Origin of the sequence: Mesorhizobium sp., from assembly GCF_024509055.1 — a bacterium.
Classification (GTDB): domain Bacteria; phylum Pseudomonadota; class Alphaproteobacteria; order Rhizobiales; family Rhizobiaceae; genus Mesorhizobium.
Window position 1 is genome coordinate 1 of sequence record NZ_JANINM010000024.1, and the last position, 55045, is coordinate 55045.

General features: G+C 63.6%; 58 protein-coding genes (1 of these 58 cut by a window edge). 23 read left to right on the top strand and 35 right to left on the bottom strand.

Going from position 1 to position 55045, the window contains the following annotated elements:
* The 3 genes from Q0L57_RS01590 to Q0L57_RS01600 all read left to right on the top strand — a co-directional run.
* Nucleotides 1-935, top strand: a 935-nt coding sequence (locus Q0L57_RS01590; protein WP_296736799.1) for a sensor histidine kinase, incomplete at its 5' end; no start/stop codon positions are given.
* Nucleotides 932-1567, top strand: coding sequence for a response regulator transcription factor (locus Q0L57_RS01595; protein ID WP_296736802.1), 636 nt, complete (start codon nt 932-934; stop codon nt 1565-1567). The genes Q0L57_RS01590 and Q0L57_RS01595, both read left to right, overlap by 4 nt.
* 121 nt (nt 1568-1688) lie before the next feature.
* Nucleotides 1689-2648: an AraC family transcriptional regulator gene (locus Q0L57_RS01600; protein ID WP_296736804.1), complete on the top strand. Its 960-nt coding sequence runs from the start codon at nt 1689-1691 to the stop codon at nt 2646-2648.
* 68 nt (nt 2649-2716) lie between these two features.
* On the opposite strand, the gene Q0L57_RS01605 is transcribed toward Q0L57_RS01600, so the two are convergent.
* The gene (locus tag Q0L57_RS01605; protein WP_296736806.1) at nt 2717-3946 is read right to left on the bottom strand and encodes an MFS transporter; all 1230 of its coding nucleotides are present in this window, start codon (nt 3944-3946) and stop codon (nt 2717-2719) included.
* A gap of 111 nt (nt 3947-4057) precedes the next feature.
* Between Q0L57_RS01605 and Q0L57_RS01610 the strand changes: the two genes are divergently transcribed.
* Nucleotides 4058-4942: a helix-turn-helix transcriptional regulator gene (locus tag Q0L57_RS01610; RefSeq protein WP_296736809.1), complete on the top strand. Its 885-nt coding sequence runs from the start codon at nt 4058-4060 to the stop codon at nt 4940-4942.
* Here Q0L57_RS01610 and Q0L57_RS01615 read toward each other — a convergent pair.
* From Q0L57_RS01615 to lgt, 6 genes are all read right to left on the bottom strand, one after another.
* Entirely contained in the window at nt 4939-5874 is a 936-nt protein-coding gene (locus Q0L57_RS01615) for a ribose-phosphate pyrophosphokinase (RefSeq protein WP_296736812.1), read from the bottom strand. The two genes, Q0L57_RS01610 and Q0L57_RS01615, sit on opposite strands and share 4 nt — an antisense overlap.
* A 198-nt stretch (nt 5875-6072) precedes the next feature.
* The gene (locus tag Q0L57_RS01620; protein WP_296736814.1) at nt 6073-6693 is read right to left on the bottom strand and encodes a hypothetical protein; all 621 of its coding nucleotides are present in this window, start codon (nt 6691-6693) and stop codon (nt 6073-6075) included.
* A gap of 54 nt (nt 6694-6747) precedes the next feature.
* A complete protein-coding gene (locus tag Q0L57_RS01625; protein ID WP_296736816.1) occupies nt 6748-7899 on the bottom strand; it encodes a Xaa-Pro peptidase family protein in 1152 nt (383 codons plus the stop codon).
* Nucleotides 7899-8687, bottom strand: a complete 789-nt coding sequence (gene pgeF / locus Q0L57_RS01630) for a peptidoglycan editing factor PgeF (protein ID WP_296736818.1) — start codon at nt 8685-8687, stop codon at nt 7899-7901. The genes Q0L57_RS01625 and pgeF overlap by 1 nt, the downstream gene beginning before the upstream one ends.
* Nucleotides 8688-8775: 88 nt before the next feature.
* The gene (locus tag Q0L57_RS01635; RefSeq protein WP_296736820.1) at nt 8776-9843 is read right to left on the bottom strand and encodes a class I SAM-dependent methyltransferase; all 1068 of its coding nucleotides are present in this window, start codon (nt 9841-9843) and stop codon (nt 8776-8778) included.
* Nucleotides 9840-10697, bottom strand: coding sequence for a prolipoprotein diacylglyceryl transferase (gene lgt / locus Q0L57_RS01640; protein WP_296736823.1), 858 nt, complete (start codon nt 10695-10697; stop codon nt 9840-9842). The genes Q0L57_RS01635 and lgt overlap by 4 nt, the downstream gene beginning before the upstream one ends.
* Before the next feature lie 212 nt (nt 10698-10909).
* On the opposite strand from lgt, the gene Q0L57_RS01645 reads away from it, so the two are divergent.
* The 3 genes from Q0L57_RS01645 to Q0L57_RS01655 all read left to right on the top strand — a co-directional run bounded on the left by Q0L57_RS01645 (nt 10910) and on the right by Q0L57_RS01655 (nt 12413).
* Complete coding sequence (locus tag Q0L57_RS01645) at nt 10910-11212, top strand: accessory factor UbiK family protein (protein WP_296736824.1); 303 nt, start codon at nt 10910-10912, stop codon at nt 11210-11212.
* 322 nt (nt 11213-11534) lie between these two features.
* The gene (locus Q0L57_RS01650) at nt 11535-12035 is read left to right on the top strand and encodes a YbjN domain-containing protein (protein WP_296736827.1); all 501 of its coding nucleotides are present in this window, start codon (nt 11535-11537) and stop codon (nt 12033-12035) included.
* Between the two features lie 18 nt (nt 12036-12053).
* Nucleotides 12054-12413: a tRNA-binding protein gene (locus tag Q0L57_RS01655; RefSeq protein WP_296736829.1), complete on the top strand. Its 360-nt coding sequence runs from the start codon at nt 12054-12056 to the stop codon at nt 12411-12413.
* A gap of 31 nt (nt 12414-12444) precedes the next feature.
* Here the strand turns inward: Q0L57_RS01655 and Q0L57_RS01660 are convergent, their stop codons facing one another.
* The 3 genes from Q0L57_RS01660 to Q0L57_RS01670 all read right to left on the bottom strand — a co-directional run bounded on the left by Q0L57_RS01660 (nt 12445) and on the right by Q0L57_RS01670 (nt 15322).
* Nucleotides 12445-13581, bottom strand: a complete 1137-nt coding sequence (locus Q0L57_RS01660) for a M20 family metallopeptidase (RefSeq protein WP_296736832.1) — start codon at nt 13579-13581, stop codon at nt 12445-12447.
* Nucleotides 13581-14465, bottom strand: a complete 885-nt coding sequence (locus tag Q0L57_RS01665; protein WP_296736835.1) for a nitrilase family protein — start codon at nt 14463-14465, stop codon at nt 13581-13583. The genes Q0L57_RS01660 and Q0L57_RS01665 overlap by 1 nt, the downstream gene beginning before the upstream one ends.
* 74 nt (nt 14466-14539) lie before the next feature.
* Nucleotides 14540-15322, bottom strand: coding sequence for a glutamine amidotransferase (locus tag Q0L57_RS01670; protein ID WP_296736840.1), 783 nt, complete (start codon nt 15320-15322; stop codon nt 14540-14542).
* 219 nt (nt 15323-15541) lie between these two features.
* Between Q0L57_RS01670 and Q0L57_RS01675 the strand changes: the two genes are divergently transcribed.
* The 5 genes from Q0L57_RS01675 to Q0L57_RS01695 all read left to right on the top strand — a co-directional run bounded on the left by Q0L57_RS01675 (nt 15542) and on the right by Q0L57_RS01695 (nt 20047).
* Nucleotides 15542-16534 (top strand): ABC transporter substrate-binding protein, encoded by a 993-nt coding sequence (locus Q0L57_RS01675; protein ID WP_296736843.1) that lies wholly within the window; start codon nt 15542-15544, stop codon nt 16532-16534.
* 9 nt (nt 16535-16543) lie between these two features.
* Nucleotides 16544-17257, top strand: coding sequence for a M24 family metallopeptidase (locus tag Q0L57_RS01680; protein ID WP_296736846.1), 714 nt, complete (start codon nt 16544-16546; stop codon nt 17255-17257).
* Between the two features lie 12 nt (nt 17258-17269).
* Nucleotides 17270-18058, top strand: a complete 789-nt coding sequence (locus tag Q0L57_RS01685; RefSeq protein ID WP_296736850.1) for an ABC transporter ATP-binding protein — start codon at nt 17270-17272, stop codon at nt 18056-18058.
* Nucleotides 18051-18902, top strand: coding sequence for an ABC transporter permease (locus tag Q0L57_RS01690; protein ID WP_296736853.1), 852 nt, complete (start codon nt 18051-18053; stop codon nt 18900-18902). The genes Q0L57_RS01685 and Q0L57_RS01690 overlap by 8 nt, the downstream gene beginning before the upstream one ends.
* Nucleotides 18903-18997: 95 nt before the next feature.
* Nucleotides 18998-20047 (top strand): LacI family DNA-binding transcriptional regulator, encoded by a 1050-nt coding sequence (locus Q0L57_RS01695; protein WP_296736856.1) that lies wholly within the window; start codon nt 18998-19000, stop codon nt 20045-20047.
* Nucleotides 20048-20067: 20 nt separating this feature from the next.
* Here Q0L57_RS01695 and Q0L57_RS01700 read toward each other — a convergent pair whose 3' ends face one another.
* From Q0L57_RS01700 to Q0L57_RS01715, 4 genes are all read right to left on the bottom strand, one after another.
* The gene (locus tag Q0L57_RS01700) at nt 20068-21090 is read right to left on the bottom strand and encodes a glycosyltransferase family 1 protein (RefSeq protein ID WP_296736859.1); all 1023 of its coding nucleotides are present in this window, start codon (nt 21088-21090) and stop codon (nt 20068-20070) included.
* Between the two features lie 204 nt (nt 21091-21294).
* Complete coding sequence (locus Q0L57_RS01705; protein WP_296736861.1) at nt 21295-22710, bottom strand: ATP-binding protein; 1416 nt, start codon at nt 22708-22710, stop codon at nt 21295-21297.
* A 49-nt stretch (nt 22711-22759) separates the two neighbouring features.
* Entirely contained in the window at nt 22760-23479 is a 720-nt protein-coding gene (locus Q0L57_RS01710) for a response regulator transcription factor (RefSeq protein WP_296736864.1), read from the bottom strand.
* A complete protein-coding gene (locus Q0L57_RS01715; protein WP_296736866.1) occupies nt 23466-23999 on the bottom strand; it encodes a MarR family transcriptional regulator in 534 nt (177 codons plus the stop codon). The genes Q0L57_RS01710 and Q0L57_RS01715 overlap by 14 nt, the downstream gene beginning before the upstream one ends.
* Before the next feature lie 260 nt (nt 24000-24259).
* On the opposite strand from Q0L57_RS01715, the gene Q0L57_RS01720 reads away from it, so the two are divergent.
* The 3 genes from Q0L57_RS01720 to Q0L57_RS01730 all read left to right on the top strand — a co-directional run bounded on the left by Q0L57_RS01720 (nt 24260) and on the right by Q0L57_RS01730 (nt 26380).
* Nucleotides 24260-25153, top strand: a complete 894-nt coding sequence (locus Q0L57_RS01720) for a branched-chain amino acid aminotransferase (protein WP_296736869.1) — start codon at nt 24260-24262, stop codon at nt 25151-25153.
* Nucleotides 25154-25299: 146 nt separating this feature from the next.
* Complete coding sequence (locus tag Q0L57_RS01725; protein ID WP_296736871.1) at nt 25300-25608, top strand: hypothetical protein; 309 nt, start codon at nt 25300-25302, stop codon at nt 25606-25608.
* A gap of 130 nt (nt 25609-25738) precedes the next feature.
* The gene (locus tag Q0L57_RS01730) at nt 25739-26380 is read left to right on the top strand and encodes an MBL fold metallo-hydrolase (protein ID WP_296736872.1); all 642 of its coding nucleotides are present in this window, start codon (nt 25739-25741) and stop codon (nt 26378-26380) included.
* A 75-nt stretch (nt 26381-26455) separates the two neighbouring features.
* Here the strand turns inward: Q0L57_RS01730 and Q0L57_RS01735 are convergent, their stop codons facing one another.
* The 3 genes from Q0L57_RS01735 to Q0L57_RS01745 all read right to left on the bottom strand — a co-directional run bounded on the left by Q0L57_RS01735 (nt 26456) and on the right by Q0L57_RS01745 (nt 27720).
* A complete protein-coding gene (locus tag Q0L57_RS01735) occupies nt 26456-26863 on the bottom strand; it encodes a BA14K family protein (protein WP_296736874.1) in 408 nt (135 codons plus the stop codon).
* 191 nt (nt 26864-27054) lie between these two features.
* Nucleotides 27055-27267: a cold-shock protein gene (locus Q0L57_RS01740; RefSeq protein WP_006202521.1), complete on the bottom strand. Its 213-nt coding sequence runs from the start codon at nt 27265-27267 to the stop codon at nt 27055-27057.
* Nucleotides 27268-27507: 240 nt separating this feature from the next.
* Nucleotides 27508-27720, bottom strand: a complete 213-nt coding sequence (locus Q0L57_RS01745; RefSeq protein WP_006202520.1) for a cold-shock protein — start codon at nt 27718-27720, stop codon at nt 27508-27510.
* Nucleotides 27721-28183: 463 nt separating this feature from the next.
* Between Q0L57_RS01745 and Q0L57_RS01750 the strand changes: the two genes are divergently transcribed.
* A complete protein-coding gene (locus Q0L57_RS01750) occupies nt 28184-28594 on the top strand; it encodes a Kazal-type serine protease inhibitor domain-containing protein (protein ID WP_296737209.1) in 411 nt (136 codons plus the stop codon).
* 185 nt (nt 28595-28779) lie between these two features.
* Nucleotides 28780-30414, top strand: coding sequence for a tetratricopeptide repeat-containing sulfotransferase family protein (locus Q0L57_RS01755; protein WP_296737211.1), 1635 nt, complete (start codon nt 28780-28782; stop codon nt 30412-30414).
* Between the two features lie 10 nt (nt 30415-30424).
* Here Q0L57_RS01755 and Q0L57_RS01760 read toward each other — a convergent pair whose 3' ends face one another.
* The 7 genes from Q0L57_RS01760 to Q0L57_RS01790 form a co-directional block, all read right to left on the bottom strand.
* Nucleotides 30425-30778 (bottom strand): DUF1428 family protein, encoded by a 354-nt coding sequence (locus tag Q0L57_RS01760; RefSeq protein WP_296737214.1) that lies wholly within the window; start codon nt 30776-30778, stop codon nt 30425-30427.
* A gap of 108 nt (nt 30779-30886) precedes the next feature.
* Nucleotides 30887-31303, bottom strand: a complete 417-nt coding sequence (locus Q0L57_RS01765) for a glyoxalase/bleomycin resistance/extradiol dioxygenase family protein (protein WP_296737217.1) — start codon at nt 31301-31303, stop codon at nt 30887-30889.
* Nucleotides 31304-31445: 142 nt separating this feature from the next.
* Nucleotides 31446-31628, bottom strand: coding sequence for a hypothetical protein (locus tag Q0L57_RS01770; RefSeq protein ID WP_296737218.1), 183 nt, complete (start codon nt 31626-31628; stop codon nt 31446-31448).
* A 130-nt stretch (nt 31629-31758) separates the two neighbouring features.
* The gene (locus tag Q0L57_RS01775; protein WP_296737220.1) at nt 31759-33285 is read right to left on the bottom strand and encodes an ABC-F family ATP-binding cassette domain-containing protein; all 1527 of its coding nucleotides are present in this window, start codon (nt 33283-33285) and stop codon (nt 31759-31761) included.
* 340 nt (nt 33286-33625) lie between these two features.
* Complete coding sequence (locus tag Q0L57_RS01780) at nt 33626-33961, bottom strand: hypothetical protein (RefSeq protein ID WP_296737222.1); 336 nt, start codon at nt 33959-33961, stop codon at nt 33626-33628.
* A 41-nt stretch (nt 33962-34002) separates the two neighbouring features.
* A complete protein-coding gene (uvrB, locus tag Q0L57_RS01785) occupies nt 34003-37137 on the bottom strand; it encodes an excinuclease ABC subunit UvrB (RefSeq protein ID WP_296737224.1) in 3135 nt (1044 codons plus the stop codon).
* Nucleotides 37138-37249: 112 nt separating this feature from the next.
* A complete protein-coding gene (locus tag Q0L57_RS01790; protein ID WP_296737285.1) occupies nt 37250-38284 on the bottom strand; it encodes a LysR substrate-binding domain-containing protein in 1035 nt (344 codons plus the stop codon).
* Here Q0L57_RS01790 and Q0L57_RS01795 point away from each other — a divergent pair.
* Both Q0L57_RS01795 and Q0L57_RS01800 read left to right on the top strand, forming a co-directional pair.
* A complete protein-coding gene (locus Q0L57_RS01795; protein ID WP_296737226.1) occupies nt 38283-39497 on the top strand; it encodes a TauD/TfdA family dioxygenase in 1215 nt (404 codons plus the stop codon). The genes Q0L57_RS01790 and Q0L57_RS01795 overlap by 2 nt on opposite strands.
* Nucleotides 39498-39669: 172 nt before the next feature.
* On the top strand, nt 39670-40629 hold the full coding sequence (locus Q0L57_RS01800) for a CapA family protein (protein ID WP_366940850.1): 960 nt from the start codon (nt 39670-39672) through the stop codon (nt 40627-40629).
* Between the two features lie 3 nt (nt 40630-40632).
* Here the strand turns inward: Q0L57_RS01800 and Q0L57_RS01805 are convergent, their stop codons facing one another.
* The gene (locus Q0L57_RS01805; RefSeq protein ID WP_296737230.1) at nt 40633-41127 is read right to left on the bottom strand and encodes a DUF2314 domain-containing protein; all 495 of its coding nucleotides are present in this window, start codon (nt 41125-41127) and stop codon (nt 40633-40635) included.
* A 250-nt stretch (nt 41128-41377) separates the two neighbouring features.
* On the opposite strand from Q0L57_RS01805, the gene Q0L57_RS01810 reads away from it, so the two are divergent.
* On the top strand, nt 41378-42004 hold the full coding sequence (locus Q0L57_RS01810; RefSeq protein ID WP_296737231.1) for a hypothetical protein: 627 nt from the start codon (nt 41378-41380) through the stop codon (nt 42002-42004).
* Nucleotides 42005-42008: 4 nt separating this feature from the next.
* On the opposite strand, the gene Q0L57_RS01815 is transcribed toward Q0L57_RS01810, so the two are convergent.
* Nucleotides 42009-42530 (bottom strand): hypothetical protein, encoded by a 522-nt coding sequence (locus Q0L57_RS01815; protein WP_296737233.1) that lies wholly within the window; start codon nt 42528-42530, stop codon nt 42009-42011.
* Between the two features lie 819 nt (nt 42531-43349).
* Here Q0L57_RS01815 and Q0L57_RS01820 point away from each other — a divergent pair.
* Nucleotides 43350-44288, top strand: coding sequence for a diacylglycerol kinase family protein (locus Q0L57_RS01820; protein WP_296737236.1), 939 nt, complete (start codon nt 43350-43352; stop codon nt 44286-44288).
* A gap of 71 nt (nt 44289-44359) precedes the next feature.
* Here the strand turns inward: Q0L57_RS01820 and Q0L57_RS01825 are convergent, their stop codons facing one another.
* Genes Q0L57_RS01825 through Q0L57_RS01835 form a run of 3 tightly spaced genes read right to left on the bottom strand, consistent with a single transcriptional unit; the run spans nt 44360 to nt 48101 of the window.
* Nucleotides 44360-45277, bottom strand: coding sequence for an NAD(P)-dependent oxidoreductase (locus Q0L57_RS01825; RefSeq protein ID WP_296737238.1), 918 nt, complete (start codon nt 45275-45277; stop codon nt 44360-44362).
* Entirely contained in the window at nt 45274-46488 is a 1215-nt protein-coding gene (locus tag Q0L57_RS01830; RefSeq protein ID WP_296737239.1) for a mandelate racemase/muconate lactonizing enzyme family protein, read from the bottom strand. Before Q0L57_RS01830 ends, Q0L57_RS01825 begins: the two co-directional genes overlap by 4 nt.
* Nucleotides 46485-48101: a GMC family oxidoreductase N-terminal domain-containing protein gene (locus tag Q0L57_RS01835; RefSeq protein WP_296737241.1), complete on the bottom strand. Its 1617-nt coding sequence runs from the start codon at nt 48099-48101 to the stop codon at nt 46485-46487. Before Q0L57_RS01835 ends, Q0L57_RS01830 begins: the two co-directional genes overlap by 4 nt.
* A 193-nt stretch (nt 48102-48294) precedes the next feature.
* Here Q0L57_RS01835 and Q0L57_RS01840 point away from each other — a divergent pair, with 193 nt between their 5' ends.
* Nucleotides 48295-48690, top strand: coding sequence for an acyl-CoA thioesterase (locus Q0L57_RS01840; RefSeq protein WP_112098883.1), 396 nt, complete (start codon nt 48295-48297; stop codon nt 48688-48690).
* Nucleotides 48691-49167: 477 nt separating this feature from the next.
* Here the strand turns inward: Q0L57_RS01840 and Q0L57_RS01845 are convergent, their stop codons facing one another.
* A complete protein-coding gene (locus Q0L57_RS01845; protein ID WP_296737246.1) occupies nt 49168-49536 on the bottom strand; it encodes a helix-turn-helix domain-containing protein in 369 nt (122 codons plus the stop codon).
* Between the two features lie 91 nt (nt 49537-49627).
* Here Q0L57_RS01845 and Q0L57_RS01850 point away from each other — a divergent pair, with 91 nt between their 5' ends.
* On the top strand, nt 49628-50233 hold the full coding sequence (locus tag Q0L57_RS01850; RefSeq protein ID WP_296737248.1) for an NADPH-dependent FMN reductase: 606 nt from the start codon (nt 49628-49630) through the stop codon (nt 50231-50233).
* 104 nt (nt 50234-50337) lie between these two features.
* Here the strand turns inward: Q0L57_RS01850 and Q0L57_RS01855 are convergent, their stop codons facing one another.
* The 5 genes from Q0L57_RS01855 to Q0L57_RS01875 all read right to left on the bottom strand — a co-directional run.
* On the bottom strand, nt 50338-51633 hold the full coding sequence (locus tag Q0L57_RS01855) for a glucoamylase family protein (RefSeq protein ID WP_296737250.1): 1296 nt from the start codon (nt 51631-51633) through the stop codon (nt 50338-50340).
* Between the two features lie 175 nt (nt 51634-51808).
* Complete coding sequence (locus Q0L57_RS01860) at nt 51809-53122, bottom strand: hemolysin family protein (RefSeq protein ID WP_296737251.1); 1314 nt, start codon at nt 53120-53122, stop codon at nt 51809-51811.
* 133 nt (nt 53123-53255) lie between these two features.
* A complete protein-coding gene (locus Q0L57_RS01865) occupies nt 53256-53963 on the bottom strand; it encodes an LssY C-terminal domain-containing protein (RefSeq protein ID WP_296737254.1) in 708 nt (235 codons plus the stop codon).
* Nucleotides 53964-54036: 73 nt separating this feature from the next.
* Entirely contained in the window at nt 54037-54858 is an 822-nt protein-coding gene (locus tag Q0L57_RS01870) for an extensin family protein (RefSeq protein WP_296737256.1), read from the bottom strand.
* A 95-nt stretch (nt 54859-54953) separates the two neighbouring features.
* Nucleotides 54954-55045, bottom strand: the 3' portion of a protein-coding gene (locus tag Q0L57_RS01875) for an extensin family protein (RefSeq protein ID WP_296737257.1). The gene runs 892 nt beyond the window's last position; the window shows 92 of its 984 coding nt (coding positions 893-984); its start codon lies beyond the right edge, outside the window; the stop codon is at nt 54954-54956.

Consider the following 55045-nt stretch of genomic DNA (forward strand, 5'->3'; position numbering starts at 1 on the left):
TGGACATGTGGCTGCCGATGGAAGAGCGCTGGCCATGGCCGGAGGTCTTTCGCACTGGCAAGCCCAGCCTGATCGAAGACATCCGCAATGTCCCGGCCTTTGCCTTGCGCGACCGCCTGCTGCCCATGGGCATCGTGACGGTTTTGCTGGTGCCGATGTTCGTTGCCGGCAGTCTTGAAGGCGCGATCGGCCTTCGCTTCGTCGAGAAGCGTCAGTTCGGCGCAGAAGAGATCGATCTGGCCCAGGCGCTTGCCAACCAGGCCATGCTGATGATCCAGGTTGCCCGCCTGTCGGCGCAAAGCCGCGAGACGGCGGTGATTGCCGAGCGCAACCGTATCGCGCGGGACATTCATGACACCCTTGCCCAGGGATTCACCGGCGTGATCGTTCAGCTGGAGGCCGCCGAGGATGCGAACCAGCAGGGACTTCCGAGAGAAGCCGGCGAGCATCTCAACCGCGCGCGCAATCTCGCTCGCGAGAGCCTCAATGAGGCCCGTCGCTCCGTCCAGGCGCTGCGCCCAGAGGCTCTGGACGCTAGCAATCTCAGTGGGGCGCTCGATACGTTGTTCGCCAAAATGACGGCAGGAACCGGACTGAAAGCGCAATTCACCATGCTTGGCGCGCCGCGTCCGTTGCCGTCGGAATGGGAGGAGAATCTCTTTCACATCGGCCAGGAGATAATGACCAATAGCCTGCGCCATGCGCAGGCGACGCGCTTTACGGCGAAGCTGATATTTCTGCCGGAGGAGGTTTGCTTCGACCTGCACGATAATGGGCGCGGCTTCGATCCTTCGAGCAAGAATGACGGATACGGCCTGCTCGGAATCAGGGAACGCGTTGAGGGAATGGGTGGAGGGCTGATCGTTCAAAGCTCTCAGGCAAGCGGCACTGCGGTGCGCATCACCTTGCCTTCGCAAGAGGCTCGACCATCATGACCGATACGCCAGCTGGCCAGATTCGAGTGCTGATAGCCGACGATCATGTGACGGTGCGCGAAGGCTTGACGGCAATCGTTGGCCGTCAGCCGGACATGGTCGTGGTCGCCGAAGCCGCAACCGGTCGCGACGCGGCCGATCTCTGGCGGCAGCATCGCCCCGATGTCGTGCTGCTCGACCTGCGCATGCCCGTGCTCGACGGTGTCGGCGCCATGATAGAGATCCGCCAGATAGATCCTTCGGCGCGCATCGTCGTGCTGACCACATTCGACACCGACCATGAGATCTCGCGCGCCATCAAGGCCGGCGCGCGAGGCTACCTGATGAAGGATGCGCAGCGCGAGGATCTGCTCGACTGCATCCGTAGGGTGCATGCCGGCGAGACCTGCATCCCCTCGCTGCTGGTGGCAAAGCTCGCGGCCGCCGTCAGCAGTGAGGAACTGACCGGCCGCGAGATGCATGTGCTGACCCTGTTGGCGCAAGGCAAGGGCAACAAGGAGATCGGCCTTAGCCTGCATATCAGCGAGACTACGGTGAAGTCGCATCTGCGCAGCATCTTTACCAAGCTGAACGTTCTCAGTCGGACCGAGGCAATCGCCGTCGCCAGCCGCCGCGGTCTGGTCCAGCTCTGACGGCTTGCGACCGCCGGACACCGCACACCGCGCAAGTCGATCGTTCGAAGGAACGAGGCCACGCCAGTCCGTTAGGTGCATCTGAATTTCCTTCGCCTCATCAATTTCGCCAGCAACCTGCATGGCGCATCCTGTCGCCGCAGGGGCAGGATGCGTTACCCCTCGGGAGAAGCGGGTGACCGGTCGAGCGATTGATCGTTTCAATAAGGCGGCCGCGGGCCAGGCGGTGGTTCCCGACATTGCCGCTCTGCAAGAGAGCCGCGTGCGGTCGCTGACCGGGGTCACTGTCGAGATCGCCGACCTTCATGGACCCGGCCGGCATCCCGAGGATCTTCGGTCAAAAAAGCCGCGTCTGACCGCGATACTGGAGCAGATCGGCGGCCATGCGGAGATACTGCTCTCGCCGTATTGCCCGGCGAATTCCGGCGCCGCCGGGTTCCAGACAGCAAATCATCTCACCTTCGTTCCTGCCGACACACCTCTCTGGCAGGTTGCCCAACGGTTTCACTACATTCGCCGGGTGATCATCGACTTCGATCTTCCTGTGCTCGGGGCGTGCTTTGGCGACGCCTTCGACCTCGCGACGTGCTTCGCACCGCGCGTGATGTTCAGGGACAATCGCATCCTCACGCTTGCCGAGCTGCTCGCGGATGCCTGTTGCGGCGCCTATGCAGACAGCCGCGCCTACGGCGACAGTCTTGCACTCGCGATTTCCTACAACCTGTTTCGGACCAACAGGCCGCGCGAGAAACGGGGTGGGCTTGCGCCCGCGCAACTCGCCCGCGTGGTCGCGGTCATGGAACGGAGCCTGCCCAACGCCGTCGTCCTGAGCGACCTCGCGGGGATGACCGGACTTTCCGAGGCCTATTTCAGCCGTGCCTTCAAGACGTCCACCGGCATGGCGCCGCATCGCTGGTATCTTGCCGCCAAGGTCCGGCGGGCGCAGGAGCTGCTTGTCAAAACAGGCGACGGCCTGGCAGCCGTGGCGCTTGCCAGCGGATTTGCCGACCAGAGCCATTTTTCGCGCGCTTTCCGCAAGATCACCGGCGTTTCGCCCGGCGCGTGGCGAAAGAACCACTGAAAAGGGCGGCGGTTTGGCCGCCGCCCTGAATGCTCCAACAGGCTCGTTCGCCGGTTCCAGTTATCCAGTCAGGCCTTCCTCGCTTCCCTCATGTTCGGCAGGAACACCGTCAGCAGGCCAAGGAACGGCAGGTAGGAGCAGATCTGGTAGACGAAATCGATGCCTTTCATGTCGGCGATGACGCCGAGCACGGCGGCGGCGATGCCGCCCATGCCGAAGGCGAAGCCGAAGAAGATGCCGGCGATCATGCCGACGCGGCCCGGTACCAGCTCCTGCGCGAAGACGACTATGTTGGAGAAGGCTGACGACAGGATCAGGCCGATCAGCACTGTCAGCACCATCGTCCATTCAAGGTTGGCGTAGGGCAGGGCGATCGTGAAAGGCAGCACGCCGACGATCGAGAACCAGATCATCGCCTTCTGTCCATAGCGGTCGCCGAACGGGCCGCCGAGCAGGATGCCCAGCGCCGAGGCGCCAAGGAACAGGAACAGCATCACCTGGCTCATCTGCACCGAAACGCCGAATTTATGGATGGCGTAGAAGGTGTAGTAGCTGGAGAGCGAGGCGATATAGGCGTTCTTGGTCAGCACCAGCAGCGTCAGCACGGCGAGCGCGCCCATCACCTTCTTGCGCGGGAAGGGCGAGACATGCGCGGCCTGCTTGCGGCTCGCCTGGGCGGCGCGCTGTCGGCTGTACCAGCCGCCGACGCGCCACAAGACGACGATGCCGATCAGCGAGCCGATGGTGAACCAGGAAATGCTGGTCTGGCCGAACGGCACGACGATGAAGGCGGCAAGCAGGGGGCCCATGGACTGACCGAAATTGCCGCCGACCTGGAACAGCGATTGCGCGAGGCCAAAGCGTCCGCCCGAGGCGAAGCGGGCGATGCGCGAGGATTCCGGATGGAAGACTGCGGAGCCGATGCCGATCAGCGAGGCGCCGATCAGCAGCAGCCAGTAGTGGCCGGCGTGAGCAAGCACCACCAGCCCGACCAGTGACGAGGCCATGCCCCAGGGCAGGGAATAGGGCATGGGTCGCTTATCGGTGACCATGCCGATCACCGGCTGCAGCAGCGAGGCCGTCACCTGGAAAGTGAAGGTCAGGAGGCCGATCTGCCAGAAATCGAGGCCGTAATTGCTCTTGAGCAGTGGATAGATCGCCGGCAGCAGCGACTGCATGATATCGTTGATGCCGTGGCAGAAGCTCACCGAAAGGATGACGGCGAAAGCCGTCGCTTGAGCCGAGGTGTTGCTTGCCGTCGCCGGCGCGGCGACGGAGGTGGCGGTCGTATCAGTCAAGGCAATGCTCCGTGGTCTTTTTGGCGGCGAACCGCAGGCCGCCTTATAGGCTCATTGCCAAGCGACTTCTTTCGTGGTTTGGTCCAATAGTTTCGCAAGTGGGCCACATCGATGCCGCATGGCCGGGAAATCTTCAGGGGCAGCGCCGCCGATCTCGGCCGGTTGCATGAAAGCCGCTGGCAGTGGCTGGAGCAGGCGGTCGGCCCCGCGGTGGCGCTGCCGACCGAATATCCGGACGGCTATCATGTGCCGCGGCATCGCCACAGCCGCAGCCAGCTGCTGCATGCGCTGGTCGGCGTCGTTCTGGTGACGACCAAGCATGGCCGCTGGATGGTGCCCCCCGACCACGCCATGTGGATACCGGCCGGCACCGAGCATTCCGTCGAGATGCTGGGCGATGTCTCTATGCGCTCGGTCTATGTCATGCCGGATGCCATTGCCGGCCTGCCGGAAGGCCTGCGGGTCGTCGGCATCACGGAACTTATGCACAGCCTGATCGTGGAATCCGAGAAGCTTCCGCAAGGCGGCGAGCTCGAAGGGCGCGGCGGGCTGATCATGGGGTTGCTGCTGCACGAGATCCCGAACCTGCCGGAGCGGCCGCTCGGCCTGCCTTTCCCGGGGGACGCAAAGCTGGCGGCACTTTGCCGGCGTTTCGTGGCCGCGCCTTCGCCGCACGCCACGATCGACGAATGGGCGGATGCTGCCGGCATGAGCCGGCGCTCCTTCACCCGCACCTTCCATCGCCAGACCGGGCTCTCGCTGTCGACATGGCGCCAGCAGGCTTGCCTGTTCGCGGCGCTGCCCAGGTTGGCCGACGGAGAGCCCATCACCAGGGTGGCGCTCGATCTCGGCTACGACAGCGTGCCGGCCTTCATCACCATGTTCAAGCGCATGCTTGGTGCCTCGCCGCGCGACTACATGCGCGGCGCGCGCGAGGCAGGCGAGGGTGTAAGGCGCTCGAGCGCCCCGGTTCGCGTGGAGAACGCGGCGCCTTAATCGAACAGGCTGGAGACCGACTCTTCCGTCGCGGTGCGCGAGATTGCTTCGCCCAACAGGTCGGCGATCGAGATGACGCGGATGTTGGGCGCGTCGAGCACGCCCTGCGTCGGCTGGATGGAATCGGTGATCACCAGTTCCTGGAGCTTCGAGCCGCTGATGCGGGCGACAGCTCCGCCCGAGAGCACGCCATGGGTGATGTAGGCCGTGACGCTGGTGGCGCCGTTGGCGAGGAGCGCGTCGGCCGCGTTGCAGAGCGTGCCGCCGGAATCGACGATGTCGTCGATCAAGAGGCAGTCCTTGCCGGCGACCGCGCCGATGATGTTCATGACCTCGGATTCGCCGGGACGCTCGCGGCGCTTGTCGACGATGGCCAGTTGCGCGTCGAAGCGTTTCGCAAGCGCGCGCGCCCGCACCACGCCGCCGATGTCGGGCGACACCACGACGACGTTGCCGAGCTGCTTGTACTTCGCCTTCACGTCGCGGGCCATCACCGGCACCGAGAACAGATTGTCGGTCGGGATATCGAAGAAGCCCTGGATTTGGCCGGCGTGCAGGTCGAGCGTCAGCACACGGTCCGCCCCGGCACGGGTGATCATGTTGGCGACGAGCTTGGCCGAGATCGGCGTGCGGCCGGAGGCGCGACGGTCCTGCCTGGCATAGCCGAAATAGGGGATGACCGCCGTGATGCGCCGCGCCGATGAGCGCATGAAGGCGTCCATCATGATGAGCAGTTCCATCAGATGGTCGTTGGTCGGATAAGAGGTCGACTGCAGGATGAAGACATCCTCGCCGCGCACGTTTTCCTGGATCTCGACGAAGATTTCCTGATCGGCGAAGCGCCTGACGCTGGCCTTCCCCAGCGGGATGTTCAGATAGCGAGCGACCGCCTCGGCCAGCACCCTGTTGGAATTGCCCGCGAAAAGCTTCATGCACCGTTCCTGGCGAAGGAGAGAGAGGCCGGAGAGACTCTCATGAGCCTTTTAAGCGGGCTTTTAGCGGCCCGTGCCGGTATTGCAAGCCTCCGTGATCGGGAATCCTTCAGCCGGGCGCAACAAAACGTCAACGGCATCGCAAGCCGGCAACAGTTCCGGACGGAAAGACCGCCACGCACATTCCTCGGAATCGCCCTAGCCCGCGCCGCCGCTGCCGAGCCAGGCGGCGAACTGGTCGATCGTCTGGTCCGCGATTGCCTGCATGGTCGCCGGCGCGACTGCCGGCCACCCTTCGCCGCTGCCGGTGGACGGTGATTTCTGCTGGCCGTTGATGCGGTGGAGGCGATTGCCCGAGGGGTCGTAGATATCCCAGACATAGATGACGGTGGTGTCCTTGCCCTCCGTCATCGTTGAAAAATAGCCCTTCAACACATGTGTCGCCGTCTGGTCGGTGCTGCCGACAAGCGTCAGGCCGCGCTGCTTGGCGCGCGTCTGCAATTCGGCGGTCAAGGGTGCCGCGGCTTCCACTGAGGCGCCGACGATCGGCGCCACCTGCAGCCGGGTCCTGGCAAGCGCGGCGATCTGGGCCGGCGTCGCGGGTGCCGAAGCTGCCGGCGCTGCCGGCGCCGCAATGGGAGCCGGCGAAGTCGTCGTCTGGGATGTGGCGGCCGACGTGGCCTGAGTAGCCGGCAAAGCCTGGGCCGAGCTCGCGGGCGGCTTGACGGCGGAAGGATCGAGGACATCCTTGGCGTTTGTGCAGGCAGCGAGCAACAGCGCCGCAAGCAATGACACGGTCGTCACCCGCGATCGTCTCATTTGCCCGAAACTCCCTAGTGGCGAACGCCCCCGCGTGAACCTGCCATTATGGATTCACTGCACGATCAAGTCGAGATCATGGCGCGATAGCGGCTTCGGCGCCGACTCCGTCGTGAGGTAGGTGCGCCCGAGCGTCATAGCGGTCTCCGTTTCGGAGTCCATGATGATCATATGGGCGAACAGCGTCATGTTCGGCGCGATCGGCTCGGGATTGCCCTGATAGAACATCGGCATGTCCATCCAGGACGGCGTGAAACGGGCGCCGAGCGAATAGCCACAGGCATTCAGCCGGTGCTTGGTCAGATTGTGCGCCTCGAGCGTGCGGGCATGGGCGTCGAAGACGTCGCCGAAAGTATTGCCGGGCGTCATCGCCTTCTCAACCGCAAGCAATGCGGCGCGGGCAGCGTCGAACAGTTCCTGATGGCGCTTGGAGACTTTGCCCGTCAAAACGGTGCGCATCATGGCGGCGTGATAGTGGTGGAAGACGCCTGCCCATTCGAGCGTCAGCTGGTCGTTCTTGGTGAGCTTGCGGCGTCCGGCCTTGTAACGGCAGAGCAGGGCATCGGCGCCCGAGCCGATGATGAATTCGTTTGCCGGATAGTCGCCGCCTCCGGCAAAGACGGCGCCTTGCATGGCGGCGAGGATCAATCCCTCGTCGCCGCCCTGCTTGATCAGCGGCAAGGCCGCATCGAGCGCGTCGTCGGCAAGGCTTGCCGCCTTCTCCGCCTTGACGATCTCGGCCGGGCTCTTGAACAGGCGCAGTCGGCCGACGATGCCCGAAGCATCGGCGATCTGGCCGAAAGTCTGCAATTGCTCGTCGACGCGGCGGCCGTTGTAGGCAGTGAGCCCATGGGTGTCGTATTCGACGCCGATGCGGGCGCCGAGCAGATCGAGGTCGTTGAGCAGGTTGCGCAGGTCGACCGCCGGGTTGGCGCCGTTGCGATCGGTCCACAGCACGATGTTGTCGATGGTCGAAGTGTGGCGCGCCTGCCTGAGATCGGCCGAGCGGGTCAGCAGCACCATCGAGCCGTCGGCCTTCACCACCAGGCATTGGAAGAAGCAGAAGCCGAAGGTGTCGTAGCCGGTCAGCCAGTACATGCTTTCCTGCGCGAACAGGAGCACGGCGTCGAGCTTCTTTTCGGCCATCTCGATGAGCAGCCTGTCACGCCGCGCGTCGAATTCCGAACGTTCGAAATGCAGCGCCATTATTCTTTCTCCAACACGATTGCTGAAACCTGGCGCCCGTAATCCGCTTCCTTGCGGTGGGTTGTGCGCCGATAGGAATAGAAAAGGTCTTCTTCCGCGTAAGTGCAGCGGCCAAGGCCTTCGGCGGTCACGCCGGCCTTGCTGAGCCGGTCGACCGTATATTGGTTGAGGTCGAACATGGAATGCCCAGGGTTCACCGATGGCTTGAAGTAGCGTTCGTTGCCGGCCTCGGCCTCGATAAAGCGGGCGACGAATTCCGGCCCGACCTCGTAATTGGCCGGGCCGATCGACGGGCCGAGCACGGCGACGATGCGGTCGCGGCGGGCGCCGAGGCCTTCCATCGCGGCGATTGTGTTTTCGAGCACGCCGGTGAACGCGCCTTTCCAGCCAGCATGCGCGGCGCCGACGATGCGTGCTTCGGTGTCGGCGAATAAAACCGGTCCGCAGTCGGCGGTCGAGGCGCCGACGGCGATGCCCGGACGGTCGGTGACAATGGCGTCGGCCTTAGGCCGCGGGCCAGCGAACGGCTCCCTGGCGACGATGACATCCGGGGAATGAATCTGGTGAGCGGTGAGCAGATGAGTTGCCGGTACGCCCATCCAGTCGGCGACACGGCGCCGGTTTTCGGCCACCAGCGCCTGATCGTCATCGGAGCCGGCGCCGGTGTTGAGCCCCTGGTAGATGCCGCTGGAGACGCCGCCGATGCGGGTGAAATAGCCGTGGCGGATGCCTGGCATCTTCTCAAGGAGCGGTGAGCGTACTGGATCGGGCTTGGTCTGATTCAGCATGGTAGGGTTTGTCGACCGCGCAGGACGGTTTCGTCAAGGCGAAGTTGGGAGAAGGAACCGGACCAGCCTGCGATCGTGTCGAACGACATCAGGTCTTTTTCGAAACGGACCGGATCTTCAGGACCTTGAAAAGTTCGCCCATGGCATCAGGGCCGGCAAGACGTTCGACGGCATCGGAAATGGCTTGCCGTGTCGGGCCGTCGGCATTGGCGCCCAGGGAGCCGGCACGTTCGAGCAGGCCCAGGCCGAGCAGGAATTCGCCCTGGGTGGTCAGCTCCGTTTCGAGGCCATGCGCTTTGACGGCTGATGCGAGCGCGGCGAAATCGACATGGGCGGTGAGATCCGCTTCGCCGGGATTGGCCAGCACATTCTCGTGTTCGTGCTTGCGCAAGGCCTGCAACGTGTCGCCGATACCCGGCCGCAGATGGCCGTAGTCGATGAACAGACCCGCCCCGCCTCGGGCAGCGATGGGACCGGCGATCGCCGACATCAAGGCGGTGCGCGCCGGCGCCACCTCTGCGATCGCGCCTTGCGGCGCGTCGGTCGCGTCATCGGGCAGCAGTGCGGCTTCGACGGAGCCGGCACCGGCGAAGAACTGGAGGTTGTCGTCGTCGTCGAGCCCGACCATGCGTTCGCGCCAGTCCGCGCCGGCATGCACGAACTGCCGGATGGGCACTGCGTCGAACAGCTCATTGCCGACGATGAACAGCGGTCGGTTCGGCAGGGTGTCGATGGTCTGGTGCCAGTCCAGTCTTGCGCTCTGACTGCTGAGCGTTTGCTTTTGAATTTCGGCCAGGCGAGGGCTGGTTTCGATCATCGCAAAAGACGCGCCAGCCGTCAGCGTGGGGTCGAGCCGCGACCATGTGCGCAGCATGTCCTTCATCAGCGTGCCGCGGCCGGGGCCGATCTCGGCAAAGGTCGAAGGCTGAGGCCGGCCGGAGTCGTTCCAGGCCTGGTAAAGCCAGACCGCAACGAGCTCGCCGAACATCTGGCTGATCTCCGGCGCGGTTATGAAATCGCCGGCCGCGCCAAAGGGTTCTCTGGTGGTGTAGTAGCCGTGCTCGGGATCGAACAGGCAAAGCGCCATGTATTCGCTGACCGGGATCGGCCCAACCGCGCCGATCAGGCCGGCGATGCGGTCCTTCAGCCCGGTCATGCCGCCTGGGGCTGTTGTGCCAGCGGCTTCGCGGTGGCCATGGCCCAGATGCCGGCCAGCACCATCGGTGAGGACAGGATCATGCCCATGGTCAGCCAGTTGGTGCCAAGCAGATAGCCGAGTTGCTGGTCGGGCTCGCGGAAGAACTCGACGAAGATGCGCGACAGCCCGTAGCCGCAGATAAAGGCGCCACCGACGAAGCGCGGCGTCTTCAGCTTGAGACGTGAGTGAGTGAGGAAACGCAGCACCAGGAACAGCACCAGCCCTTCAAGCAATGCTTCATAGAGCTGGCTGGGATGGCGGGTGAACGGTCCGCCGTTGGGAAACTCGATTGCCCAAGGCACGTTCGAGGGCCTGCCCCAAAGTTCCGAATTGATGAAGTTGGCGACGCGCACGAGGCCCAGCCCGACCGGCACGCCGGCCGCGACGACGTCGAACAGCGTCCAGGTGCGAATCTTGCGGTTGAACGAAAACAGCGTCATGGCCAGGATCACGCCAAGCAGTCCGCCATGGAACGACATGCCGCCCTGCCAGACGGCGAAGATGTCGAGCGGATGCGCGATATAGCGCGGCAGATCGTAGAAGAGCACATAGCCGGTCCGCCCGCCGAGCACCACGCCGATGGCCGCCCAGACGATGAAATCGTCGAGGTCCTCCGGCTTCATCGGCAGGTTGCCGTCCGGCCAGAGGCGAGGTGTGGTGACGAGGCGCTTGGCGTACCACCAGGCAAAGAGGATGCCGACGATGTAGCCGACGCCATACCAGTGCACGGCCAGCGGGCCGATCTGGACGATGACCGGATTGATGTTGGGGAAGGGCAGGGAGGCCAGCGGCAGCAGGAAATATTCGCTCAAACTGGGGTCTCCCGGTTGCGGTCGTCTGTCGGGCGCGGACCATGCGGCAGGGTTTTGGCGGGGTCAAGGCAGAGCCGGGTGCGGTTTTCGGCCGCTTCGGGCAGGCCAGTGCCAGTGAGCCCGGGTATGTCGAGAAGCCGCAGAAGATCGCGACACGCTTGCAATCCTCGTCGCGCGCCACTACGTCAAAATTGAGCAAGCGAGGATCTGCCATGTCGACCGGACCGAACCGCATTCTCGATGAATTCGCCAAGCTGATGACCGACGCCGCCGGCGCCGCGCAAGGTGTCCGGCGCGAAGTGGAGACTGCCTTCCGCGGCCAGGCGGAGCGCATGCTCAACTCGATGGACGTGGTGCAGCGCGAGGAATTCGAAGCGGTCCGCGAGATGGCCGTGAAGGCGCGGGAAGACAACGTCCAGCTCGCGGCGCGCGTCGAGGCCCTCGAGGCGAAGCTTGCCGAATTGACCGGACCGGCCGCACCTGAGGCTGCTGCGAAGCCCCGCACGAAAAAATAATCATTAAACTTTTCCACAAAGCGCGACCCGAAAAATCGCTTTGCCGTGAATCCCTTACCAGCGTTGCATGAATCTTCGTGACAGCGCCTTTCCACATGCGAATGACGCAGTGCGAAAAATTGGGCTGTTCACGCGACTCCCGATCAATAGACTGAATTTGTTGCATGATTCGAAGCAGGATCATGCGCCGGGCGGTGGGGTCCGGTTGGGGTCTTTGCGTTTGGAAAGTCCTGGCCGTCCGAGTTCTAGACAAGATTGTTCGTTGTGCGTGCCCTCTCTCGCGGAGCGTGTGGCGGCGCTCTCAGAACGACAGGAAGCATTCATGGAACTCCTCGAACTCGAATTATCCCGCGAAATCCACCCGGTGGATGTCATCGAACAGGTGGCCCACAACAATGACTGGTCCTTCGAACGCGCCGGCGACGACGAGATTTCGATTTCGGTGACCGGCAGCTGGACCGACTACCATGTCTCCTTCTCCTGGATGGAGGATTTCGAGGCATTGCATCTGGCCTGCGCCTTCGACATCAAGGTGCCCGAGACGCGTGCGCTCGAAGTGATGCGGCTGTTGTCCCTGATCAACGAACAGCTGCTGTTCGGTCATTTCGACCTGTGGGAGCAGGAGGGCGCGATCATGTTTAGGCAGTCGCTGCTGCTCGCTGGTGGGGTCGAGCCGTCGAGCCAGCAGGTCGAGGTGCTGCTGTCGTCCGCGCTCGAAGCCTGCGAATGCTACTTCCAGGCCTTCCAGTTCGTCGTCTGGTCGGGCACGTCAGCCAAGGATGCGCTCTCGAGCGTGCTCTTCGAGACGCACGGAAACGCCTGAACGCCACTGGTATCGCCAATGAGTTCCAGCAAAGAGCGAAAGCCCGAGATCAGCTTTGCCGATTTCGATCGTGTCGACATCCGTGCCGGCACGATCGTCGAGGCCGAGCCGTTTCCGGAAGCGCGCAAGCCGGCGTTCAAGCTCAAGATCGATTTCGGCCCGGTCATCGGCGTGAAGAAGTCATCGGCGCAGATCACCAAATATTATGCGCCGGAGACGTTGGTCGGCCGGCAGGTCTTCGCGGTGGTCAATTTCCCGCCGCGTCAGATCGGCCCGTTCATGTCGGAAGTGCTGACGCTCGGATTCCCGGATCAGGAGGGCGACGTCGTGCTCGGCGCCATCGAGCGCAAGGTTCCGGACGGCGGCCGCCTGTTCTGATCCGCGAAGACGCTGCGAAGCGGCCCGGTTTTCACAGCTGCTCGGAATAGGACTTGATCGCCATCCTATAGATTTGGCAGGCCTCGGCGATCCTGGCGACCTCACAATATTCATCGGTCTTATGGGCCATCGAAGGCTCTCCCGGTCCGCAGATCACCGTATCGATATTTCCCAGCGCCGGTGTGAGGATGGACGCGTCGGTAAAGTAGTTCGCGGTCTTGATGTCTGCGGCAAAACCCGTGGCGGCAAAATGCGAGTGCTGAAAGCGACGCATTTCCGGCCTGACCGGATCCGTCCACACTGCCGCGAGATCGACGAGCGGAGCGAGTTCGCAGTCGACTCCAAGCGTGAACGCAAGCTGGTCGAGCACCTTGTCGTGCCTCATGCCAGGCAGAGTGCGCACATCGATGGTCAGCTCGGCATAATCGGGAACCGAGTTGATGTTGGCGCCACCGCCGACGGTGCCGACATTGAGCGTGGCCTGGCCCATCACCGGATGGCGGGTTTCGTTGAACTCGAAGGCCTTCAGTTTCAAGGCCGCATCCGCAATCCTGTAGATTGCGTTGTCGCCGAGATGCGGCATGGCGCCATGCGCGGCGCGGCCGTGGCAGCATGCTTTCATCCAGAGCGCGCCCTTGTGCCCGGCAAGCATCTCGTTGGCCGTTGGTTCGGCGACCACCAGCAGGCCGGTCTCGCCGAGCATCCGATCCGCCACCAGCGCCGATGCGCCTTCGCATCCAGTTTCCTCGCCACCGGTGATCACGATGGTAACGCCGCTGGTCTCCCGCAAGAACTCGATTTCGGCGATGGCGGCCGCGACGATCGCAGCAACGCCGGCCTTCATGTCGGAAGAGCCGCGCCCGTAGAGCCTGCCCTCGACGATCTCGGCGCCGAGCGGATCATATGACCAGTCCGCGTGGCCGAACGGCACCGTGTCGACATGGCCGGTGAACATGATCGGCTTCACGCTGCCGGAGCGGGGCTTTATCCGAGCAACCAGATTTGCCCTCTTCGGGCCGAATTCCTGAATGGCGGTGTCGAAGCCGTGGCCGGCGAGCAGGTCAGCCACCAGGACGATGCAGTCGAGCTCGTGACCTGGAGGGTTGCGCGTGTCCAGGCGAACCAGTTGTTGCGTCAACGCGACAGGGTCGATTTGCATCGCGCCCATCAATACCAGCCGCGCTTGTGGTTGCTGCCGAGCATTTCGGCATAGGCGTCGGTGCGGCGGTCGCGCAGCGCCTGGTTGAAGGCGTTCCAGTTGCGCTTGCGGCGGGCGTCGGCAAGGTTGGCCTTGGCGATCAGGATCTCCTCACCGTCGGGGCTCGCCGGCCCAGCGATCGGCCAGCCGGTGTGGCTTACGATCAGGCTCTGGCCGATGAAGGGCTGGCCGCGCTCTGTACCGACGCGGTCCGCCGCGGCGACAAACACCGAATTGGAGTGCGCCGCCGCCATGACGATGATGTTGGCCATGGCCTCCCGCTTCGGATCCTGACCAGGAATCGGGACCCAATTGGTCGGAACACAAAGGATTTCGGCGCCCTGCAATGCCGCGAGCCTGAAACTTTCCGGGAACCAGCAATCGTAGCAGATATGGCAGCCGATGCGGCCGAGAGGCGTGTCGAAGACCGGGAAGCCCAGATCGCCCGGCGAGAAGTACAGCGCCTCGTCGGCCCAGAGATGCATTTTGCGGTAGCGGCCGATCAATCCGTCCGGGCCGATGATCGCCGCTGTGTTGAACAAATCGTTGCCCGCACGCTCGGTGATGCCGGCGACGATATGGACACCGAGCCTGGCGGCAGCCTCCATCCAGGCCCTGGTCGTCGGGCCGTCCGGTATCTCCTCGGCCAGGGCACGGGCTTCCGCACGGGTTTGAAAGACGTAGCCGGTGTTGCAGAGTTCCGGCAGTACGATCAGTTCCGCGCCTTGCCGCGCCGCGCTTTCGATCAGCGCCACCGACTTTGCGACATTCGCTGCGGTCTCGCCGAAGCGCGGCTCCATCTGAATGCAGGCGACTGTGACTTCCGCTTCCCGAACGTGGCTCGTCATCCGCATTTTCCTTCCCTCGCGACGCCAGGACGGCGAGACTTGCCGCCTGGCTTTCTTTCCGAAGTCGAACTTTAAGCCGGTCAACCGGCCTTCGTCAGCCAGCCGAGCACGTTGCGCCAGAGCGTTGCATAGCCCGGCCATTCATAGAAGGATGCCGGCAGCCAGTGCGGGCTGAGATCCGATGTCCAGGCGAAGGTGCGGCCCTTGCCGTAGCTGCCCGTGACCAGCAGCGGATGTCCGCCCATTTCCTGCGGCAGACTGGCGAGCAATTCGACGCCCTCGGCCTGTCTGACCTTCACCTCGTTGGCGCCAAGCAGGATTGGCCACTGGCCGTCGAGCCCGGCGAGGATCGGATGGCCGGACTTCGTTTCGACGACGGCGCTGAAGCCCTCGGGAATCTCAAGCCGGTCGTCGTGCGGCAGGCAGGTGACCGGTAGCACGTCCTCAACCGGCGTGCGATGCCAGCGGGCGCGTCCGTCAATGCCCTGGAAGGAGAAGTAGCCGCCGATCATGCCGAGACCACCGCCGGCCTCCGTCCACTGCTTCAGAAGCTTCAGCCGGTTCGCCACGGGCTTGCCGTGAAGCCAGACATCGGGATGCAGCAACAGGGAGTTCGCGCCGATGTCGGACAGCAGGATGGCGTCGTAGGCATTCAGCCCGTCGAGGTCGAACGGAAGCTTTTCCACCGCCTCATGGGCGGGCATATGGGTGAGCTCGAATTCGCTGCCCTCGAGCGCCTTGGTCAGGGGCGCTGCCCCTGAATGAAAGGTGACACTGCCGAATTGGTCGAAGCCCTTGAAGTGGGTCGCCGCGCTCAGCCAGGTCTCTCCGACCAGCAGCACCTTCTTTCTTTCATTCGACACGACCGGAATCTCCTTCATGGCAATACGCTAGGCTGTTCGCGAATAGGCTCGCAACATACTTTCTGAACCGTTTCAGATAAACAAACTGCCGCCTGTTGTCTTGTTTTGCAATAGGGGTGTGACGAAATTTTTCCCCATTGACAGAAATGTCTGAACCGGTTCAGGATCAATGCGCCGAGTTTCAAAAACCAAAAATCTCGATAAGAGGAGAACACAGACATGACATTCACAAGGCGCAGTTTCACGGCCGCCGCGCTGGTCGCGGCCATCAGCACGTTGGGGATCGCGATCGCCCCCGCGAATGCCAAGGATCTGACCAAGCTCACCTTCATCCAGGAGTGGCCGACGCCGGACGGTTTCTGGGTGCCGTGGATCCTCGGGAACAAGAAGGGCTTCTATGCGGAGGAGGGGATCGACCTCGAGATTGTCGTTCCGCCGACGGTCGCCGACACCATGAAGTTCCTTGGTACCGGCAGGGCCCAGGTCGCCTTCACCACCGTGATGGACGTGATCTTCGCAAAGGAGCAGGAGGCGCCGGTCACCGCTATCGCCCGCTACGGACGCGGCAACAACTGGGGCATATTAAGCGCTCAAGGCTCGCCGCTGAAGGTTCCAGAGCTGAAGGGCAAGACGATCGGCATCTACAACGACGCCTGGACGAAGGCGCAGCTCACCATGATGCTCGCCGATGCCGGCCTCAAGCTCGACGACGTCAACACCGTCGCCGCCAGCGACGACACGGTCCCGCTGCTGCTGCAGAAGAAGGTCGACGCCATCACCGGCATCACCAATGCCGAGGGCACGGAAATGTTCACCACGGGCGACGAGAAGGCGGAATTCATCGCGGCCACGGACCACGGAGTGCCGAATACGCCGATCTTCATGATCGCCGGCAATGACGACTGGCTGAAGGCCAACCCCGACGTGGCCAAGGCCTTCCTGCGCGCCACGAAGAAGAGCATAGAATATGCCGCCGCGCATCCGGACGAAGGCATTGCCGCCTTCACGGAACTCTATTCCAAGGCCTATGACGAGAAGTTCATCACCCAGCAGTGGAAGGACACCGTTCCGCTGTTCGGTGAGATGGGGCCGGACCTGATGGTCATGAACGATGCCGACTGGGTCTCGCTGCTCACCGCCCTGAAGAAGTTCCAGGTCGTCGCCGCCCCGCTGGCGTCGTCCGCCTACTACACGAACCAGTACCTTCAGTAGGAGTCACCTATGGCCGCCGCCGCAATTCACCGCGTCGTACCCGCATGGACCTATCGTCCCGGGCCCGACGTTTCGGACTCTCCTCCACCCGGACTTGTGAGGGCGCAGGCCCTCGCAAAGGGCGCGGCGGCGGCCGGCCTGGCTTCGGTGAAGCCGAGCATAACCGAGAAGGACGTCGAACTGGCGGTCAGCGCCTACCTCATCGACAACGACGTCGAACATGTCTGGACGATCACCAACATAGGCCTCGGCGAGAACACCAGGGTCTGTTTCCCGACCAACCCTCCAACGGATCTGGCCGCCGCCGAGCGCGACGTGCTGATGGTCGACGTGCATCCCATCACCGCAGACGGTTCGTGGGGCGATTGTACCCGTTGCAAGGTCGTAGGCGACTATCCCGAGGCGGAACAGGCGCTGCGCGACCTCGAGAAACTCCACTACGAGATCCTGCCCAAATGCCGCCCAGGCATGCCGGCCAACGAACTGTTCGGTATGACCCATGATCGCTTGGTGGCGGAAGGCTTCGTGCTGCTCGACCTGCTCGCCAATATCGGCCACTCTCTGACCGCGGGCGCGGCCTATCTCCACCAGTTCATTGACGCGGGAAATTCCACGCCGATGTGGGGCGCATGGGCGATCGAGCCGTTTGCCGCCCGCGGCGACATCGCGGTCAAGGTCGAGGACCTAGTCTGGTTCGGCCGCGAACGCTGCATTGTGCTCTAGGATCGAGACCTGATGTCGGCCAAGCTTTCGCTCCAGAATATTTCCCAGCGCTTCGGCGAGACCCAGGCGCTGGCCTCGACCAATCTCGATATCCAGCCGGGTGAATTCGTCTCCGTCGTCGGCCCCTCGGGCTGTGGCAAGAGCACGATGTTCAACATCATCGCTGGCGTCCTCAATCCGACCGAAGGCAAGGTGAAGATCGACGGCAAGGATGTTTCCGGCCGCGCCGGCCATGTCGGCTACATGCTGCAGAAGGACCTGCTTCTGCCTTGGCGCACCGTCATCGACAACATCGTGCTGGGCGCCATCCTCAAGGGCGGCGCCAGCATGGCCCAGCGCGCCGAAGGGGTGGCGCTGGCACGGCGCTACGGTCTCGGCGATTTCATCAACCATTATCCGTCGGCGCTGTCCGGCGGCATGCGCCAGCGCGTGGCCTTGATGCGAACTTTGGCCATGCATCACGACGTGATGCTGCTCGACGAGCCGTTCGGCGCGCTGGACTCGCAGACGCGGCTGTCCATGCAGCAATGGCTGCTCAGCGTCTGGGCGCAGGAAAAGCGCACCATCGTCTTCGTTACCCACGACATAGACGAGGCGGTGCTGCTGGCCGACCGTGTCGTGGTGATGACACCACGGCCGGGCCGCATCAGGGAAATCCTTCCGGTGCCGATCGAACGCCCGCGACCGATGTCTTGTCTGACCAGCCCGGAGTTCAGCAGGCTCAAGGCGCACATACTCGACCTGATCTACTCGGATGGCACCACCGCCAATCCATTCGAAACGGAGGCCGCCCATGGCTAACGGGATTTCGCGAAACACCGTCTTGCAGGTGGCCTATCCTGTGATCGCGCTGGTGCTCGTCGTGGCGCTTTGGGCCTTCCTGGTCTCGGCCTTCCAGATCCCGCGCTACGTGATGCCTTCGCCCATGCAGGTTCTGGCGCACATCCAGTCCGACTGGCAGGCGCTGCTCAACGGCTTCGGCATCACCTTCTTCGAATTCCTTCTTGGCTTCATCGTCGGCGCCGGTTCCGGTTTCGTCTTCGCGGTGATGATGGACGCCTCGAGCTCGGTGCGCGGCGTGCTCTATCCCGTGCTGATCGCCAGCCAGGCCATCCCAGTCGTCGCCATCTCGGCGGCGCTGACCATCTGGCTTGGCTTCGGCCTTGCGCCCAAGCTGGTCATCGTGGCTCTGGTTGTCTTCTTCCCGGTGGTGGTCAACGTGCTCGACGGCCTCGCTTCCGTTGATCGCGACGTGCTCAATCTGGTGCGCTCGATGGGCGCCTCGAAGATGAACACCTTCAGGCACGTCAAACTGCCGGCGACCTATTCGCCGCTGTTTTCGGCACTCAAGCTTTCGGCGACGTTCAGCGTCACCGGCGCGGTGATCGCCGAATGGACCGCGTCGACCAGCGGCGGGCTCGGCGCCTACCTGCTGCAGGCGAATTCGCGGCTGAACACCGCCGGAACTTTTTCAGCGATTGCCTTCCTTGCGGTGCTGGGCGTCGTCAGCTTTCTACTTGTCGTGCTGGCGGAGTATCTGTTAACCCCTTGGAAGTCGTCTTCGAAAGCGCGTGCCTGGTCGCGAACCTACTGGCGAGATCCGTCACCGTTACCCAAAGCCAGAGCAATTCCAGGAAAAGTGTGAAGCGGTTTTCCGTTAGGAATTGCGTCAAACAGAGAGAGGGAGCGTCATCGTTTCTGTGAAACGATCACGCTCCAGAACCAGGACGCCCCGCGGACATGACCCTCGGCACGAAAGCCCCTCGCAACGGCCGCCCGACGATCCGGGACGTTGCGCGGGAGGCTGGCGTTTCGATCGGCACGGTCAGCGCCGTTATAAACGACCGAGGGCAGGTCGCCGAGGACACCAGGCGCCATGTGCTGCGGCTGATCGCGGAGCTCGGCTTCGAGCCTAACAACGCGGCCCGCAGCCTCAAGCACGGACGCATCTCCTCGATAGGCTTCGTCGTTCCCGATCTGCAGAACCCGTTCTTCGCCGACGTAGCTGAGGGCGTGCAGCGCGGCATTGGCAACAACGACATCCTGCTCGTGCTGTGCGCCACCTGGTCGAAGACCGAACGCGAGGAGTATTTCGCCCGCATCCTGCGCACCCAGCGCCTGGGCGGCGTCATCTATCTGAGCGGTTCCGGCCTGCCCAGCCCCTCGCTTCTCGAACTCGCCAGGGCAGGGCTGGTCGTCTTCGTCGACGAGGTGCTGCCAGGGATGGACGTGCCGTTCGTCAGCTCCAACAACCTTGCCGGCGCTCGTGCGATCGCCCGCCATGTGCTCGACTGCGGCCATCGCCACCTTGCCATCGTCGGCGGGCCGTCGCGGCTATGGACCAGCGAACAGCGCCTGGCGGGTTTTCGGGAGTCGATCGCCGCCGCGGGACTGGATCCCGACGTCGTCCCCTATGTCGCCGGCGACTACAGCGAGCGTTCCGGCTACCTCGCCGCGGGCCAGCTCCTTTCGGGACCCAAGGAGAACTGGCCGACGGCGATCTTGAGCGCCAACGACCTCATGGCCATGGGCGTGATGCGCTATTGCCGCGAGAGCGACATCGCCATTCCCGGTCGGCTCAGCATCACCGGCTTTGACGATATCTCAGCGGCCGAATTCCTGCTGCCGTCGCTGTCCAGCGTTGCCCAACCTGGAATGGAGATGGGACGCGCAGCGGCCGAACTGCTGCTTTTCCGGACCGGCGTCCGCGAGGAGCCGCCATCCACCACCTATTTCCAGACTTCGGTGCGGATACGCGACTCGGTGGCGAGGATAGCTCCCCGGGCATAGCTCGCGCCGGGTAGAGCCTTTCAGGCCGCCAGCTTGCGCGGCGTTCCCAGCGCTTCCCCGACCGTGTCGAGGAACATTTCAGCGCAGGCTTTCCAGCTGTAGCGCATGGCGCGCTGGCGGGCTTCGGCGCGGTCGACTTCAAGCGCCTTCAGCGCGGCCTCGCGCAAATCTTGCGACACCGCCCCGCCGACGCCGTCGCCGACGATGTCGATCGGCCCGGTCACGGGATAGGCGGCGACCGGCGTCCCGCTTGCCAGCGACTCGATGATGACGTTGCCGAAAGTGTCGGTGCGGCTTGGAAAGACGAAGACATCTGCCGATGCATAGATCTCCGCCAGCTCGTCGTTGGGTCGGTGGCCGAGGAAGTGGACGTTCGGATAGCGCGTCTTGAGTTTTGCCAGCTCCGGTCCCTCACCGACCAGAACCTTGCTGCCCGGCAGATCGAGGTCCAGAAACGCGGTCAGGTTCTTTTCGATCGCGACGCGACCGACGCAGAGGAAGACGGGACGGGGAAAGCTCGTATCCTTGCGCTTGTCCGGCCGGAAATGATCGGTGTCGACGCCGCGCGTCCACGGCCGCAGCTTGTTGAAGCCGCGCGAGGCGAGATCGTCCGCCAGCGACTGCGTGGCGACCAGCGTGCCTTGCCCGGAATTGTGGAAGTCGCGCAGCCAATTGTAGGCCCAGCTCTCCGGCACCGGCACGCGGGCGCTGAGATATTCGGGAAAGCGCGTGTGATAGCTGGTGGTGAAGGGGCGGCCCACTTTGCGGCAGTAGCGGCGCGCCATGATGCCCAGCGGCCCTTCGGTAACGATGTGGATGTGGTCGGCCTTGCGCGCATCTATCAGCCGCGCGACATGACCCGGCGTCGTCAGCGCCAGGCGGATGTCGGGATAGGTCGGCAGGGGCAAGGTGCGGAAGAGGTTCGGGGTGAGGAAGTCGACGTCGACGTCGAAGGATTTCAGCGCTTCGGTCAGCCGTTCCAGCGTGTGGACGACGCCGTTGACCTGCGGCCGCCATGCGTCGGTGACCATCAGGATGCGCATGCCGATCCTTTGGAAAGGTTCTTGAACGCGTTGGCACGATGGCGGAACGGCGACCAGCCCGCGGCTCTCGCATCGGTCCAGCGAACCCTTGCGGGCACTGGATCGAAGCGGGGCGGCAGGGCCGAATCTATAAGGGTCGCGCGCTTCATGCGCGCTCTTGATCATGGTTTCATGACGGGCGCATGAAGGCCGGCCTGTCGCGATTTACGCAGGGACCTTGATGACCGCGCGCAGGCCGCCTCGCGGGCTGTCCTCGAGATTGATATCGCCGCCATGGCTGCGCGCGATGTCGCGGGCGATCGACAGGCCGAGGCCGGTGCCGCTGGAATCCAGGTTGCGCGCTTCGTCGAGGCGCAGGAACGGCTTGAAGACCTCTTCCCGCTTGTCGGGCGCGATGCCGGGTCCGTCATCGTCGATGATGACGGTGAGCGAGCCGCGGCCGTGATTGGCGCTGACCTCGACGGTCTTGGCGTAACGAAAGGCGTTGCCGATGACGTTGGACAACAGCCGGGCAAAGGCGTTGGGGCGCACATGCACCGTCGGATCGCCGGTCAGCGTGGTCGACAGCCTGCATTTGCGCAATTGCGCTTCCTCGCCGAGCTTCTGGAAATAGGCATCGAGATCGAAGCGGCCGGTGTCCTCCGCCGCCTCGCCACGGGCAAAAGCCAGATAGCCTTCCAGCATCGACTGCATGTCGTCGATGTCCTGGTTGAGCGCGGCCTTGGTTTCGGCCTTGCCGCCTGCCAGCGCCAGCTGCAGCTTGAAGCGGGTGAGGATGGTCCTGAGGTCGTGGCTGACACCGGTCAGCATGGCGGTGCGCTGCTCGATCTGGCGCTCGATGCGCTCGCGCATCTGGATGAAGGCGAACCCGGCGCGACGCACTTCCTCCGCGCCACGCGGGCGGAAATCGCGCGGCATAGGGCGGCCCTTGCCGAAGCTTTCGGCGGCCTCGGCGAGCGTCAGGATCGGCCTTATCTGGTTGCGCAGGAAGGGGATGGCGATCATCAAGAGCACGAGCGAGGTGCCGACCATCCAGATCAAAAAGATATGCGTGTTCGAGGCATAGGCCTGGCTGCGGCGGACGAAGACGCGCAGCACCTTGCCTTCCAGCTGGACACGGACCTCGACTATGTTGGAGTTGCCGACCGTGTCGATCCAGAACGGGCGGTTGATCTGCCGGGTGATCTCCGACGACAGCGCCTCGTCGAGGATCGAGAAGAATGGCTTAGGCCCGGGTGGCGGCAGCGGATCGGGCGGCAGCAGATCGACCTTCAGCTGCATGCGGTCCTGGGCGATACGGATGATGTTGGCGTAGTCGGCGTCGTGCGGATAGGTCTCCATCATGTCGATGATGGCGGCGATGTCGCGCACGGTCGCCTGCGACAGGCGCTGGGTGACGGTCTGCCAGTGGCGTTCCATGAAGACGAAGGCGACGACCGACTGCAGCAGGATCATCGGCGCGATGACGATGATCAGCGAGCGGGCGTAGAGCCGCTTCGGCATGTAAAGCGCGACCAGGCGCCAGAACCTGTTCCAGGCGCGCGGCATCGCCCTCAGCGTCCGCATCGCGAGATCGCCGAGGCCGCCTCCTTTCGGCTGTTCCAGTTGCGTGGTCGCCATTCGCCTTCCGTCGTCGATGGCCGTTCAGCAAAGGCCCATCGGGGACATTTTATTCCACGCTGAGCCGATACCCAATACCTCGCACCGTCTGTAGCCACACTGGATTGGACGGATCGCGCTCGATCTTGCGGCGCAGCCGGTTGATCTGCACATCGATGGTGCGCTCGCCGACATCCGATTCATCGCCGACGAGCTCGTGGCGGGGGATCGTCTCGCCCGCCCGCGCGGCGAAGATCGCCAGGATCTCCTGCTCGCGGTCGGTCAGTTTCAGCGCCTCGCCGCCGCGTTTCAATTCGCGCTTGGCGATCTGGAAAGTGTAGGGTCCGAACACCAACTGCTCGACCTTGGGCGTCACCGCCGGGCCGCCGCGGCGCAAGATGTTGTTGATGCGCAGGATGAGCTCGCGCGGGTCGAAGGGCTTCGGCAGATAGTCGTCGGCGCCCGCCTCCAGCCCGGTGATGCGGCTGTCGGTCTCGGACAGCGCCGTCAGCATCAGGATCGGCACGTTCTTCTCGGCGCGCAGCGCCTTGGTGAGGTCGACGCCGGTCTCGCCGGGCATCATCACGTCGAGAACCAGCAGGTCGAAGTCGAGCCCGGCGAGCTTGCGCCGCGCCTCGTTCGAATTGCCGGCAACGGTGACGCGAAAGCCGTTCTCGGACAGATACTGCTTGAGCAGATTGCGGATGCGCGTGTCGTCATCGACAACCAAAAGATGCGGCGCGTCGTCATCGGGCGCCGCCGGTTGATCAACCTTCTCAATGGTCTCCATGGTTCTTCCCCGATGTTTGCGCAGGCACAATGTCGATCTGCGCTCTTAGTTCCGGATTGACCATTGCCTCCAGGAACCGTTCGATCGTGGAGCGTTCGACGGCTCCCGAATCCTCCAATGCAGCACGGATGCGGCGCGACTGTGGCCGCGCCAGCGCCAGCGCCAGCGCCCGGCCCTTGGCGGTCGGGTAGAGCTCGCGCTGCCGCCGGTCGCGAGGGCCCTGCAACTGGACGATGTGATCGGTGTCGATCAATTGCTTCAGCACCCGTGCCAGGCTCTGCTTGGTGATCTTGAGCACATCGAGCAATTCGGCAACCGTCAGGCCCGGCCTGCGGTTGACGAAGTGCAGGACGCGATGGTGGGCGCGGCCGAAGCCATAGTCGGCGAGGATCTGGTCGGGATCGGAGGTGAAATCGCGATAAGCGAAGAAAAACAGTTCGATGATGGCGAAGTCGATGCCGTCCTCTTCGGTGATCGCCGTCCTGATCGGTTTCCCGGTCGAGTGGCTGCGTTCGATCATTTCTTCTCCATGCGAAACGGAATTACGTCAGTATTGTTGACGTAATTTTCGCGCAATGATAATTTTTGACAAGCTTTTCGGCGGATTGCGAACGAAAAGGCAAGCGGAAACCGTTTTTCCGGAACTTCCTGAGTTTGCCACAGGTTGAATATCCGCCTACGCTTCGTGGTCACGGCCAACGTCGCGGACCTCGTGGCGTGGCTGACATGAAACGCTATTGATAACAACGATATGCGGGCAATCGCCCGCGGGAGGTTCCCATGGCATCCGTTCCTTTTGACCAGTTGGACGGCTTCATCTGGATGAACGGCGAGTTCGTCAAATGGGCTGACGCCAAAATCCATGTCCTGACGCACGGCCTGCACTATGCCAGCGCGGTCTTCGAGGGCGAGCGCGCTTATGGCGGCCAGATCTTCAAGCTCACCGAGCACAATGAACGCCTGCATGAATCGGCGCGCCTGCTCGGGTTCAGGATTCCCTATTCGGTAGCCGAGATCGATGAGGCCTGCCGCACGCTTCTGAAAAAGCAGGGTTTCCAGGACGCCTACGTGCGGCCGATCGCGTGGCGCGGCAGCGAGCAGATGGGCGTTTCGGCGCAGAACAACCGCATCAACTGCGCCATCGCCATCTGGCAGTGGCCGAGCTATTTCGATCCGGCGCAGAAGCTGAAAGGCATCCGCCTGGACCTGGCGGAATGGCGCCGGCCCGACCCGCGCACCGCGCCGTCGAAGTCGAAGGCCGCCGGCCTTTACATGATCTGCACCTTGTCGAAGCATGCCGCCGAGGCGAAAGGCTATGCCGACGCCATGATGCTCGACTGGCGCGGCCAGGTGGCGGAAGCCACCGGCGCCAATATCTTCTTCGTCAAGGATGGCAAGATCCATACGCCGACGCCGGATTGTTTCCTCGACGGCATCACCCGCCGCACGGTGATTGGCCTTGCCAAGGACCGTGGCTTCGAGGTGATCGAGCGCGCCATCATGCCGGAGGAACTCGAGGGCTTCGAGCAATGTTTCCTCACCGGCACGGCGGCCGAAGTCACACCGGTCTCGGAGATCGGCCCATACCGATTCGAGGTCGGCGAGATCGCCAAGACATTGATGAACGACTATTCTGCTGCAGTGCAACCAAAGCACGCGATCGCCGCAGAATAACGATAGTCACAGCTTTTTTATGCAGTGGGGGCGGTTTTCGGGCCGCCCCTTTTATTTAAGCGCGCGCGCATTTGACTTTCCCCGGATTCGGCGTCTCATGTTGACGTCGGCCCCGGGAGGCTGGCAGCTATGGAGGGACTAGTTACATGGATACCAACACGCTCGTTGCTATCGTTGTACAGGTAATTGCAGGTGTTGTCGGCGGTCAGGCAGTAGGCGCGGCGCTGAAGCAGGCAGCGATGGGTCAGCTGACCAAGGTCCTCGGGGGCGCTATCGGCGGCGTCGGTGGCGCGGCCATTCTCGGCAGCCTGCTTGGCGGCGGCGGGGTCGACGCGGCAGCTGCTGCTGGCGGCCTGGGCAGCGCCATTGATCTGAAGAACATTGTGGGTGGCGCAGGTGGCGGCGCCATTTTGACCGGCATCATCGGCGCGGTCATGGGCGCGATGAACAAGTAAGCGCTCGCGGCTTCGGTCTAGCCAAATGGGCGGCTCCGGCCGCCCATTTTCGTTAAGGGCACGCCCCGTCCGCCATGGACGCCCCGCGCTCCAGCGCCTACATCGAAGGCGAAATAGCGAAAGGACGATCATGGGTCAGCTCAATGCCGGCATCGTGCCGGTCACACCCTTCCAGCAGAACTGCACCATCCTGTTCGACATGGACGACAAGAGCGGCGTCGTCGTCGACCCGGGCGGCGATATCGACAAGGTGCTCCAGGCGCTAAAGGACAACGCGATCCGCGCGGGTGCGATCTGGATCACGCATGGGCATATCGATCATGCCGGCGGCGCGATGGAACTGAAGGAAGCGCTCGGCATCGACATCATCGGCCCGCATGTGGCCGACAAGCCGCTGCTCGAAAATCTGGAGAACCAGGCCAAGCGTTTCGGCCTCACGGATTCGGTGCGTAACTGCGTGCCGGACCGCTTCCTGACCGAAGGCGAGACCGTGTCGTTCGGAGGGCACGAGTTCGAGGTGTTGCACTGTCCCGGGCATGCGCCTGGCCATGTCGTTTATTACAACCGCGCCGCGAAGTTCGCCCATGTCGGTGATGTGCTGTTCCGGGGCTCGGTCGGCCGCACTGACCTGCCAGGTGGCGATCACGCTACTTTGATCGCCTCGATCAAGGAAAAGCTTCTGCCGCTCGGTGACGATATCGGTTTCATCTGCGGCCACGGCCCGGGCGGCCGCTTCGGCGAGGAGCGCCGAACCAATCCTTTCCTGGTCTGATCCAGCCTATCCGCAAAAAAGAAAAGCGCCGCTGGTCGGCGGCGCTTTGCTGAGGACAGGGAACCCTGGAGGTAGTTAGTTGGCGACGCAGAAATGCTGCTGGCCGTCATTGCCGGTGAAGGTGCCAGTGCGGGAATTGAAGGTGCGGTAACGGTCCGAGCAATACTCGTACCAGCCACGGGTCCAAGGCTCGGCATAGCGGTCGGCATAGACGACACGCGGCTCCACATAGTAGCGCCGAACGGGCCTGTCGACGTAATAGCCGTCATCGTAGGCCGGATCGTAGTATCTCGGCCCGGGGTTGCTGAGCGCACTGCCGATCAGGGCGCCCGCGGCAAGGCCGACCACGCCCGCGGCGAGAGCGTCGCCACCACCGCCGCGATGGCGCCAGCGCCAGTCATCGGCGTTGGCCGCGGAGAAGGTGGCCAAAGTGGTCGCGGCGATGCCCGCGGTCAGAATGGCGGTCTTGAGAATTCGGTTCATTTTCGGTCTCCTTCGCGCCGGCCCGTGTATTTTCGGGGATGCGGGCCGGCTTTAGCAAAGATTAATAGAAGACCGTGGCTGAACGGAGGCTGAACGAATTTGGCCGAACAGCTGGACGGCCTGGGCACGACCATATTCCCGGCGGGAGCGGCCCCGCCTTACGCAAACTCCGTCGATCTGTCCTGGCCGGCTCAGCCGATCGACAGATTGACGGCCTTCGGACCCTTGCCGCGCTTGTCCGGCTCGGTGTCGAATGTCACTTTCTGCCCATCCTCAAGACCGGGAAGGCCCGACGCCTGCACGGCCGAAATGTGGACGAAGACATCCTTCGCGCCATCATCCGGCGTGATGAAGCCGAAGCCTTTGGCATGGTTGAAGAATTTGACGGTGCCGGTCTGCGGCATGGGAAACTCCCTTTAATCCCATAAGTCCAGTCTCGGGCCGGCAAACTGCCCGAGAGGAAATTTGTCCTTTATTTTAGCGCCATCGGCAAGAAAAAGTTTTTGGCCGTCCGTCGGGCCATTTCCAACATGAAAAAGGCGCGACGGTTGCCGTCGCGCCTTTGAATTTTCAGGGCTGCTTCGAAGCCGGTTCATGATCCGGCCTGGCCATTTCATCCGTGGATGGCGGATGGCGCCTGCCGATCAGGCCGCGCGAAGGTTGACCGCCTTCGGGCCTTTGCCCATGCGGTCCGGCTCGACGTCGAACGTGACCTTCTGGCCGTCGACGAGCGTGCGCAAGCCGGAAGCCTCGATTGCGGAGATGTGAACGAACACGTCCTTCGCGCCGCCATCAGGCGTGATGAAGCCGAAGCCTTTGGTGGCGTTGAAGAACTTTACGGTGCCGGTCTGGGCCATTGGGGGAAACTCCTTCACCCGTATCAGTCTTGTGGTTTGCCCTCTGCCTGGCGCCTTGGGCAAGTTCCGGTGGTTGCTTCGGCAGTCATGCATTTGCGCACGGTCAAACCCCCCGCCGAATAACGGGGCCGTCAGAGATTCACACTATCGGGGAAAGGTCGTCCAAAACGTTCCGCTCTCCGGGTCGCAAATGCCCGAACGCGAAATTTATTACACGGAAACGTGATGGTTGCAAGACTGCGACCGCGGGCGGGATATGGTTCGCCCAACGCAGCGCCTCGATAGACCCGGCGCTACCACAGGTCATCGGCCAGAAACGGACCAGGCATAGGCCAGCGCAAATCTCCACGGCGCGGGCTCTCGATTGGACCGATCTGCAAACCAGGGTTGCATTGGCAGCCGGAATCGTGAGGATCGATTGGATCGGCCAGCCGCGGCGGCCGAAAGGGGTGAGGAGGCAAAGATGCGGGTTCTGGCGGCAATCGTCTCGTTGAAAGGTTTGGCCGTGATGCTGCTGTCGGCGCTGCTGTCGGCGCTGCTGGCTGCTTGCACCGTCGTGGTCGACGACGGACCGCGTCCATTGCCGCCAAGGCCGCATCCGCAAATTTGCACCGCGCAGTACCTGCCGGTCTGCGCGCGCCGCGGCGGCGACCGCCAGACATTCGCCAATGCCTGTCTCGCCGACAGGGCAGGCTACCGGATCGTGCGCGACGGTCCATGCCGCGACGGCGGTGGCGGAGGCGGCGAACAGACTTTCTGCACGCGCGAATACGCGCCGGTCTGCGCCAGGCGTCATGGCGAAGTGCGCACGTTCCCGAACGCCTGCGAAGCCCGCGCCGCCGACTATCGCATCCTCGGCGACGGGCCCTGTTGAATAGGCAAGCCGCCTCGCCCTCATCAGTACGGGCGGATGCAACGCCGGATCATCTTGAATTTCAAGCCCGCATGGCTTAGGTCCGGCGGACCAACAAACACGGCAGGTTTCCCATTAACCGAGATCAGAGAAGAGCGGCAAACGCGGGCGGCAAGCCAAATTCGGCCAGCCCGCTCGATCCTTATGTGCACAAGGCGCTGCAACTGCACCAGGCCGGGCGCCGCCAGGAGGCCGAGGGGCTATACCGGCAGGTATTGGAGCGGCAGCCGAACCATGCCGGAGCGCTCCATTTCCTTGGGCTTTTGCTGCATCAGACCGGCCGAAGCGACGAGGGGCTCGGCCTCATCGAGCAGTCGGTCACGCTGCAGCCCGAGAATGCCGACTTTCTCAACAATATGGGCACGGTCATGCGCGACCTTGGACGTGTCCCGGCTGCCGTTGATTTCTTCCGTGGCGCGGTGGACATCCGGCCGGATCAGCTCGCTGCGCGCGACAATCTCGGATCGTCGCTGATGCAATTGGGCCAGTTGGAGGCTGCCGAGGAGATCTACCGCGGCACGATCGGCCGCAACCCGTTCCACGCCCGCGCCCGCATCGGCCTTGCCGAGACGTTGCAGGAAGCCGGCAGATTGGACGATGCCATTGCCGTGTTCCGCGAAGCGCTGTCGATCCGGCCGAAAGACGCAGAGCTTCTCTACGGGCTGGGCGTTGCCATGATGGAGAAGGGCAAGCTCGACGAGGCCACGGATCTCGCCCGGCAGGCGCTTGCGGCGGCTCCCGGCATGGCGAGGGCCTGGCTGCTCTTGACGCAGGTCAAGCGCCAGACCGAACGCGACGCCGAACTGTCCGGAATGGAAGCCGAGCATGCAAAGGCGCCGCAGGGCAGCCTCGCGCGCATGCAGCTCTCCTTCGGCCTCGGCAAGGTCAATGACGACCTCAAGGATTACGGTCGCGCCTTCGACTATTTCGCCGAGGGCAATGCCATCCGCCGGCAGGCCATCGCCTACGATCCCGTGAGGACGCGCGACGAGTTCGAGGCGATGAAGTCGGCCTTCGACAGGGACTTCTTCGACAAGCATCAGCCGAGCGGCATTTCGGACGATGCCCCGATCTTCGTCGTCGGCATGCCGCGTTCCGGCACGACGCTGGTCGAGCAGATCATCGCCAGCCATCCGCAGGTTTTCGGCGCAGGCGAGCTCAACATCCTGAAGACGGCGGTCGGCAAGCAGTTTCCGATGAGCATGCCGGGCGGCTTTCCCGGCGGGATAGCCGAGATGCCGGACAAGGCCTTTGCCGATGCCGGCCAGGCCTATCTCGACATGCTGCACGCCCGCTACCCTGGCTTCCGTCATGTCACCGACAAGATGCCAGGCAACTTCCTGCTGGTCGGCTTCATCCACATGATGCTGCCGAAGGCCAAGATCGTCCATTGCGCGCGCGATGCCGCGGCAACCTGCCTGTCGATCTTCAAGGTGCATTTCCGCGGCGACAGCCACCGCTACGGCTATGACCTCGGCGAGCTCGCCGATTTCCACAACCTCTACACCGACATCATGGCGCACTGGCACAAGGTGCTGCCGGGCGTCGTGCATGATGTGCGCTACGAGGATTTCGTCGCCGACCAGGAAGGGCAGACAAGGGCGCTGATGGCGCATCTCGGCCTGCCGTGGGACGAGAAGGTGCTGTCGTTCCACGAAACCGATCGGCCGGTGCGCACAGCGTCGGCGGCGCAGGTGCGCCAGCCGATGTATCAGGGCTCGGTCGATCTGTGGAAGCGTTACGGCGAGAAGCTGAAGCCGTTGCTCGACAAACTGGGCTGAGCTCTGGCGACTACAGCTCCACGAACGGCTGGAAGCCGCCGAAGATCATGCGCTTGCCGTCGAAGGGCATGGCAGACCAGTCCATCTTGAGACGCTCATCGGCCATCACCTTGGCCATGGCGGCGTCGCGCTTCTGTTTGGACTCGTAGACGACCCAGGCAAAGATCACGATCTCATCGTCCTTGGCCTGCACGGCGCGCGGGAATGAGGTCAACTCGCCGTAAGGCACGTCGTCGCCGATGCATTCCACATAGGCGAGCGCGCCGTGTTCCTTCCAAATGGGGCCGGCGGTATTGGCCAGCTTCTTGTAGTCATCGAGCCGGGCCTTGGGCACGGCCAGAACGAAACCATCGACATAGGACATGATGAACTCCTTCGCTGAAAAACGAGCGCCGGGTCGGCGGGGATACGACCCGGCGCGGTGAGCGCATCGGCCCAGCCATAGGCGGGCGACGCGTGCTCGCTAGGAAGCCTACTTCACCGGCGCATTCATCGCCCAAGCGACGCCGAAGGGATCCTTCACCTGGCCCCAGCGGTCGCCCCAGAACATCACCTGGAGCGGCGTGACGATCTCGCAGCCGGCGTCGACCGCGCGCTTCCACCAGGCCTCGATATCGTCGCTGCCGAGATGGAGCTGCAGCGTGTAGCCCTGCGCTGCCTGGTGCGGATGGCCATGCTCGGGATAGGCGTCGCCAAGCATCAGCGTCGAGCCATTGATGTAGAGATGGATGTGCATGGTCCGGCCCTTGTCGTCGGGCGGATAGGCAAAGACTTCCTCCGCCCCGAAAGCCTTCTTGTAGAATTCGGCGGCCTTGGTGGCGCCGTCGACCTGCAGGTAAGGAGTCAATCCGCCAAGCACCTGTGCCCGGGGTGGGGTCTGGTCAGTCATATCCGTGGTCCTCTTTTTCGATTTGGTGGCCTTACGACCTTAGGACGGACGAGGCCGGGACGATCCTACACGGCCCACGAATTTTTTTGTACGGCCACGCCTCGATCGGTTGGGCGACGGATTAGGGCGCATGGGCCCTTTTTCATATGACCCTGGCCGAGAAGATGGCCGAGCGCCGGCCGTTCCGGGTGTCGAAAATTTCTGGAAAGCCGATGTCCTTGCACAATTCCGTAGGCAGCGAAAGCAGGATGCGCTCGCCGCGGCGGCGGGCGCGGGCCTCAGCATAGCGGCTCGCCAGATCGCCGATAGGTGACAGTATCGACATGACGCGTTCTCCCTGATTGGTGCCGGCATCATCGTGTCGGCATCCCAAGGACGGGGCTGTGATCGGCGATCCGACAGGCCGCCTGAGTCTTTTTGTGCCCGGCCAACTCCGGACAGCAACCTTGCGGTCCTCAACCGGTCACATCGGCAACGGAGCGAAAGAACTCCTCCGGGCTGTCGACTTCGGTCAGCCGCCGCTTCTCGATCAGCCAGAAGCGATTGCCGACGGCGCGGATGAAGGAACGGTCGTGCGAGGCGAGCAGGCAGCTTGCCTCGTGCTTCAGCAATTCGGCCTCCAGCGCTTCCTGGCCGTCGATATCGAGGTGGTTGGTCGGCTCGTCGAGCAAATAGAAGTTGGGGTGGATGAGCCTCAGCACCAGCATCATCAGCCTTGACTTCTGCCCGCCGGACAATGCGCCGATCTTTCTTTCCTGCATCTCGATGGCGACGCCGGCTCCGGCGAGCAACGAACGAGCGCGCTGCTCGCCGACTTCGAACCGGCGCGAGACCATCGCCAGCGGGGTGTCGTCGCTGCTGATGCCCGAGAGCGCCTGGTCGCTGTAGCCGAGCACGGTGGACGGCGTCACCTTGACGTTCGGCACTGAGCCGGGTTCGGCAACGGCGTTGCGGATCATGGCAATGAAGCGCGACTTGCCGACGCCGTTGCGGCCGAGCAGAACGATGCGGTCGCCCTGGCAGATGTGGCGCTTGCCGGTCCTGAACAACAGGGTGCCGTCGGGCGTCTCCACCGCCGCGTCTTCCAGCGTGATCAGAACCTTGGCATGGGTGCCGCGATTGGCGAGCTTGATGGCGCCGGCCGATCGCTCCCGATGCGCCGCCACCGCCGCGTCTTCCAGCTTGTCCGCCCGCTCCTTGAGTTGCTTGGTCTTGACGGTGAGCAAATCGCTGCCGGAATTGATACCGACGTTGTTGAGCTTGGCGGCCTGCTTGCGCAGTTGCTGGGCGATCTTCATGTCGCGCTCGAATTTGCGAGCCGTCGAGGCGTCCAGTTCGTCAAGGGTTTGCCTGGCGCGCGAATAGGGCAGCGCGAACACCGGCGATTCCTCCGGGCGCAGGAACAGCGTGCGGTTGGTGGTTGCGTCGAGAAAAGCGCGGTCGTGGCTGGCGATGATCACCGGCACCTCTCGCGGCAAGGCGTCGAGCCAGGTTTCCAAGAGGCTGATCTTGGCCAGGTCGAGATGGTTGGTAGACTCGTCAAGCAGGAGCACATCCGGATCGGTGACCCAGACGCGGGCAATCAGTGCCAGCCGCTGCCAGCCGCCGCTGAGCGCGCGCATCGGGCGCGCGCGCATGTCCTCGGGCACGTCAAGCGAATCCAGCACCAAGTCGACGCGCCAGAGCTCGCTGTCGTTCTGTTCGGGCGGCAAGGCATCAGCAACGACTTGATGGAAGCTGTGGTCGAGCAGCGCCTTGGGAACGGATTGCTCGGCATGGCCGACGCGAAGGCCGCGCGAGCGGGTAATGTCGCCTGCGGTGGCTTCAAATTCGCCGGCAAGGCATCTCAGCAAGGTGGATTTGCCACGGCCGTTGGCCGCGACGATGCCCAGCCGGTCGCCGGCAGCGATGGTGAGGTCGAGATTGGAGAAGAGCGGCGCACTCATGGTGACGCCGAGGGATTTGAGGCTGATCAAGGCCATGTCGATTTCTCTGGTCTTTGCCGACTTCTTTGTTGGAGCATGATCTTCCCGAAAACCGGTTCCCACTTTTCGGGATCATGCTCTTTCGGCTCAATGCACTTTGACCGCGCGCCGGCCGGCCATCAGGCCAAGCTCAGCGGCACCACGAAGGGCGGACCAAAAATCGAAGCGGGAAAAACCCGGACCGTCCCGGTCAGCCCTGCAAGCAAGCTCGCAGGGCGCAAATCGGGCCACGCTGACGATGGTGGTTGTAGTTCACGCAGCCCTCCTTTCCAGAGTTCGAGACTAGAGATTGGGTACGCCGGGGAGGGATTGGTGGCAAGGGGCGGCAGGCTTCAGGTCAGACGGACCTCAAATGGCCGCCGTTCACTGCATATTCCTCATTCAAGTCGAGCAAGAAGTGGCCGAACACCAAGCTTTTGCTGAGATCGACGACTATGACCAGAAAGGTATTGAAGCGACCGGTGCCGATCAGAACATGATCGAACCGCCTAGGCGCGTCCCGATAGACATAGTGGACGTCGTTCAAATAGGGCAGGCCGATTTCGTCCAAGTCCAGCGACTCGACATATGGCCATATGTCGACGGCTGCCTCCGCTGTCGTAGTAACGTCCTGCATAGGCTCTGCAAAACAGGCCTTGAATTCGTCTTCCTGAAGTCTGCGAACAACGACCATCGGGCCAGTCTAGATGTCGTTCGAACAGATCCGCAACCGGGCTACTGCCCCGGCCGCCCGGTCTTGCCTGGCCGGCGCTTCTGGCGGCGCTCGTCGCCAGGGTCTTCGTAGGAGCCGATGCCGGCGCGCTGGCGGACAATGGGTTTGTCGTCGCGTTCCTTCGCGCCCCCCTCTGCCCTGCCTGGCATCTCCCCCACAGGGGGGGAGATCGGCTGGGGCTTGGTTGGCTTCTTTCCTTCAACCGGCTTTTCCGTCCTGCGCACCGTCATCTCATCCAGCGAGTTCTTCTTGAACAGCGGCTTGGTGCGGTCACCCGGAATGCCGAAGTCCGAACCATGCGCTTCGGAGGCCGACTGTTTCTTGAACAGCGAGCGCGAGACGGCGCCGGCAGGGGTCGTCATATCGGTGCCTGGCCCCATGTCGTCGATCGACGGTTTTGCGAACAGCGGCTTCTTCGCCGGCACGGCGCCATCGGCTCCCATCTCGTCGAGATGAGGCTTGCGGAACATGTTGGGACGGGCAGCCTTTGCCGCCTCTTCGGCGGCCCGCGCTTCGTCGAGCTTGCGGAAACGCTCCTGTTCCTCGGCCGTACGATGCTTGGCTACGCCCTTGTTGTGCTTGCCCTTTTCGCGGCCTGAAGCAGGGCTTTGGCCCTCCACCTCGCGCGCCAGCGGGTCATCGGAGATGGCAAGCTCCATCTCGCGCAGGCGTTTGATCTCGTCGCGGACGCGGGCCGCCTTCTCGAAGTCGAGATTGGCGGCGGCATCGCGCATCTGCTTGTCGAGCGCCTCGAGATGGGTTTTCAGATTGTTGCCGATCATCGCGCCGGCATCATCGGTGAACTGCGAGATGTCGGCCCGCACGTGATCCTTCTCGTAGACCGAATCCAGGATGTCGGCGATGCGCGACTTGACCGATTCCGGCGTGATGCCGTTGGCGGCGTTCCATTCCATCTGCTTCTCGCGGCGACGGTTGGTTTCCGCCATTGCCCGTTCCATCGAACCGGTGATCTGGTCGGCGTAGAGGATGACCTTGCCATCAACGTTGCGAGCGGCGCGGCCGATGGTCTGGATCAGCGAGGTTTCCGAACGCAGGAACCCTTCCTTGTCGGCGTCGAGAATGGCAACGAAGCCGCACTCCGGAATGTCCAGGCCTTCGCGCAGCAGGTTGATGCCCACCAGCACGTCGAAGGCGCCGAGGCGCAGGTCGCGCAGGATCTCGATGCGCTCCAGCGTGTCGATGTCGGAATGCATGTAGCGGACGCGGACGCCATTTTCGTGCAGATACTCGGTCAGGTCCTCGGCCATGCGCTTGGTGAGAACCGTCACGAGCGTGCGGTAACCCATACGGGTGGTTTCGCGAATCTCGCCGACGACGTCATCGACCTGGCTCTTGGCTGGACGCACCTCGACCGGCGGGTCTATCAGCCCGGTCGGGCGGATGACCTGCTCGGCGAAGACGCCGCCGGACTGTTCAAGCTCCCAGCCGCCAGGCGTCGCCGACACGGCGACCGAAAGCGGGCGCATGGCGTCCCATTCCTCGAAGCGCAGCGGCCGGTTGTCCATGCAGGAGGGCAGGCGGAAGCCGTACTCGGCGAGCGTCGCCTTGCGGCGGAAGTCGCCGCGATACATGCCGCCGATCTGCGGCACGGTGACATGGCTTTCGTCGATGAAGATCAGCGCGTTGTCGGGCACATATTCGAACAAGGTCGGCGGCGGATCGCCGGGCTGGCGGCCGGTGAGGTAGCGCGAATAGTTCTCGATGCCGGCGCAGGAGCCGGTCGCCTCCAGCATCTCGAGATCGAAGCGGGTGCGCTGTTCCAGGCGCTGCGCCTCCAGCAGGCGGCCAGCTCTTTCAAGCTCTTGCAGGCGGTGCTTGAGCTCCTCCTTGATCGACTTGATGGCCTGATTCAAGGTCGGCCGTGGCGTCACATAGTGCGAGTTGGCGTAAATCTTGACGCTCTTCAGCTCGCCGGTCTTCTGGCCGGTCAGCGGATCGAACTCGGTGATCGACTCGATCTCGTCGCCGAACATCGAGACACGCCATGCGCGGTCCTCGAGGTGAGCCGGGAAAATCTCGATGGTGTCACCGCGCACGCGGAAGGAGCCGCGCACGAAATTGATGTCCTGGCGCTTGTATTGCTGGGCGACGAGGTCGGCGAGCAAGGCGCGCTGGTCGAGCCGGTCGCCGACCTGCATCTGGAAGGTCATCGCCGTGTAGGTTTCGACCGAGCCGATACCGTAGATGCAGGACACCGAAGCGACGATGATGACGTCGTCGCGCTCCAGCAGCGAGCGCGTCGCCGAATGGCGCATGCGGTCGATCTGCTCGTTGATCGAGGATTCCTTCTCGATATAGGTGTCGGTGCGCGGAACGTAGGCCTCGGGCTGGTAGTAGTCGTAGTAGGAGACGAAATACTCGACCGCGTTTTCGGGGAAGAACTTCTTGAATTCGGCGTAGAGCTGCGCGGCCAATGTCTTGTTGGGCGCCAGGATCAGGGCAGGGCGCTGCGTCTCCTCGATCACCTTGGCCATGGTGAAGGTCTTGCCCGAGCCGGTGACGCCAAGCAGCACCTGCGTGCGGTCGTTCTGGTCAACGCCCTCGACAAGGTCCTTGATTGCTGTCGGCTGGTCGCCGGCGGGCTGGAAATCCGACACCATCTTGATGGCGATGCCGCCTTCCGACTTCTCGGGGCGGGCCGGGCGGTGCGGCGTCCAGAGCTGGCCGTCCTTGTGCAGCGGATTGCCGGATTCTATCAGCGCCGACAGCGCCGCAACTGTGGCGGTCACGCCGCTCGACGAGACCGACTCGGCATCCTCCAAGCTGATGTCCAGGCCGGCCACCGGATTGAGGCCAGCGGCCGCGCGTTCCTTCGCCGAGGCCGCGCCGCCCATCGAGGTGCCGCGCGCCGTGCGTCCCGGCGCGGACGAGCGTTCGGGAATCTTCTTGGGGGCTTTCGCCTTCGGCTGCTTTTCCGCCTCGCGTTCGATCTGCCCCGCCCAATCCGAGATAGAGCCGGTCAGCGGGGCGCCTTCGAAGTCGGCCTGCGGCGCTTCGGAAAAGCCGCCGCGTTCCAAGGGCTCGGCGGCGTCAAGGAAATCGGTCAGCGGGCTGCGCCGCTTCGGCGCGCCATCTTTCGCCGGCGAGGGCGTCTTCTTGTCGGGGAGTTTGGCCATGGCCCGAATATGGGAGGACTCGGCTGAAATGGAAAGAGCGGAGTGAAGGGGTGCCCACCGCTCGCAGCTGCTGCTGACAGAAGGCTGTCAGGAGCAACGTCAGGTCCAGGTCTCACTGCGGCAGGGCGCCGTCGATTTCCGCGTTTGCCGCCTCCGCCAGTTGCGCGGCGATTGCAGTCGCGCGGCGGGCTTTTGGGCCATGCACCGGCCAGATCAGGCGGCGCCTGATTGTGAGGGCCGGCACATCGCGAGCGATCTCCACGAGATGGCCGGGTTCCAGATGCCGTTTCAGCACCAGTTCGCTGGCCAGCAGCGCCCCAAGTCCGGCAATCGCCGCCTGCGCCGCCACGATGGTCAAGGCGAAGCGCGGTCCCGTATCGAGGCCCTTGCGTTGCCTGCCGGCCGCGGCGAACCAGTCGCGCCACACCGGATAGACATCGTCGCCCATGGTCGGGTCGATGTGCAGCAGGGGCAGGGTGTCGAGGGTTTCAGCGGCGTCCGGCGAGGGGCGTTTCCGGACGAGAGCCGGGGCACAGGCAGGGATCACGCGCTCGGTAAACAGGTCGATCGAGGCGAGGTCCTTCGCCGAACTGTTGCGGTAGCTGATGGCGAGGTCAATACCTTCCTCCAGCATCGAATCCGGCGCGACGGAGGCGACGATCCGGACATCGAGCCGGCCAAGAACTTTACGCATCCGGTCAAGGCGCGGTGCGAGCCAGAGCGAGGCGAAGGAAGGATCGGCCGAGATGGTGAAAGTCTCGGCGCGGCGTTCGAACCGCAGCCGGCGTAGGCCGGAGCCCAGCGCGTCGAAGCCGCGATCGATGTCGGGCAGCGCCGCCTCGGCGGCGCGCGTCAGCACGATGCCGTTGCCCTCGCGCCGTATGAGCTTCACGCCCAACCGCTCCTCCAGTTGCCGCAATTGATGGCTGACGGCGCCCGCGGTGACACCGAGTTCCTCGGCCGCGCGTGTCAGGCTGCCGGTGCGCGCCGCGGCGGCGAGTGCCCGGAGCGCCGACAGGGGGAGATCGCGAAGCATGGTCATGATTTGAGAATAACTCAAAACCTGTCGAAGCAAACTCGTTTGAATGTATGGCCATGTGGGCTCAAGCTTTGTTGAAGGAAACTCAATCGGAAAAACCAACGCCATGCTCCACACCTCAAAACATCCGACGGTAGTCGATCACTCTCCCGCCAAGCCGCGATCGGTGCGCAACGAGGGAACGCGCGTCGCCATCGAATTCGACGACGGCAAGACTGGCCGGCTGTCGATGCGCTGGCTGCGGCTCGCCTGCGAATGCGAGGCTTGCGGCGATACCGCCTCCGGCAAGCGCTGGCTGACGCCGGCCGACGTTCCGGCCGACATCCGCGCGGCCTCGATCGAAATTTCGTCCGGTGGCGAGACGAGCGTTGCCTGGCAGGACGGTCACGTCTCGCGTTTCACGGCCGGCTTTCTGGCGGCCCATGTCGGGTCGGGTGGTGACGCCGATGCAAGGCGCTTCAGCCCTGTGCTTTGGAGCGACGATCTCACCGAAGAGCTCGGCCGCTTTGTTTTCGATGCCGTGGTCGAGGATGACGAGACGCTTTTCCGGTCGCTGCGGGCGTTGCGCGACCATGGCATCGCCATGCTGACCGGCGTTCCGGCTGAGCCGGAGGCCACGCTTCGCGTCGCCGGCCGCTATGGTCCCGTACGTGAGACGAGCTACGGCAAAGTCTTCGATCTGATCTCGCGTCCCGAGGCCAGGGTGGCGGGGGAAACGGCGCGGGCGCAGATACCGCACACCGACGAACCGTTCCGTTATTCGCCGCCCGGCTTCATCTTCTTCCACGCCATCCGGACGGGCGCGGGCAGCGACGGCACGTCACTGATGGTCGACGGCTTCCACGTCGCCACGCTGATGCGCAGGGATAAGCCCGAACTGTTCGACCTGCTCACCCGCCACGGCGTGACCTTCCACCGCGAGCATGCCGGCGAGGTGTTTTTCAGCGCCGAGGCGCATGTGATCAGCCTCGACGCGAGCGGCGCAGTCACCGGCATCCGCTACAATGATCGCTGCCTGGCGCCGCAAATCGCCATCATCGATGAGATCGACGGGCTGATCGAAGCGTTGGCCGAACTGACGCGGCTGATCTGTGACCCGGCAAACCAGTTCCGGCATCAACTGCAGCCCGGCGAGGTCTTGGTCTTCGACAACCAGCGTGTGCTGCACGGGCGCACCGCCTTCGATCCGACGCTGGCCGTTCGCCACCTCAGAAGCTGCAATCTCGACCGCGACGGTGTCCATAGCGCGTTCCGCGCTTTGGCGCGGCGCTTTGCGCCAGATGAAGCGGAGACGGTGCTTTATCAGGGGGCGATCCTTTAAAGGATTATGCTCTTCGCGCCGCGAGCCGGATCGTCTAGCGTGCCGCCGATTTTCATGGGCAGGCCGCGTGTCGAACTATCCGCTTTCTTACAAACTATCGTGGCTGCCGCACTTCCTGAGCCCTTCGCTCGGTGGTGACCGGAGCGGCTTCGCTCCCACAGCGGCAATGCTGATGGATCCGCCACCGGCGCGGACGGCGCGGCTTGCCTTCATCGGCGATATTTCGGCGGTGGCCAATCGCGATGCGCCGGAATGCGATCCGGCGATCACGGCTTTGCTCGCCTCCGCCGATCTCGTGATCGGCAATTGCGAAAGCCCTATCGTCGAGCGGCCGCGCGCGGTGCTGGGCACATGGTTCGGCACGCATCACGCAATGACCGAGCGCTTTCTCGCCGACGCGCTTGCCGCCGTCGGGATTTCCCGCGAGAAGCTCGTGCTGTCGCTGGCCAACAATCATGTGCTCGACCAGGGCGTTGCCGGCTTCGAGGAAACGGTCGGCGCCCTGCGGCGGCTCGGCATACGCACTATTGGCACGGTGGCTGGCGGGCCTGTGCAACAAAATAAAGCCGGGCCGCTATCCATCGGCTTTGCGGCCTTCACGCTCTGGCGCAATGCCACAGCGGCAGCTTTCGAAGAGCGCATCTCCATGCTCGGCGATCCGACGCGATGGCCCGAGGAAGCGAACGCCGGCGCGGATTTGCTCTGCGCGATGCCGCATTGGGATTGGGAATTCCGGCATTTCCCTAGACCGGCGACGCGGGCGCTTGCAGGTAGGCTGGCAGGCCACGGCGTCCGCCTGATCGTCGGCCATCACGCCCATGTCGTGCAGCCGGTCGAACGGATCGACGACAGTCTCGTCGCCTATGGGCTGGGCGATTTTCTCGGCACGGCCTTGGCCTGGCAGCCTTGGCCCGGCAGAATCGGCTCCATCCTCGTCGTCGATGTCAGCGCCGACGCCGCGACGCGCGGCATGATTGCGGCTTACCGGCTGCATTTCTTCATGCGCCTCGCCAGTGGCGACCATGAGCGTTTGATGCCCATGGAGGCGCTGGACGGAGCGGTGAAAGGGCGGGTCGCGGCGCGGCTGGGTGAAATCTTTCCGGGTAGGTCGATCGAAGGCGGAGATGCGTGACGTTCAGCAATCGAAGCCGTATTTGGCGCGGACGTAATCCGCCTCGTCCTTCGGCATCCGCTTGAACATCACACAGACGGTGTAGCTGCCGACCTGACGCCCGTCGCGCGTGTACCCCCAGTCGGAGATGTCGTCCCTGGTGAATTCGATGTTCTGGCCGAGCACCACGTTGTGCACTTCGGCCGGCTGGTTCGACAAGATCCCGACGAACCCCGTATCGGTGCGGCGGAAAGGCACGACCCAGAAATGTTCCGTGACGTTGCCGTCCTTGACCTTGACCTTCAGTTTGAAGCGCGAGGTGCCGGATGGCGGGGTATCGGCGAGAGCCAGAAATTCATCCAGACCGGCAAGCGCAGTCTCCGTCGCGGCGGTCATTTCTGGATCGCCTGGGGCAACGATGATCACGTGGTCGTTGCTTGGTTCAGTGGCCTGCGCTCCCGCCGCCTGCGTGGCCAGGGTGAGCAAAAGGCACAGCGCAATGCGAATGGTGAACGTCATGAAGCCCCCCGACTTCCGGATAGACTTATCATCTTCCCGCATCGGGCGGGCAATATCAATCGGGCGACGCGGGCCCTGGGCCGTATTCCTTCCCAAGCTTGGCAGGCGGGTGCTGACCCGGCAAAAGCCTTTTGCCGCGTGGCTTCGTTATCTGTCATGAGTGGATGATAACGAAGGCACCGAAGGGACTTCGGCCATGAGGAGGCCGATAGTCGAACTGTTGGGCCAAACCGCCTGAAGAGGACGACAGATGCGATTGAGACTTGCGGCGGCGGCACTCGCCACGATCATGCTTTGCGCCGGATCTGCGCGCGCCGAGGATCCGAAAGCCTTCAGGCTGACGATTGACGGCGTGGCCGTCGACATCGATCCCGGCGAAGATGTGACCATCACCTTGCCGGGCGGCAAGACGAGCAAGGCGCGGCTGGACCGCAACGACTTCGCCACCTTCTCCGGCGGGACTTTCTCCTTCGTCCACCCAAGCACCATTTCGGTCACCAAGAACGCTCTCGGGGACGGCGTCACCCAGTATCTGATGGCGTCGGCGCTCGGCACGATCGTCGTTGTGCAGGAATATGGGAAGTTGAACCCCGTATCGCTCAACCAGCTGATGCTGCAGGAGATGACGCGGGAATCGGTCCAGGCGGGCGGCAGGCTGACGCAGGAGCCGACGACGCGCAAGCTTCCCGACGGCAAGGAACTGACCGGCGTCAAGGCGACCGTGAAGACACGCACGGAGAGGGCCGATTTCGAGATCGTCGGTTTCGGTCTTCCCGATCAGGGGCTGCTGATCATCACGCGCATCGGCGACCACGACGTTGCGACCGAACAGCCGCTGATCGACAAGTTCTGGGAAACCCTGAAAGTCAAGCTTTAGGCTGTTACAGCCCACTCGGCACGAAGCCCGACAGCCAGCTAGCCGAGCGTTTGGCCATGTCCACCGTGGCGGTAGCCGCGCGGCCGAGATCGGTCTTGACCACCGCATAGCCGGCCCTGGTCCGATAGACCACGGAGCTCCCGCCGTCGACCGACCCTTCGAACGCGACCGGTCGCGCGGCTTCTGTTTCGCTGGCGGTGGCGGTCGTGCCAACCGGGACACTTGGCCGATGACCCAGTTCTGGCGGCAGGGGAGCCGCGGTTTCGACGACATGGCTTGGTGGCTTGAGGTCAGGTCCCGAGGCTTTTGCAGCGAGTTCCGAGGACGAGGCCGAACCCTTGGCGCGGCAGATGCCGGAAACCAGCGGATAGTTGAAGTTGCGCTGGTGCAGGATCTGGCTCTTCATCGCCGCTTCGCAGTCGGCGATCGTCGCCCATTTGGCGGGCGTCTCGCCAATATATTCGCAGAGCTTGGCGTCGCAGTCGCAACCGACGATGGTCATGGCGACAAGGGCGGTCTTGATCACGGTCTTGTCCCTTCGAAATTTCTCCCCACTCGGCGGGCATCAATCGCTGTCGAACAAGGCGGGATTTGGCCGCTATTATGAAATGTGCATGACGGCATGTTGCCGAAGATTGCTTGGGCAGCGACTGTGGCCAAAAAGCATCAATAATGACGCGGGAGCCGGGCCCGCAATGCCGAAGTGCCCGAGCCGTTCGAGAGGATCAAAAAGACAGTTGGCGCTGGGATTTCTCCCAGCGCCTCCCTGTCTGATCAGAGCCTGATCTCGGCAGCAACTCCCGAAAGATGTCGCGCCAGGCCGGCCTTGATTTTGACGGTCCTGCCAGTCGCCACCCGAGAGCAACGTCCGTTCCGGACCACACCGGTCTCCGCCCTCGCGGGCTTCGCTCAGCGTGCCATCGAAGGTTTCACCGCCTTCATGGCTGCATCGGTCCGCCGTCGGCGTTCGCACGCTTTCCGCGGCCCCGTAGGTCTCGGCATCCGTCCCTCCAACAGGCGAGCCTGCTCTCGTTCTGGGCCGTACGGGCCTCAGGAAATCCGCCTTGCGCTTTTGCCTTTCGGCGAGGCGTTCGGTAGCCGCCTGAGATGGGTTGAATGTACGCCGGGTAAGGGTCCTGCGGAATACAGGCACGCCTGTGGATAGCGGGATTATCGGGGACCGACGGCACAAGCCTGGGAATTTCCCGGCCAAACCCCTTAGACAGCCTGCCCGCCAAATTTCAGCGGTCCGGCTGACGCCCGGGCCTTGCCCTGCCGGTCGCCACGGGTTTCAATGTCGGCAAAGGAGCTTGAAGATATGCTCCAAGCCTCGGGGAGGGTCGGCTTGAAGGTCGGGGTGGTTCTCAACCCGGTTGCCGGCGGCGGCAAGCTCAAGCGGCATTGGCCGCAAATCGCGGCTTCCTTGAAGGCGCATTTCGGCGATTTCGACCTGCGCGAGACCCAGATCAGCGGCGATGGTGAAAGACTGGCGATCGACCTCGCGGCCGATGGTTGCGCGCTGGTGATCGCGGCCGGAGGTGACGGCACCGCCAGCGAAGTGGCCGACGGGCTCCTGCAAGCACGGCATGAAACCGGCCGGACGAGCGAGCTCGGCCTTTTGCCCTGCGGCACCGGCACCGATTTCGCGCGCGCCCTGGATTTGCCGCGCGGCATCGACTCGGCCCTGAAGCACCTGGCGGGAGCCGAGGCGAAGAAGGTCGATGCCGGACGCATCTGCTACATCGACGATCACGGCGCGCTGGCCAGCCGTCACTTCATAAACATAGCGAGTCTCGGCCTTTCGGGCGCCGCGGATCGTGCGGTCAACGCGGACAAGCGCAAGGGAAGGGTGTCGGCCAAGGCGCTGTTCTTCTGGCGCACGGTGCTGGAGTTCATGCGTTACAAGTTCCAGGATGTCAGGATCACCATAGACGACGGCGAGCCGGTCGAGGCGCGCATGGCGTTGGTGGCGGTCGCCAACGGAAAGTTCTTCGGCGGCGGCATGATGATCGCGCCGGATGCCGAGCTTTCCGATGGGGAATTCGACGTCGTCATCGTGCGCGCGGCAAGCAAGCTCGGGCTGATCCGGGACCTGCGCCTGCTCTATGGCGGGCGTCACCGCAACCATCCGGCGATCACCATCCTGCGCGGTCGCAAGGTGCTGGTGGAGCCGCTTGGCGACGCAGACAAGAACGGCGCGCTGGTCGACATAGATGGCGAGTCGCCAGGCCGGATTCCGGCGACTTTTGAAATACTGCCGGGCGCGCTGACGTTGAGATATTGAATCAACCGTCTCTGCGGTTGATTCAATAGATGTGGCAAAACCATTGAAACAGCTGGCTAAAAATTCGCCGGCTATGTCTCAAGCCGCGAGGGGAAGCCCGGCGCTCGGAGCTCAGTGCCCACAGCGTCCTCGAGCAACTTCACGATCTGGGTCGACCAGGCACCGCCGCCATAGGCTTCCTTGCCTCGCTCGAAAATAGCGTTGACGCGCGCGGCAAGGTCGAGCGGCACGCCGGACCGTTCGCCCATGGCGAGCGCGAAGCCGAGATCCTTCAGCGCCAGATCCATGGTGAAGCCGATGTCGTAGGAGCCGTTGAGGACGAGCTGGCTTTCGGTCTCGTGCACGAAGCTGTTGCCCGAGGACGCGACGATAGCGTGGTAGGACTGGGCGAGGTCGAGCCCACCCTGCTTGGCCAGCATCAAGGCTTCGCCGGCCGCGACCAGATGGATAAAGGCAAGCATGTTGGTGATGACCTTGATCACCGCCGCCGAGCCGATCGGACCCATGAGAAAGGACTTCGCGCACATCGCTTCGATGGCCGACCGGTGGCGTTCGTAGAGCGCCGCATCCCCACCGACCAGCGCCGTTATCCTTCCCGCCGCCGCCAGGTGCACGCCGCCAGTGACCGGGCATTCCAATGTTTCGACGCCCTTGGCCGAAGCGAGTGCCGCAAGTCGAAGAATCTCGTCACGGCCATTGGTCGACATCTCGATCCAGGTGCCGCCGGTGGGAAGGCCCTGGAGCAAGCCGTCAGGTCCGGCGAGCACCGCCTCGCTCACCTTCGGGGAAGGCAGGCAGGTGATCGCATTGCCGGCGTGCGCGGCGGCCTCGGCCGGGCTTTTCGCCGCCGAGGCGCCGAGCGCCACGAGGCGTTCGATGGCGGCGGGGTCGCGGTCGAACACGGTGACCGCGAAGCCATTGCGGATCAGGCTGGCGGCAAGGTTGCCGCCGAGATGGCCGAGGCCGATGAAGGCGTAGCTTTCGCTCACGGCATCAGCGGCGTCTGCATCATCTGCAGATGCAGTTCCTTGCCGCTGTAGGGGTGCGCGTCGCAGACCGCTTCGTCGAGCTCGACGCCAAGACCAGGCTCCTTCGAGGGGATGACGTCGCCGTCCTGCCATTCGATCTTCTTCTTGAGCAGCGTGGCATGAAAGCCGTCCCACTGCTTCAGGGATTCGAGGATCAGGAAATTGGGCAAGGTTACCGCAAGCTGGATATTGGCGGCGCCGACGATCGGGCCGCAATAGCAGTGCGGCGCGACCTGGATGTGGTAGGCCTCCGCCATTGCCGCAATCTTCTTGGTCTCCAGAATGCCGCCGGAACGGCCGAGGTCCGGCTGCAGGATGGTCGCGGCGCGGTTCTCGATGACGCGGGCGAATTCGGATTTTGTCGTCAGCCGCTCGCCGGTGGCGATCGGAATCGACGTGCCGCGCGCGACCTGCGCCATCACCTCGGGCATGTCCGGCGGCACCGGCTCCTCGAACCACAGCGGATCATACGGCTCGATGGCGCGGGCCATGCGCAGCGCGCCGGAAGCGGTGAACTGGCCGTGCGTGCCGAACAGGATATCGGCGCGGCTGCCGACCGCCTCGCGGATCGCCTTGATCATGCTGGCGGAAACATCGATGTCGAGCAGTCGCGGCTGGTGGCCGTCGAAGGCGGTGTAGGGACCGGCCGGGTCGAGCTTCACGGCCGTGAAGCCTTGCTCGACGTATTCGAGCGCGCAGGCGGCCGCCATCTCGGGGTCGTTGTAGACGTTCCTGCCCGCCGGCGCGTCCTCGGAATGGACGCTGCCGGTGTGCGGATAGAGATAGGTGTAGGAGCGCAGCGTCTCGTGCACCTGGCCGCCGAGCAGCTTGTAGACCGGCTTGCCGGCTTCCTTGCCGATGATGTCCCAGCAAGCCATCTCCAAGGCCGAGAAACAGCCCATGCCGGTCACGTCGGGCCGCTGGGTGAATCCGGACGAGTAGGCGCGGCGGAAGAAGTTCTCGACATCGTGCGGATCGTGGCCGACGAGGTAACGTTCGGCCATGTCCTCGACCAGCTTGGCTGTGACATGGGCGGAGAAAGTGGCGTTGTAGGCCTCGCCGTAACCGACCACGCCGCCGTCGGTGGTCAGCTTGACGAAGATGAAATACTTGCCGCCGATGCCGGGCGGTGGGTTGCCGACTACCCAGGTCTTAACGTCGGTGATCTTCATTTTTGGTCCTCCAGAACCAGTTCGGCGCCCTTCCATCCGGTCAGGATCGAGGCGGCGTTGGTGTTGCCGGTGATGTTGTCGGGGAAGATCGAGGCGTCGATGACGCGCAGGCCCTCGACTCCATGCACCCTCAGCCGCGGGTCGACGACGGCCCGGGATGCATCAGGACCCATGCGGCAGGTCGAGACCGGGTGATAGACGGTGCCCGAGCGCTTCCTGAAATCGTCGATCAGGTCGGCATCGGAAGCGATTGACGGTCCAGGCAGGACTTCTTCCTCGATGATCTCGGCCATGGCTGGCATCGAGGCGATCTTGCGCACGAATTTCACCGCCGCCAGCATCTCGTCGACATCGGCGTTGGTGGAATAGGCGTTTGCGGTGATCTTCGGATAGTCGCGTGGATTCTTCGAGCGGATCATGATCTCGCCACGGCTCGACGGCCGGCAGTTGGACAGGCCGATCGAAAAGCCCGGCCACGGGTCGGGCGTGAGAATCGGGCGCTCGCCGTTCCTCGGGATGACGGTCGAGAAGGCCTGGAAATAGAGCTGCATGTTCGGGCGCGAGGACGCCGGATCGGTGCGGAAGAAGCCGCCGGCATTGTTCATCGACATCGACAGCGGACCGGAGCGCAGCAGGATGTATTGCATGCCGACCAGGAGCTTGCCCCACCACGGACGCAGCGTCTGGTTGAGCGTCGGCAGCCTGCCCTTGAAGGTATAGTTGACACCGACATGGTCCTGCAGGTTGGCGCCGACATTGTCATTGCCGTGCACGACCGCAACCCCGAGATCGCCGAGCAGGGCGGACGGCCCCACGCCGGAAAGCTGCAGCAGTTGCGGCGAGTTCACCGAACCGCCGGACAGGATTACCTCGCGGCCGGCGCGCGCGGTTCTGGTTTCGCCGTTCTGCTCGTATTCGACGCCGATGGCGCGCTTGCCCTCGAACAGGATCCTTGTCACCAGCGCGTTGGTTTCGACACGGACGTTGGCGCGTTTCATCGCGGGCCGCAGGAACGCACGGGCGGCCGACATGCGGCGGCCGTTCCTGGTGGTGATCTGATAGACGCCGACGCCTTCCTGGGTGGCGCCGTTGAAGTCCGGATTGAATGGCAGGCCGGCCTGTTGCGCCGCCGCCAGGTAGCGCTTGGTGAGCGGGTGCGCCGTCTTCGAGCAATCGGTGATGTGCAAGGGTCCACCGACGCCGCGCCACTTGTCGGCGCCGGCCTGGTTGTCCTCCAGCGCCTTGAAGGCGGGCAAGAGGTCGTCATAACTCCAGCCTGGATTGCCCGCCGCCGCCCAGGCGTCGAAATCCTCGCGCGCGCCGCGGATATAGACCATGGCGTTGATCGAGCTCGAGCCGCCGAGCAGCTTGCCGCGCGGCCAGTGGTCGGCGTTGCCGGCGAGACCCGGATCAGGCTCGGCCTTGTAGTTCCAGTTGACCGCCGGATCGAAGAAGGTCTTGCCGTAGCCAAGCGGCATCTGGACGTAGAAACGCCGGTCGGTTCCGCCCGCCTCCAGCACCAGCACCGAAAAGCGGCCGGATGCCGAGAGCTTTTCCGCAACGACCGAACCGGCCGAACCGGAGCCGACGACAATGAAATCATAAGTCTGCATAATGGACGGACAGGCTCCGAAATTTGCGGCTTAACCTAGACATTGCCGGCTTACGTCGTCGCTGTCGCTTCCGGCATGCCTTGTGAAAAAAGCGACCGCTCCGGTGGCGCGCTTTTCGCGTTCGCCCAATCTTGCGACATCGCAATCGCGTTGGTAGGGGATCAGGGGACCGGACCTCAAAAGGATCTCCCCCATGGTGCACTATGCCGAAGGAAAGCCACTCGGCGACCTGACGCTGAGGACGCTGGCCATGCCATCCGATGCCAATGCCGCCGGCGACATATTCGGCGGTTGGGTGATGGCGCAGATGGACCTTGCCTGCGGCATCCGCGCCGCCGAGCGCGCCAAGGGCCGCGTGGTGACGGCGGCGGTGAAGGAAATGTCCTTCGCCAAGCCGATGAAGATCGGCGACACACTCTGCATCTACACGCATGTCGAGCGCGTCGGGCGCACCTCGATGGTGCTCAAGGTGGAGGCCTGGGCGCAGCGCTATCTCTCCGACCTGATGGAGAAGGTCACCCACGCCGATTTCGTCATGGTGGCGCTCGACGGCGAGGGCAAGCCGAAGCCGGTACCGGCGGAGAGCTGATTCCCTGAGCTTGCGGTTTTGTAACAACGCCCACGCGGCAGGCGCGCCGGGCGACATCCGATGGTTGCCTTCACGCCCGACTGTGCCGGCGCTGGAGGAAGACAATGCGTCAACACATGCTGAACGGCTGGCTCGTGGCGGCCCTTCTTGCCTTGGTCTGCCTGCTAGGGATAACCGCCTATGTTGAGGTCCGCAAAGACCTCCCACGTGTTGCCTGCATCCACTACCAGACAGCCGTCAATCAGCGTTCAGCTGGACTCGATGCGTGCGGCACGGTCTGTTGCGGCAACCCCATCACGAGGGCGTGAGGGCCGGTCAGACGTGGAGCGGGGCTAATCGTTCCAAGGCTATCCAGTAACGGTTGCGACGATGCATCCGGGCGCGACGCGGTGGGGCAAAGAGGTTGAGCAAGGGCTCGATTTCAACCGTAACTGCACAACTTGGAGCAGAATCGAAAACGCTTGCCGCGCAAGGGTTTCAGGCTTGAATGCCGTCGAACTTCGCGCGCGCGGCCTGCACTCGTGCAGTGTTCTTGCGCGCCCATTCGCCGAGCGCTCCGACGGGTACGAGCAGCTCATGGCCGAGCTCCGTGAGCTCATAGTCGACGCGCGGCGGAATGGTCGGGAACACTTCCCGTGTGACGAAGCCGTCGCGCTCCAGCCCGCGTAGGGTGGTGGTCAGCATCTTTTGCGAGATGCCGCCGACAGCGGCGCGCAGCTCGTTGAAACGCATCGGTCCGCCGCCAAGCTTGCCGACGACGAGCACGGTCCATTTGTCGCCGACCCGCTGCAGGATCTCCGAGATTGCCCTGCAGTCCTCGGTGTTGTGCGGGTGCCTCAGTAACAAAGAAGTGCCTCCTTGCGCGCCAAGTTGTCAGTATCTCATATAGCGCCGGTATCCAAACGATACCACAAATTCCCGCAAGGAGAGCCTCCCAATGTCCAAGCCCAAAATCGCCATCGTCGTCGGTTCGACGCGCGCCGCCCGCTTCGCCGACGTGCCGACGCAGTGGATTGCCAAGATCGCCAAGGCGCATGCCGACATCAATGTCGAAATCGTCGATCTGCGCGACTGGCCGCTGCCTTTCTTCGACGAGGTCGCATCCTCGGCCTGGGCGCCCTCGCAGAACGAAATGGCGCAGCGCTGGCAGAAGAAGGTAGCCGAATTCGACGGATTCATCTTCACCGCCGCCGAGTACAATCATGCACCGACCGGCGTGCTGAAGAACGCCATCGACTACGCCGCCAATGAATGGAACAAGAAGCCGGCGGGCTTCGTCGGTTATGGCAGCGTCGGCGGCGCGCGCGCGGTCGAGCAGCTTCGCCTGATTGCCGTCGAGTTGCAGATGGCTCCGGTCAAGTCGGCCGTCCACATCGCCTGGGGCGACTTCCTTGCCGTCCGCCAGGGCGAGAAGAAGCTCGAGGATTTCGAGCACCTCAATCAGGCCGCCACCGCGCTCGTCAACGACATCGCCTGGTGGGCCAAGGTGCTGAAGGCGGCGCGCGCCGCCGATGCGATCAAGGGCGAAGCCGAGGCGGCCTGAGCTTTGGGATTATCCTTTCAAGGAAACATCTTGCGATGGGGCGGCGCTTGCGTCGCCCCATCTTGTTTGGGGAAAGGCGCCGCGCGGTCCGATTGCGGCTGCGCTCACAGCCAGCCGCCCGAAAACCCGGCACGGCGCAACCCCGTTGCGATGGCCGGCACACCGCGCATCAACCGCCACAGGAAGTCCGATCTGTAATTCTCGATCATCGGAGCGATCGGTCCCTGGTTGATGCCGACATGGTCCGGCGAGACCCAGCCGCAGGAACGTCCGTCAGCGGTGGCAATCGTCGGATTGAAGCTAGCGGTAAAGCCGTAGGGGTTGCCGGCGTGCAGGTCCATGTCATGGAAATGGCGTAGCGCCGGCAGCACGATTTCCGGCGCGAAGGGCAGCGAGGCGATCGCCGCCCAGGGCGACAGCGTGCCGTCATCCGGGCCGTATGGCGCGCCACGCGCGAGATAGCCGAAATAGCGGCGGCGGTGGGGCGCCGGCGCGATCGGGCCGGGGCCGTCGCTTGCGGTAACGCCCCAGCAATTCTCGCCATAACCGATCAAGCGCCTCGGATTGCGGACGGCGTAGTCGCGCTGAAGATAGGTCGCCTCGCGGCTGTTCAGGAAGTAGTCGCTGTCGTGGTCGCGCATGAAGGCGTCGCGGATACCGCGAAAATCGATCCAGACATGCGAGAACTGGTGGATGAAGAGCGGGCCCGCGTAAACCATCTCCCGGCCGTAGATTTTCTTCCAGACATAGGTCGAGAGCCAGGCCGCGTAACTCTCGGGCGGGAGCGGGTGGGTCGGCGAGCCGAGGCCCAGCACGTATAGGATCAGCGCCTCGTCGTAGCCTTCCCAGCGATAGGGCAGGAAGCCAGTCTCCGGCCTCCAGCCATGGGTGATCGCGCTGCCGCCATTCAAAGCCCATAGCCAGTCGGCGCGGCGGTAGAGCGCATCGGCCAGCCGGCGGATTTCCAGTTCCGATTCGTCATCCTGGTCGAAATAGGCGCCGGCAGCCAGAACGCCGGCCAGCAGAAGGGCGGTGTCGATCGTCGACAACTCGCAATTCCAGACCCGGCGGCCGGTCTTCATGTCGAGGAAATGATAGTAAAATCCCTTGTAACCCGTGGCATCGGGTTGCGGTCCGTGCGGCGCGTTCCAGAAGAAGCGGAGCGTGGCAAGGGTTCGCTCGACTGCCGCGGCGCGGGTCGCGAAGCCGCGCTCGACACCGACAGGATAGGACGACAGGGCGAGCCCAACGGCGGCTATGCTGGCAGGGGACGTTTGCGTGTTGCGGTCGGCGATCAGGCCGTTTTCGGCATTGGCCTCGTTGAGAAAGTACTCGAATGACAGACTCTGGATGTTCTGGAGGAGCTGCTCGTTCAGCGGGTGTTCGTTCAATGCATCCATGGCTATCGATGTAATCGGGCTCCGGTCGCATTTTCCATTCAAGCGGCCCATCAACAATCGGTGAGTAGGCATCGATTGGGAAGCGTCGACTGTGGCCTACGCCCATGCTTTCCTGGCAGTCATGGCGTCGTGCCTAAGGCGCAGCCGCCGGACGCGCATCGACACATCGGCATGATCATCGCGCGATCGGCCTGTGACCGTCAGGCAGGCGGGTGGCGATCAGCTTGTCGATGCGGCGACCGTCCAGATCGACGACCTCAAAACGCCAGCCTTGCGCGTCAACACACTCGCCGGTCGCCGGCAGGTGGTGCAGATGCGACAGCACGTATCCCGCCACGGTCTCGTAGTCGCGGTTTTCTGGCAGGTCGATGCCTAGCACCTCGGCCATCTCGTCGGCCTGCATGTAGCCGGCGAGCAGCCACGAGCCGTCCTCGCGCTTGACGGCGTTTTCCTCTTCCTCGCCGGCTTCGAGATCCGAGCGGAAAACGCCAGTGATGGCCTCAAGGATGTCGGCCGGGGTGACGATGCCTTCGAAGTGGCCGTATTCGTCATGGACCAGCGCCATCGGGACGTCGGACTCCCTCAGCTTCTGCAGCACGTCGAGTGCGTCGGCCTGATCATAGACGATGGGGGCGGCGCGCACATGCCGGCGCGGGTCGAGCGCGCGGCCGGCGAGCAGCGCGGCCAGAACGTCGCGAGTCTGGACAACACCGACCATGACGTCGACGCCGCCGTCGCCGGCGGGCAGGCGCGAATGCTGGGTCTCTACCAGGAGCCGCCTGATTGTGGCCTCATCGGACTGCAGGTTGATCCAGTCCACTTCGGTCCTCGGCGTCATGACGGCGCGCACGGCGCGGTCGCCCAGACGCATTACGCCGGCAATCATGCGGCGCTCGTCGGATTCGATGGTGCCGTGATGCTCGGCCTCGGCGACCAGCATCTTGATCTCCTCGTCGGTGACCTTCTCCTCCGGCCCGCCACGCTGGCCAAGAAGCCAAAGAACGGCGCGGCCGGACAAGTCGAGCAGGAAGACAAGTGGCGCCGCGATGGTGGCGAGGATGGTCATCGCCGGCGCTGCCCTGGCGGCAACGCGCTCCGGGTCCCTCAGCGCGATCTGCTTCGGCACGAGCTCGCCGACGATGAGCGAGGCATAGGTGATGACCGCGACGACGATGCCGACGCCGGCCGGGTTGGCTATATTCTCGCGGATGCCGGTCGAAGCCAGGAAGTGCGCCAGTCGTTCGCCCAGCGTGGCGCCGGAAAAAGCGCCCGACAGCACGCCGACCAGTGTGATGCCGATCTGCACCGACGAGAGGAATTTGCCGGGATTGGAGCCGAGGGCAAGCGCGCGACCGGCGCCCTTGACGTCGCGGTCGATCATCGCCTTGAGGCGAGCTGGCCGCGACGAGACGATCGCGAGCTCCGACATCGATAAAAGGCCGTTCACCAAGATGAGGACGGCCACGACGGCGATTTCAACGTAAAGCATGGCAGGTCAATAGCATTGCCGCAGTGCATTCGAAAATAGTCCGACATTATTTTTGGAGCATGACAGGCGGACTGTTCAGGCGGCTCGCGGCGCGGCGCCGAACGCAGTTGCAAGGGTTATCCTTACAACCTTGTCATGGCAGCATCTTCAACACACCAACGACCACCGCGCCGTCGGTGAAATAGGGATCGCCGCCGCCGTTTCTACCTGTCTTGGTCGGGCCGACACCTGTCATTTCGCCGGTGGAGATCAAGACGCTGGCCGTCGTCAGGTCGCCGATCAGGTGGCCTCGCTCGGCGTCGATGTCCGGGCCTATATGGTGAGTGACGGCACCGGTATCGTGGCTGAGGCCGACGCCACGATCGAAGGTGGCGGCGCCCAGCCACAACGGGCGGCCATCGTCGCCGACCGAGTCCGTCAGCCAGAAGCGGACATGGTGGCGCCGGTCGGCGCTATTGCCGACCGGCTGTTCGAAAGACAGGTCCTGCGCGTGGCCGTTGAACAGCAGCCGGCTAACCGGCGCATCGGGATAGGGGCGGGAAAAGAGCACGCTTTCGCCGATGTCGATCGCGGTCCTCAGTGTGACGGCATCGGCCGTGTCCCAGCCGGCAACCGCGAAGGCGTGGACGACCTCCTTCTCGGTGCCGACAAGGCCAATGTTGATCGGGTCGCCCGGGATGCCCTGCGGCGTGCGGGTCATCATCTCGAAGTGCTGCGCACGGAAGCCGCGCTCGCGCCAGGTCCAGAAACCCGGCGCCGCGATATAGGCCAGCGCCAGGTAGCCGGCGCAGAAAGCCGCCAGCCAGATCGTCGCGCGCCGTCCAAGGCTTTGTTCACTCACAAGCGGCCACTCCAAAGCGAATACGACATCACTCTAAGCGGCGTCGCGCGAGTTGGGCAGGGGGCTGTCGGCATCAGCGGCAGGCGCGATAGCCATTCCTGCGGTTCTTGATGTCGAAATGGAAGTGGTTGCGGTGGTCGTAGTTGTAGCCCGGCCCGAGCACGGTGGTGAAATACTGGCAGCCATCGGCACGCACATTGTTGAGGAAGCCGCGGGTGCGGAAGGCGAACAGGCCGGGCTTGCGGACGTCGATATCATCGCCATTGTTGAGCTCGATGCTCATGACGTCGAGCGCGTTGCCCTTGCCATGTTCGGACAACACCCCTTCGCCGGCGATGTTGCGGCAGGAATAGCTCGAGCCCTGGTGGATGGCCCTGACGCCGGAGAAATAACGCCAGCGGGCGGCCGGAACGAGCTCGTTCTTCGTCCAGGCGGCGAATGTCGCGGCCATGGCGCAGGTCAGCGTGGCCGACGGCTTCATGTCGACGCTGCCGATGGCCGAAACCTTGACCGGATAGTCGATGCCGCACTGGCCTTCGTGGATCGGCGCCAGATCGGTGTAGACGACGCCGAGACGCTTCAGTTCGTTGCGGCAGTCGACCTCGCTGGCCGGCATCTGCTCGACCGGCGACATCGGGGGATCCATGCGCGGATAGGCGGCGGTCATGTACGGATTGGAGGGAACCAGCCGCTGCATGCCGGAATATTGCGGAACATCGGGCACCGCCGCGGTCTGGCTGCCAACGTCGACCGCCGGCTGCAGCGAGAAGACATCGCCGGTGGTGCAGGCTGACACGGCCGCGATGGCAAGGCCGGTGATCAGCCTGAAGGCAGTGCTTCGCGCGCGATTGCTCTGTCGCGCCACAGCAAGCATGGCGCCAAGTCTTGCGGCCATTGAAGGCGTCCTTGTCCCCGAATGGCACAATTTTAACCATCAAGGGTAAAGGAAAGATCAGCGCCGGGATTCACGCCTGGGGCCGAATTGCGGCGTCATTGGCAGAAGGTGCCGCCATGGCGTCGCGGCTCGAGATCGAAGTGGAAGTGCAGCGAATGATCTGCGTCGCTGCCGGGACCAAGCACCG

Coding starts and splice junctions, on each gene's coding strand:
- Q0L57_RS01665 (WP_296736835.1), bottom strand. CDS start 14,465: ATGCGGATGACGAGCCACGTTCGGGAAGCGGAAGTCACAGTCGCCTGC.
- Q0L57_RS01780 (WP_296737222.1), bottom strand. CDS start 33,961: ATGGTCGTTGTTCGCAGACTTCAGGAAGACGAATTCAAGGCCTGTTTT.
- Q0L57_RS01600 (WP_296736804.1), top strand. CDS start 1,689: ATGGCGCATCCTGTCGCCGCAGGGGCAGGATGCGTTACCCCTCGGGAG.
- Q0L57_RS01595 (WP_296736802.1), top strand. CDS start 932: ATGACCGATACGCCAGCTGGCCAGATTCGAGTGCTGATAGCCGACGAT.
- Q0L57_RS01770 (WP_296737218.1), bottom strand. CDS start 31,628: ATGTCGATACTGTCACCTATCGGCGATCTGGCGAGCCGCTATGCTGAG.
- Q0L57_RS01835 (WP_296737241.1), bottom strand. CDS start 48,101: ATGCAGACTTATGATTTCATTGTCGTCGGCTCCGGTTCGGCCGGTTCG.
- Q0L57_RS01795 (WP_296737226.1), top strand. CDS start 38,283: ATGCTCCACACCTCAAAACATCCGACGGTAGTCGATCACTCTCCCGCC.
- Q0L57_RS01720 (WP_296736869.1), top strand. CDS start 24,260: ATGGCATCCGTTCCTTTTGACCAGTTGGACGGCTTCATCTGGATGAAC.
- Q0L57_RS01860 (WP_296737251.1), bottom strand. CDS start 53,122: ATGCTTTACGTTGAAATCGCCGTCGTGGCCGTCCTCATCTTGGTGAAC.
- Q0L57_RS01830 (WP_296737239.1), bottom strand. CDS start 46,488: ATGAAGATCACCGACGTTAAGACCTGGGTAGTCGGCAACCCACCGCCC.
- Q0L57_RS01745 (WP_006202520.1), bottom strand. CDS start 27,720: ATGGCCCAGACCGGCACCGTAAAGTTCTTCAACGCCACCAAAGGCTTC.
- Q0L57_RS01715 (WP_296736866.1), bottom strand. CDS start 23,999: ATGATCGAACGCAGCCACTCGACCGGGAAACCGATCAGGACGGCGATC.
- Q0L57_RS01725 (WP_296736871.1), top strand. CDS start 25,300: ATGGATACCAACACGCTCGTTGCTATCGTTGTACAGGTAATTGCAGGT.
- Q0L57_RS01690 (WP_296736853.1), top strand. CDS start 18,051: ATGGCTAACGGGATTTCGCGAAACACCGTCTTGCAGGTGGCCTATCCT.
- Q0L57_RS01765 (WP_296737217.1), bottom strand. CDS start 31,303: ATGACTGACCAGACCCCACCCCGGGCACAGGTGCTTGGCGGATTGACT.
- Q0L57_RS01730 (WP_296736872.1), top strand. CDS start 25,739: ATGGGTCAGCTCAATGCCGGCATCGTGCCGGTCACACCCTTCCAGCAG.
- Q0L57_RS01790 (WP_296737285.1), bottom strand. CDS start 38,284: ATGGCGTTGGTTTTTCCGATTGAGTTTCCTTCAACAAAGCTTGAGCCC.
- Q0L57_RS01735 (WP_296736874.1), bottom strand. CDS start 26,863: ATGAACCGAATTCTCAAGACCGCCATTCTGACCGCGGGCATCGCCGCG.
- Q0L57_RS01655 (WP_296736829.1), top strand. CDS start 12,054: ATGAGTTCCAGCAAAGAGCGAAAGCCCGAGATCAGCTTTGCCGATTTC.
- Q0L57_RS01850 (WP_296737248.1), top strand. CDS start 49,628: ATGTCCAAGCCCAAAATCGCCATCGTCGTCGGTTCGACGCGCGCCGCC.
- Q0L57_RS01700 (WP_296736859.1), bottom strand. CDS start 21,090: ATGCGCATCCTGATGGTCACCGACGCATGGCGGCCGCAGGTCAACGGC.
- Q0L57_RS01620 (WP_296736814.1), bottom strand. CDS start 6,693: ATGAGACGATCGCGGGTGACGACCGTGTCATTGCTTGCGGCGCTGTTG.
- uvrB (WP_296737224.1), bottom strand. CDS start 37,137: ATGGCCAAACTCCCCGACAAGAAGACGCCCTCGCCGGCGAAAGATGGC.
- Q0L57_RS01800 (WP_366940850.1), top strand. CDS start 39,670: ATGGATCCGCCACCGGCGCGGACGGCGCGGCTTGCCTTCATCGGCGAT.
- Q0L57_RS01710 (WP_296736864.1), bottom strand. CDS start 23,479: ATGGAGACCATTGAGAAGGTTGATCAACCGGCGGCGCCCGATGACGAC.
- Q0L57_RS01705 (WP_296736861.1), bottom strand. CDS start 22,710: ATGGCGACCACGCAACTGGAACAGCCGAAAGGAGGCGGCCTCGGCGAT.
- Q0L57_RS01840 (WP_112098883.1), top strand. CDS start 48,295: ATGGTGCACTATGCCGAAGGAAAGCCACTCGGCGACCTGACGCTGAGG.
- Q0L57_RS01680 (WP_296736846.1), top strand. CDS start 16,544: ATGGCCGCCGCCGCAATTCACCGCGTCGTACCCGCATGGACCTATCGT.
- Q0L57_RS01650 (WP_296736827.1), top strand. CDS start 11,535: ATGGAACTCCTCGAACTCGAATTATCCCGCGAAATCCACCCGGTGGAT.
- Q0L57_RS01805 (WP_296737230.1), bottom strand. CDS start 41,127: ATGACGTTCACCATTCGCATTGCGCTGTGCCTTTTGCTCACCCTGGCC.
- Q0L57_RS01810 (WP_296737231.1), top strand. CDS start 41,378: ATGCGATTGAGACTTGCGGCGGCGGCACTCGCCACGATCATGCTTTGC.
- Q0L57_RS01660 (WP_296736832.1), bottom strand. CDS start 13,581: ATGGGCGCGATGCAAATCGACCCTGTCGCGTTGACGCAACAACTGGTT.
- Q0L57_RS01615 (WP_296736812.1), bottom strand. CDS start 5,874: ATGAAGCTTTTCGCGGGCAATTCCAACAGGGTGCTGGCCGAGGCGGTC.
- Q0L57_RS01775 (WP_296737220.1), bottom strand. CDS start 33,285: ATGGCCTTGATCAGCCTCAAATCCCTCGGCGTCACCATGAGTGCGCCG.
- Q0L57_RS01610 (WP_296736809.1), top strand. CDS start 4,058: ATGCCGCATGGCCGGGAAATCTTCAGGGGCAGCGCCGCCGATCTCGGC.
- Q0L57_RS01645 (WP_296736824.1), top strand. CDS start 10,910: ATGTCGACCGGACCGAACCGCATTCTCGATGAATTCGCCAAGCTGATG.
- Q0L57_RS01870 (WP_296737256.1), bottom strand. CDS start 54,858: ATGGCCGCAAGACTTGGCGCCATGCTTGCTGTGGCGCGACAGAGCAAT.
- Q0L57_RS01625 (WP_296736816.1), bottom strand. CDS start 7,899: ATGGCGCTGCATTTCGAACGTTCGGAATTCGACGCGCGGCGTGACAGG.
- Q0L57_RS01635 (WP_296736820.1), bottom strand. CDS start 9,843: ATGACCGGGCTGAAGGACCGCATCGCCGGCCTGATCGGCGCGGTTGGG.
- Q0L57_RS01675 (WP_296736843.1), top strand. CDS start 15,542: ATGACATTCACAAGGCGCAGTTTCACGGCCGCCGCGCTGGTCGCGGCC.
- Q0L57_RS01695 (WP_296736856.1), top strand. CDS start 18,998: ATGACCCTCGGCACGAAAGCCCCTCGCAACGGCCGCCCGACGATCCGG.
- Q0L57_RS01855 (WP_296737250.1), bottom strand. CDS start 51,633: ATGGATGCATTGAACGAACACCCGCTGAACGAGCAGCTCCTCCAGAAC.
- Q0L57_RS01760 (WP_296737214.1), bottom strand. CDS start 30,778: ATGTCCTATGTCGATGGTTTCGTTCTGGCCGTGCCCAAGGCCCGGCTC.
- pgeF (WP_296736818.1), bottom strand. CDS start 8,687: ATGCTGAATCAGACCAAGCCCGATCCAGTACGCTCACCGCTCCTTGAG.
- Q0L57_RS01750 (WP_296737209.1), top strand. CDS start 28,184: ATGCGGGTTCTGGCGGCAATCGTCTCGTTGAAAGGTTTGGCCGTGATG.
- Q0L57_RS01685 (WP_296736850.1), top strand. CDS start 17,270: ATGTCGGCCAAGCTTTCGCTCCAGAATATTTCCCAGCGCTTCGGCGAG.
- Q0L57_RS01740 (WP_006202521.1), bottom strand. CDS start 27,267: ATGCCGCAGACCGGCACCGTCAAATTCTTCAACCATGCCAAAGGCTTC.